This window comes from Coriobacteriia bacterium, assembly GCA_016649875.1.
Classification (GTDB): Bacteria; Actinomycetota; Coriobacteriia; order WRKU01; family JAENWW01; genus JAENWW01.
Genome location: JAENWW010000011.1, coordinates 1 through 49428, shown reverse-complemented (window position 1 = coordinate 49428; position 49428 = coordinate 1). Strand labels below are relative to the sequence as shown.

Annotated in this window: 50 protein-coding genes, 2 tRNA genes, 1 pseudogene and 1 riboswitch; of the genes and pseudogenes, 46 read left to right on the top strand and 7 right to left on the bottom strand. The window is 50.8% G+C overall.

Going from position 1 to position 49428, the window contains the following annotated elements; translation table 11 throughout:
• Positions 1–28: 28 nt before the first annotated feature.
• Complete coding sequence (locus tag JJE36_05460; protein MBK5211742.1) at positions 29–1234, top strand: transposase; 1206 nt, start codon at positions 29–31, stop codon at positions 1232–1234.
• A 398-nt stretch (positions 1235–1632) separates the two neighbouring features.
• On the opposite strand, the gene JJE36_05455 is transcribed toward JJE36_05460, so the two are convergent.
• The 6 genes from JJE36_05455 to JJE36_05430 all read right to left on the bottom strand — a co-directional run bounded on the left by JJE36_05455 (position 1633) and on the right by JJE36_05430 (position 4718).
• A complete protein-coding gene (locus JJE36_05455) occupies positions 1633–1965 on the bottom strand; it encodes a hypothetical protein (GenBank protein MBK5211741.1) in 333 nt (110 codons plus the stop codon).
• Positions 1962–2261 (bottom strand): hypothetical protein, encoded by a 300-nt coding sequence (locus JJE36_05450; GenBank protein MBK5211740.1) that lies wholly within the window; start codon positions 2259–2261, stop codon positions 1962–1964. Before JJE36_05450 ends, JJE36_05455 begins: the two co-directional genes overlap by 4 nt.
• 226 nt (positions 2262–2487) lie before the next feature.
• Positions 2488–2564 (bottom strand) — tRNA-Glu (locus tag JJE36_05445).
• Between the two features lie 26 nt (positions 2565–2590).
• Positions 2591–2664 (bottom strand) — tRNA-Gln (locus tag JJE36_05440).
• A gap of 134 nt (positions 2665–2798) precedes the next feature.
• Positions 2799–4259, bottom strand: a complete 1461-nt coding sequence (locus JJE36_05435; GenBank protein ID MBK5211739.1) for a glutamate--tRNA ligase — start codon at positions 4257–4259, stop codon at positions 2799–2801.
• Entirely contained in the window at positions 4260–4718 is a 459-nt protein-coding gene (locus tag JJE36_05430; protein ID MBK5211738.1) for a phosphate-starvation-inducible PsiE family protein, read from the bottom strand.
• Between the two features lie 334 nt (positions 4719–5052).
• On the opposite strand from JJE36_05430, the gene JJE36_05425 reads away from it, so the two are divergent.
• The 9 genes from JJE36_05425 (at position 5053) to JJE36_05385 (ending at position 15149) form a co-directional block, all read left to right on the top strand.
• On the top strand, positions 5053–6288 hold the full coding sequence (locus tag JJE36_05425) for a methionine adenosyltransferase (GenBank protein MBK5211737.1): 1236 nt from the start codon (positions 5053–5055) through the stop codon (positions 6286–6288).
• A 235-nt stretch (positions 6289–6523) separates the two neighbouring features.
• Positions 6524–8662, top strand: coding sequence for a primosomal protein N' (gene priA, locus JJE36_05420; protein MBK5211736.1), 2139 nt, complete (start codon positions 6524–6526; stop codon positions 8660–8662).
• A gap of 28 nt (positions 8663–8690) precedes the next feature.
• Entirely contained in the window at positions 8691–9221 is a 531-nt protein-coding gene (def, locus tag JJE36_05415; GenBank protein ID MBK5211735.1) for a peptide deformylase, read from the top strand.
• Between the two features lie 27 nt (positions 9222–9248).
• Entirely contained in the window at positions 9249–10178 is a 930-nt protein-coding gene (locus tag JJE36_05410) for a methionyl-tRNA formyltransferase (GenBank protein MBK5211734.1), read from the top strand.
• Positions 10169–11560 (top strand): hypothetical protein, encoded by a 1392-nt coding sequence (locus JJE36_05405; protein ID MBK5211733.1) that lies wholly within the window; start codon positions 10169–10171, stop codon positions 11558–11560. Before JJE36_05410 ends, JJE36_05405 begins: the two co-directional genes overlap by 10 nt.
• 67 nt (positions 11561–11627) lie before the next feature.
• Positions 11628–12578, top strand: coding sequence for a class II fructose-bisphosphatase (gene glpX, locus JJE36_05400; GenBank protein MBK5211732.1), 951 nt, complete (start codon positions 11628–11630; stop codon positions 12576–12578).
• The gene (locus JJE36_05395; GenBank protein MBK5211731.1) at positions 12563–13684 is read left to right on the top strand and encodes a PASTA domain-containing protein; all 1122 of its coding nucleotides are present in this window, start codon (positions 12563–12565) and stop codon (positions 13682–13684) included. Before glpX ends, JJE36_05395 begins: the two co-directional genes overlap by 16 nt.
• Before the next feature lie 234 nt (positions 13685–13918).
• Entirely contained in the window at positions 13919–14491 is a 573-nt protein-coding gene (thiT, locus tag JJE36_05390) for an energy-coupled thiamine transporter ThiT (GenBank protein ID MBK5211730.1), read from the top strand.
• A 1-nt stretch (position 14492) separates the two neighbouring features.
• Positions 14493–15149, top strand: coding sequence for a thiamine diphosphokinase (locus JJE36_05385; protein MBK5211729.1), 657 nt, complete (start codon positions 14493–14495; stop codon positions 15147–15149).
• A gap of 48 nt (positions 15150–15197) precedes the next feature.
• On the opposite strand, the gene JJE36_05380 is transcribed toward JJE36_05385, so the two are convergent.
• Positions 15198–15386 (bottom strand): 50S ribosomal protein L28, encoded by a 189-nt coding sequence (locus JJE36_05380; GenBank protein ID MBK5211728.1) that lies wholly within the window; start codon positions 15384–15386, stop codon positions 15198–15200.
• Positions 15387–15533: 147 nt separating this feature from the next.
• Here JJE36_05380 and JJE36_05375 point away from each other — a divergent pair, with 147 nt between their 5' ends.
• The 36 genes and pseudogenes from JJE36_05375 to rpsB form a co-directional block, all read left to right on the top strand.
• Complete coding sequence (locus tag JJE36_05375) at positions 15534–15761, top strand: DUF1858 domain-containing protein (protein MBK5211727.1); 228 nt, start codon at positions 15534–15536, stop codon at positions 15759–15761.
• Between the two features lie 14 nt (positions 15762–15775).
• On the top strand, positions 15776–16135 hold the full coding sequence (locus tag JJE36_05370; protein ID MBK5211726.1) for an Asp23/Gls24 family envelope stress response protein: 360 nt from the start codon (positions 15776–15778) through the stop codon (positions 16133–16135).
• A gap of 12 nt (positions 16136–16147) precedes the next feature.
• Entirely contained in the window at positions 16148–17767 is a 1620-nt protein-coding gene (locus JJE36_05365) for a DAK2 domain-containing protein (GenBank protein ID MBK5211725.1), read from the top strand.
• 26 nt (positions 17768–17793) lie between these two features.
• Positions 17794–18675 (top strand): DegV family protein, encoded by an 882-nt coding sequence (locus JJE36_05360; protein MBK5211724.1) that lies wholly within the window; start codon positions 17794–17796, stop codon positions 18673–18675.
• Between the two features lie 10 nt (positions 18676–18685).
• On the top strand, positions 18686–20788 hold the full coding sequence (recG, locus tag JJE36_05355; protein ID MBK5211723.1) for an ATP-dependent DNA helicase RecG: 2103 nt from the start codon (positions 18686–18688) through the stop codon (positions 20786–20788).
• Positions 20770–21354: a 16S rRNA (guanine(966)-N(2))-methyltransferase RsmD gene (gene rsmD, locus JJE36_05350; GenBank protein ID MBK5211722.1), complete on the top strand. Its 585-nt coding sequence runs from the start codon at positions 20770–20772 to the stop codon at positions 21352–21354. The genes recG and rsmD overlap by 19 nt, the downstream gene beginning before the upstream one ends.
• Positions 21354–21836 carry a pantetheine-phosphate adenylyltransferase gene (gene coaD / locus JJE36_05345; protein MBK5211721.1) on the top strand — a complete coding sequence of 161 codons (483 nt, stop codon included), beginning with the start codon at positions 21354–21356 and terminating at the stop codon, positions 21834–21836. The genes rsmD and coaD overlap by 1 nt, the downstream gene beginning before the upstream one ends.
• Positions 21837–21879: 43 nt before the next feature.
• The gene (locus JJE36_05340) at positions 21880–22338 is read left to right on the top strand and encodes an ATPase (GenBank protein MBK5211720.1); all 459 of its coding nucleotides are present in this window, start codon (positions 21880–21882) and stop codon (positions 22336–22338) included.
• Positions 22339–22345: 7 nt separating this feature from the next.
• On the top strand, positions 22346–22891 hold the full coding sequence (locus tag JJE36_05335) for a DUF177 domain-containing protein (protein ID MBK5211719.1): 546 nt from the start codon (positions 22346–22348) through the stop codon (positions 22889–22891).
• A gap of 101 nt (positions 22892–22992) precedes the next feature.
• On the top strand, positions 22993–23169 hold the full coding sequence (gene rpmF / locus JJE36_05330) for a 50S ribosomal protein L32 (protein ID MBK5211718.1): 177 nt from the start codon (positions 22993–22995) through the stop codon (positions 23167–23169).
• Positions 23170–23239: 70 nt separating this feature from the next.
• Positions 23240–24256, top strand: coding sequence for a phosphate acyltransferase PlsX (gene plsX, locus JJE36_05325; GenBank protein MBK5211717.1), 1017 nt, complete (start codon positions 23240–23242; stop codon positions 24254–24256).
• Positions 24257–24267: 11 nt separating this feature from the next.
• Positions 24268–25209 (top strand): ACP S-malonyltransferase, encoded by a 942-nt coding sequence (locus JJE36_05320; protein ID MBK5211716.1) that lies wholly within the window; start codon positions 24268–24270, stop codon positions 25207–25209.
• Positions 25210–25242: 33 nt separating this feature from the next.
• Positions 25243–25482: an acyl carrier protein gene (locus JJE36_05315; protein MBK5211715.1), complete on the top strand. Its 240-nt coding sequence runs from the start codon at positions 25243–25245 to the stop codon at positions 25480–25482.
• Positions 25483–25562: 80 nt separating this feature from the next.
• Positions 25563–26279, top strand: coding sequence for a ribonuclease III (rnc, locus tag JJE36_05310; GenBank protein ID MBK5211714.1), 717 nt, complete (start codon positions 25563–25565; stop codon positions 26277–26279).
• Positions 26280–26408: 129 nt separating this feature from the next.
• Positions 26409–29951: a chromosome segregation protein SMC gene (gene smc / locus JJE36_05305; GenBank protein ID MBK5211713.1), complete on the top strand. Its 3543-nt coding sequence runs from the start codon at positions 26409–26411 to the stop codon at positions 29949–29951.
• Positions 29952–29959: 8 nt separating this feature from the next.
• Complete coding sequence (ftsY, locus tag JJE36_05300) at positions 29960–30871, top strand: signal recognition particle-docking protein FtsY (GenBank protein ID MBK5211712.1); 912 nt, start codon at positions 29960–29962, stop codon at positions 30869–30871.
• Positions 30864–32210 (top strand): signal recognition particle protein, encoded by a 1347-nt coding sequence (gene ffh, locus JJE36_05295; protein ID MBK5211711.1) that lies wholly within the window; start codon positions 30864–30866, stop codon positions 32208–32210. Before ftsY ends, ffh begins: the two co-directional genes overlap by 8 nt.
• Before the next feature lie 106 nt (positions 32211–32316).
• The gene (gene rpsP, locus JJE36_05290) at positions 32317–32778 is read left to right on the top strand and encodes a 30S ribosomal protein S16 (GenBank protein MBK5211710.1); all 462 of its coding nucleotides are present in this window, start codon (positions 32317–32319) and stop codon (positions 32776–32778) included.
• 12 nt (positions 32779–32790) lie between these two features.
• On the top strand, positions 32791–33042 hold the full coding sequence (locus JJE36_05285; protein ID MBK5211709.1) for a KH domain-containing protein: 252 nt from the start codon (positions 32791–32793) through the stop codon (positions 33040–33042).
• The gene (gene rimM / locus JJE36_05280; GenBank protein MBK5211708.1) at positions 33029–33589 is read left to right on the top strand and encodes a 16S rRNA processing protein RimM; all 561 of its coding nucleotides are present in this window, start codon (positions 33029–33031) and stop codon (positions 33587–33589) included. Before JJE36_05285 ends, rimM begins: the two co-directional genes overlap by 14 nt.
• Entirely contained in the window at positions 33586–34278 is a 693-nt protein-coding gene (gene trmD, locus JJE36_05275) for a tRNA (guanosine(37)-N1)-methyltransferase TrmD (GenBank protein MBK5211707.1), read from the top strand. The genes rimM and trmD overlap by 4 nt, the downstream gene beginning before the upstream one ends.
• Before the next feature lie 3 nt (positions 34279–34281).
• Positions 34282–34872, top strand: coding sequence for a signal peptidase I (lepB, locus tag JJE36_05270; protein ID MBK5211706.1), 591 nt, complete (start codon positions 34282–34284; stop codon positions 34870–34872).
• Between the two features lie 356 nt (positions 34873–35228).
• Entirely contained in the window at positions 35229–36938 is a 1710-nt protein-coding gene (locus JJE36_05265) for a 2-isopropylmalate synthase (GenBank protein MBK5211705.1), read from the top strand.
• A gap of 13 nt (positions 36939–36951) precedes the next feature.
• Positions 36952–38214 (top strand): 3-isopropylmalate dehydratase large subunit, encoded by a 1263-nt coding sequence (leuC, locus tag JJE36_05260; protein ID MBK5211704.1) that lies wholly within the window; start codon positions 36952–36954, stop codon positions 38212–38214.
• Positions 38214–38693, top strand: a complete 480-nt coding sequence (leuD, locus tag JJE36_05255) for a 3-isopropylmalate dehydratase small subunit (GenBank protein ID MBK5211703.1) — start codon at positions 38214–38216, stop codon at positions 38691–38693. Before leuC ends, leuD begins: the two co-directional genes overlap by 1 nt.
• 20 nt (positions 38694–38713) lie before the next feature.
• Positions 38714–39787, top strand: coding sequence for a 3-isopropylmalate dehydrogenase (leuB, locus tag JJE36_05250; GenBank protein ID MBK5211702.1), 1074 nt, complete (start codon positions 38714–38716; stop codon positions 39785–39787).
• Positions 39788–39930: 143 nt separating this feature from the next.
• Complete coding sequence (rplS, locus tag JJE36_05245) at positions 39931–40275, top strand: 50S ribosomal protein L19 (GenBank protein MBK5211701.1); 345 nt, start codon at positions 39931–39933, stop codon at positions 40273–40275.
• Positions 40276–40289: 14 nt separating this feature from the next.
• A pseudogene (locus tag JJE36_05240) lies at positions 40290–40998 on the top strand (ribonuclease HII).
• A gap of 69 nt (positions 40999–41067) precedes the next feature.
• Entirely contained in the window at positions 41068–41457 is a 390-nt protein-coding gene (locus JJE36_05235) for a YraN family protein (GenBank protein MBK5211700.1), read from the top strand.
• Between the two features lie 2 nt (positions 41458–41459).
• The gene (locus tag JJE36_05230; protein ID MBK5211699.1) at positions 41460–42971 is read left to right on the top strand and encodes a YifB family Mg chelatase-like AAA ATPase; all 1512 of its coding nucleotides are present in this window, start codon (positions 41460–41462) and stop codon (positions 42969–42971) included.
• Entirely contained in the window at positions 42964–43872 is a 909-nt protein-coding gene (locus JJE36_05225; GenBank protein MBK5211698.1) for a DNA-protecting protein DprA, read from the top strand. The genes JJE36_05230 and JJE36_05225 overlap by 8 nt, the downstream gene beginning before the upstream one ends.
• 18 nt (positions 43873–43890) lie before the next feature.
• Positions 43891–45324 (top strand): methylenetetrahydrofolate--tRNA-(uracil(54)-C(5))-methyltransferase (FADH(2)-oxidizing) TrmFO, encoded by a 1434-nt coding sequence (trmFO, locus tag JJE36_05220; protein ID MBK5211697.1) that lies wholly within the window; start codon positions 43891–43893, stop codon positions 45322–45324.
• A 35-nt stretch (positions 45325–45359) separates the two neighbouring features.
• The gene (locus JJE36_05215) at positions 45360–46208 is read left to right on the top strand and encodes a tyrosine recombinase (protein ID MBK5211696.1); all 849 of its coding nucleotides are present in this window, start codon (positions 45360–45362) and stop codon (positions 46206–46208) included.
• A 102-nt stretch (positions 46209–46310) separates the two neighbouring features.
• A riboswitch (cyclic di-GMP riboswitch) is annotated at positions 46311–46394 on the top strand.
• 85 nt (positions 46395–46479) lie between these two features.
• Positions 46480–47124 (top strand): hypothetical protein, encoded by a 645-nt coding sequence (locus JJE36_05210; GenBank protein ID MBK5211695.1) that lies wholly within the window; start codon positions 46480–46482, stop codon positions 47122–47124.
• A 194-nt stretch (positions 47125–47318) separates the two neighbouring features.
• Positions 47319–48374, top strand: coding sequence for a DUF916 domain-containing protein (locus JJE36_05205; protein ID MBK5211694.1), 1056 nt, complete (start codon positions 47319–47321; stop codon positions 48372–48374).
• A 277-nt stretch (positions 48375–48651) separates the two neighbouring features.
• On the top strand, positions 48652–49428 hold a 777-nt coding region (gene rpsB / locus JJE36_05200; GenBank protein ID MBK5211693.1), incomplete at its 3' end, for a 30S ribosomal protein S2.

The window sequence follows — 49428 nt, the reverse complement described above, 5'->3', positions numbered from 1 at the left end:
CCTCAGAGACCAGAGTATAATACAAACTATGAAACGTTTGCAAGCCTATAAATATCAGATAAAGACCAACGGCACTCAAGAGCGCCAATTGCGCCAATTTGCCGGGAGTTGTCGCTTTGTCTGGAATAAAAGCCTTGCACTTCAACAGGATCGCCGGGAGCAGGGCGAGAAGAAACTAGACTATTCAGATTTGTGTAAGACCCTTGTTGCATGGAAAACAGGTGAAGCCGGTTTCCTCAAAGAAACGCCCTCACAGTCATTGCAGCAATGCTTAAAAGACCTTGAGAGAGCTTATACCAACTTCTTTCAGAAACGTGCTGATTTCCCTCAATTCAAAAAGCGTGGACGGCATGACTCCTTCCGTTTTCCGCAAGGTTTCAAACTAGATCAACCCAACAGTCGTATCTTCCTGCCTAAAATCGGCTGGATTCACTACCGTAACAGTCGAGTCGTGGAAGGCACCACCAAAAACGTCACCGTCAGTCTATCAGGCGGACACTGGTATATCAGTGTCCAGACTGAGCGAGAGGTTGAACAGCCGGTACACCTCTCAACCTCGATCATCGGCATCGACGTAGGCATTGCAAAGTTTGCCACGCTATCGGACGGCACCATCTTTGAACCGGTCAACAGCTTCAAAAAACACCAACAGCGACTCGCGCGGTATCAGCGGTCTCTGTCACATAAACAGAAATACAGCTGTAATAGGAAGAAGGTAAAATCAAAAATCAATAAGCTTCATACCCGGATTGCCAACGAGCGGAAAGATTATCTTCATAAGACCACTACCACAATCAGCCAAAACCACGCGATTGTATGTATTGAAGACTTGAAGATCAAGAACATGTCTCAATCCGCGAAGGGCACCATTGAAAAACCGGGAAGAAACGTCAGGGCCAAATCTGGGCTCAATCGCTCGATTCTCGATCAAGGCTGGTTTGAATTCAGGCGGCAACTTGAGTACAAGGAAGCTTGGTTAGGCGGGGAAGTAATTGCAGTCCCGCCCCGGAACACCAGCCGGAAATGCATTGTTTGCGGCCATACAGCAGCTGAAAACCGGACAAGCCAAGCCGGATTCAAATGCACCGCTTGCGGCCATGAAGCCAATGCAGACGTAAATTCAGCATGTAACATCTTAGCGGCAGGATATGCCGTGTTAGCCTGTGGAGAGATAGTGCTGTTAGACTTCTCGATGAATCAGGAACCCGCCGAAGCGATTCAAGCATACGCCTGAACGCCGTAGGAATCCCCGTCTGTTCACGGCGGGGAGGATGTCAAGCGAGCACAGATAGCGTTTATGGTTCTTTTGGCGTTGGTCGCTGTCTTAAAGGTCTTGCCGATTGTACTTACTGGCATATGAGGCTCCTGAGCGGGCGTTCTTGAAGTCTTTGAGGTTGATGCGTACAAACCTTGCGCCGCCGCTGACCTCCATGCTTTTGCGTTCGAGAAACAGGGTCCATTGTCCGTCGAGGTTCCGTTTTTCCTCTAAGGTAAAGCGACGATGCACCAATACATTATCCTGTTGCGTAACTTCAGCCTTTAACGCAGTGTGACGCTGTTTTCTGGGTGCCAATAGGTTCGCTTCCAGCCACTAAGTTCCCCAAGATGTTGAGGCCGATGACAAATTTACTGCTATTTATTTAAACGAGCGGCGATTGCATATTGCATAAAGTAACGCTCTAGATTCTGGTCATCTGGTTGAAGCTCTTTACTAAAAATAGCCGCCAAAAATGATTCTTTTGCGCGTAACACTTCTTTAGATTTTGGCGACTTACTTTTTATTAGCAACGATATCGTGGAATCAAACAGGTCTATCGCACGCTCGACGGCCCGAGAACAATCAGCATCGTCACCGCGTCGTTTGGCGCTGAAAGAACGCCCAACTTCACTGGAGATATTGCCCATTTGTTCAAAAATGGTCATCTGTCCCCAGCGTTTTTCATCAACGGCGTATAAGTCGGTCATCGTTTGACTTTCTCTGATACCAAAGCAATTATCTGGTTGCGAACATTCTCATCCTCGACGCCGCGAGACATATTTTGCTGTCTCGGACGTATATTAATCATCGAATCAAATTCTATAAACTCGTCAGTGCCAAATTTTTCAGGATATAGATTTATACCCCACAAATCATTTTGTACAGAGCCGATTTCCAGCAAATACTGCTCTGCATCAGCATGCATCTCTACATCTACTACTAACGCCTGTTTTTGAATGTCTACAACACCCTTTACTAGATTTCCGTACATTTTTTGGGCCATTTTGGATAACTCAGCAACCGTTATCGTATCCGCTTGTTTCATGTAAATACCTGAATTCTAATTTTTGAACGAGCACCATGCCATTTAACTTGTTAATCTCAGCTAAGAATACCTCGTTTGGTATAGCCTAGTCTAGGCGTTTCCGGAGAGAGATCGCGAGGCGACCGATACAATGGGCAAAAAGAAAAAGGTCGGAGCTGATTAAAGCTCCGACCTGCATGTTTGTTGGTACCCCGTACGGGATTCGAACCCGTGATCTCCGCCTTGAGAGGGCGGTGTCCAAGACCGCTAGACGAACGGGGCAAGTTTTGGAATCGTGTCGAATACATTGGCTGGGGTGAGAGGAGTCGAACCCCCACATACGGCACCAGAAGCCGCTGTCCTACCATTAGACGACACCCCAAGAAGCCATTTGAAGTGCTCAACGCATATTAGGCGCGAAGATATATATTACGGATTTAGCCTTGCAGTGTCAAGCGAAACAGCAGAGATCGATCCGACAAGAACACCTCGAATTTCGCAACAGCGAACCGAGTTCTAAAGCAATTCCAGTGCAGCTTTTATCCGTGCCACTGTGCGCTCGCGCCCGAGAAGATAAATCGACTCGAAGAGCGGGGGAGAAACCATGGTGCCCGTGACCGCGACGCGAATGGCCTGGAAAATCACCCGAGCCTTAAAGCCGAGCTCATCGGGGAGCCCGTGCATGTCCTCGTCGAGTGCCTCGACACTCCACTCCGCTTTTTGAAGAATCGCCAGTGCCGCGGTAAGCGACTCGAGTGAGCCGTCTTTTTCAAGCACCTTCGTGCGTGACTTCTCATCGATTTTAACCGTGTCCGCAAACAGGAAGCTCACCATGGGAACGACCTCGGTCATGAGCTTGATGCGCTCGGAGACGAGCGGTGCCAACTCGTGATACCATGCCGAACGGCTTTCATAATCAGCCTCGGTGGTCAGACCGGCCTCGACGAGAAGGGCGACCATGCGCTTGGAGAACTCGGAAGGCTCCATGTCGCGAATGTAGACGCCGTTCATCCATTCGAGTTTCTTCATGTCGAAGATTGCGGGATTTTTGGAGATGCGTTCGAGTGAGAATTCTTTTTTAAGCGTTTCCGTCGAGATGATGGTGGTTTCACCGTCGAGCGACCACCCCAAAAGCGCCAGGTAGTTCAAGAGCGACTCGGGCAGATAGCCGAGCTCGGCATAGGCCTCTACACTGGTAGCACCGTGGCGCTTCGAGAGTTTCTTGCCGTCTTCACCCCAAATCATGGAGAGGTGGGCGAACCGAGGCACGTTGTAGCCGAGCGCCTCGAACACCAAAATTTGTCGGGGAGCGTTGGCCAGGTGATCGTCACCGCGGATGATGTGCGTGATTCCCATATCGCCGTCGTCGCAGACCGTGGCGAAGTTGTACGTCGGTGTGCCGTCGTTGCGTGCCAACACGAAGTCGTCGAGCGCGGTGATGGGGAAGTCGGTGTTTCCTCTGATGATGTCATCGACGACGACCGGACCGTGATCATCGGGTACTTTGAGGCGCCATACGTGGTTTTCACCAGCGGCGATACGAGCGGCAGCCTCGTCGGACGGCATCGAACGACAGGTGCGGTCGTAGCCTGAAAACCCACCCTGCTTGCGGGAGGCTTCGCGTTTTTCGGCGAGCGTTTCCTGCGAACAGAAGCACGGATACGCCGAACCGTTCGCAATCATTTTCTCAAGCGCGACTTTGTATTTTTCGGAGCGCTGTGTCTGAAAGTAGGGACCGAAATCTCCACCGACTTGCGGGCCCTCATCCCAGTCGATGCCGAGCCAGTCAAGTGCGCGCAGAATTTGTTCGGTGTTTTCTTGCGTGGAGCGCTCCGGGTCGGTGTCGTCTATGCGAAGGATGAACGTGCCTCCCACCGAGCGGGCGAACGCCCAGTTATAGATTGCGGTACGAGCCCCTCCGACATGGAGTGCACCTGTGGGTGACGGGGCGAAACGAACACGAACATTTTCTGACATTTATTTGTTCTCCTCGGAGTCCGGAAATATAAAATCGTTGATATCTTCTTTGCTTGCAAGGGCGGCGGTGCGCATCATCAGATACCACGAAACGGCAACGGATAAAATGAGGGCGCTGAGCCCGAGTGCATAGTAGAGAGCCGAGATATTGGCGGCTGGCTCGAACATGACGAACTTTCGAGCGATGGCGACAAGTGCTGCTTCAAGCACCGTTGGCACGACATTTGCATGCTTCATATAGGCCAAGGCGATGCGGAACAGCTCGACCAAAATGAACACATCGAGAACGATGGATACGGTGCTCACGAATACGGTGCGTTCAAAAAGCACGCCTCCGCTTATAATGTGGTAGATGGTCGCCAAGAGCGCCCAAAGGGACAGACCCGCCAAGATGACGAGTATGCCGGCAACGGCCACCTCTATGAGGTAGACAATCTTGTCGTAGATTCTTTCGATCATGCTCGATTCCTTTGTCATGTGGGCGTACAACGATCGTTCACACGTTTCCATTATAAGGGGCACTCTCAGCAAAAGTAACAACAATATCATTTAAGCCCATCATTACGTCAAAACCCTGTGTTACAGTATTTCTATCATCAAGAGGCGATGTCGATTAGGCATTGCTTAGGGTCGAGGGACCGAGCCCATTGACACCCCGGCAACCAGCGCTCAGCGGCGCAACGGTGCCCCTTCTCGGCAGACGATCGGTCTGGCAGATGAGGGATTTTTCGTAACTGACCCTTATCTCTTTTGATGAGGGTATTTTTTTAGGCGAAAGCGAAAGGAAGTCGATATGTCGGATAACTATTTGTTCACATCGGAGTCGGTCACCGAAGGACACCCCGATAAGATGTGCGATCAGATTTCAGATGCCGTGCTCGATGCCATTTTGACGGAGGAGGCAAAGCTCCAAGCGAAAGGCGAGGGCGACGTGGACAGCGTTCGCTGCGCCTGTGAAACCTTCGTGACGACCGGCCTGGTGGTTGTCGGTGGCGAGGTCCGCACCCACGCCTATGTCGATGTCGATCGCATCGTCCGCGAGACCATCGCGAAAATCGGTTACAACAGTTCGGAGTTCGGTTTCGACGGCAACACCTGTGGCGTCGTGAATGTGATTCATGCGCAAAGTCCCGATATCGCGCAGGGAGTCGACGAGAGCTTCGAGACGCAGCACGGCGCGGATTACGACCCGATCGAGAGTGTGGGCGCCGGCGACCAAGGCATGATGTTCGGTTACGCCTGCAACGAGACTCCGCATTTCATGCCGATGCCGATTTATCTGGCGCATCGTCTCGCGGAGCGCCTCACCGCCGTACGCAAGTCGGGAACGCTTCCGTATCTGCGGCCCGACGGCAAAACGCAAGTCTCCGTACGCTACGATCACGGAAAGCCTGTGGGAGTGGAGAAAATCTTGATTTCCTCACAGCATGCCGAGGGCGTCGATATAGATAACCAGATGGCTCCCGATGTCATCGAGCACATCATCAAGCCGGTTTTCGATGCCGAGGGACTTGCCTATAAAGACGCCGAAATCTATGTCAACCCGACGGGTCGTTTCGTCGTCGGCGGGCCGATGGGCGACACCGGTTTGACGGGGCGGAAGATCATCGTCGATACCTACGGTGGAATGGGTCGTCACGGCGGCGGTGCATTCAGCGGAAAAGACTGCACCAAAGTCGATCGCTCGGCCGCCTATGCCGCTCGCTGGGTCGCCAAAAACGTCGTTGCCGCCGGTTTGGCGGACCGTTGTGAAATTCAGCTCGCCTATGCGATCGGGGTCGCTAAACCGTTCTCGATCATGCTCGATACCTTTGGAACCGAAAAAGTGGCGGTCGCATCCATCGAAGCTGCAATCGAGAAGGTGTTCGACTTGCGCCCGGGCGCGATTATCCGCGACCTCGATTTGCGAAAGCCGATTTTCTCTAAGACGGCGGCTTACGGTCACTTCGGGCGTGATTTGGAAGGCTTTACGTGGGAGAAGACAAGTCGTGTCGCCGAGCTCAAGGCTGCTTGCGAAGGTGCCGCTTAAGCTGCACTTTTACGCTTCGATATCGGTAATTCTTGCGAAGACCTCCGAACTGTCGGGGGTCTTCGTTATACTTGAATGGGCAAGCATCCGTTATTCGAGTTGAAATGAGCCGATTATTTTTATCAGAGTCATCATAGATTTAAAAGTCCGAGCGGTCGATAAGCCGTTCACTTATTCGGTCGATGAGACCGCTCGAAATTTCCCGAATGATTTTTCCGTCGGGTATGCTGTCCTGGTGCGTTTTGCAGCGCAGGTCGTCGTCGGCTACGTGGTCGAAATCATCGACGGCAACGATGAATCATTACAAAACGCAACCTTTGAGATCAATCCGATAATAGCTCCTGTCGACGGTCCGTATTTCGATGAGAATGCCGTCGAGACCGCACGCTGGATCGCTCGTGAGTACGGTTCCCCTCTCGCGGTGGCGATACGTCTGTTCACGCCGTCTTCGGGCAAGTTCGTCGTCAGAGAAACCGTCGACGGGACGTTCGAGGCGATGAACTCGGCCTCGGGACACCGGTTCGAATATACCTATTCGCTTACCGAGAAGGGCCGGGAGTTTGTGCCGCGGCCCCAGGCGAAAAAGCAGATCGCGATCCTCTCCCAACTGAAGGATTTTCCGCGCACGTATAAAGAGCTCCGGGGGGCCGTCGCCGGCGCCGATCACAAAACCATGCAACTTCTCGAGGCGCACGGTTACGTGGAGTGCGAAATCAAGCGGGTGTATCGCGGCGACATCACACCGGCATCGATGGAATATGTGCGACCGGAAAAATTGACTGCCGGCCAAATCACAGCCCTTGACGCCATTGCCGAGGCAACCGCTGCCGGCGCTGGCGTCGTCGTGCTCGACGGTATTACCGGCTCAGGCAAAACGGAGGTATATCTTCAGGCGATCGAGAAGACGTTGGAGAGCGGTCAAGGGGCGATTGCGCTCGTTCCCGAGATTTCCCTCACCCCTCAGACCGTCGGTCGTTTCAAGGCGCGCTTCGGCGATTTGGTCGCGGTGGTTCATTCGAAACTTTCCGACAGCGAAAAACAAGATCAGTGGGATCGCATCCAATCCGGCGATGCCCGTGTGGTCGTGGGCGCCCGCTCCGCACTTTTCGCCCCGTTGGCGCACACCGGGCTCATCATCATCGATGAAGAGCATGACAGTTCGTACAAGCAGTCGAGTTCCCCCCGCTATCACGCGCGCGATGTCGCTGTTTTCATGGCGCGGTTGCGACACATTCCTCTCGTCTTGGGAAGTGCGACGCCCTCATTCGAGGCATTGAACTTGTGCGCCGAAAACCGGTGGAAACAGGTCGTTTTGGATGAGCGCGCGAATCATCGTGCGTTGCCGGAAGTCACCGTGGTCGATTTGACGAAAGAGTTCGAGGAAGGCAATCATTCGATGTTTTCCCGTGAACTCGCCGCCGCTCTTGAAACGGTCGAAGCAAAGAAACAGAAGGCGATTTTGCTCCTCAACAGAAGGGGATCGGCATCGTTTCTTCTCTGTAGGGAGTGTGGGTATGTTCCTCACTGCAAAAACTGCTCGACCTCTTTGACCTACCATGAACACAACAACCATCTTCGCTGTCATCAGTGCAATCTCATCGAGCCGTTGCCGGGCGTGTGTCCCGAGTGCGGAAGCCCGTACTTGCGCCAGTTCGGTGCGGGAACGCAGCGCCTCGAGTCGGAATTAAAGGCGTTGTTTCCCGCTATGCCCGTCGTGAGAATGGATGCCGACACGACGACGACCAAAAACGCCCATCAAAAACTTCTCGCTCAGTTCGCCGATCTCGAGTATGGAGTTTTGCTCGGAACGCAAATGATTGCAAAAGGACTCGATTTTCCCGAGGTGACGCTCGTCGGCGTCGTCACTGCCGATGTCACGCTCAATCTTCCCGACTATCAGGCGGGAGAGCGCACGTATCAATTGCTCGAGCAGGTCGCGGGACGTGCGGGTCGAGGGGAGGAGACCGGTCGAGTCATCATCCAGACCTATTGGGCCGACCATCCAGCGATTGTCGCGGCGCAAAAGCACGACCGTTCTCTCTTTTATGAGCCGGAGTCCGAAGTCAGGCGCGAGCTGAGGTATCCTCCCTATGTCCGGCTTGCCAACGTGATTCTTTCCGCTGTGAAAGAAACCGATGCAAAAGAGTACGCCGAGTCGTTGGGAAAAGCATTTGCAGACGAGACCGATATCACTTTGCTCGGGCCTGCTCCGTGTGCGCTTTCACGGATCAACAACAAGTTTCGCTATCATCTGCTGATCAAGGCGAAGCGCGGTGTCGCGCTCGGTGATATCGTTCTTGAAAAGCTTAAGAGTGTACCGAGCTCGCATCATGTCGGCGTCGCCGTCGATGTCGACCCCTTGTCGCTCATGTAGCCACACGATTAGTTGGTATACTTGATTTATGAAAAGATACAAGAAAAATCATCCCTTCCGAAAGGCACGTGAATTGAAAGTCATTCCGTATCCGAATCCGCTTTTGAAAACCGTGAGTAATGATGTCGATCCGATAAACGAGCCGGACTTCAAAAAACTCATCGATGACATGATCTCCACCATGTATAAGGAGGAGGGTGTCGGGTTGGCTGCCATCCAAGTCGGCGTGGCGAAGAATTTTTTCGTATATGACGATACACAGGAGCAGAATTCTCCGAAAGTATTGTGCAATCCGGTGATTCTGTCGGCGTCGGAAACGATAATCGAACTCGATGAGGGCTGTCTGTCCTTTCCCGACATCTATTTCCCCGTTTCACGACCCGAAAGCGTCGTCGTCGAAGGGCTCGATGCGCACGGCAATCCCGTTCATATCGATGCCGACGAGTTCACCGCACGCGTCATTCAGCATGAAATGGACCATTTGAAGGGGATTTTGATCATCGACCGCGCAACGCCGAAGGTTCGCAGACAAGTTATGCGCGAACATTATATGAGCTGATCGATGTCAAAACTGCGCATCATATACATGGGAACTCCTCAATACGCCGTGCCGACTTTACAGATTTTGGCGCAAAGAGCCGATATCGTTGCGGTGTACACGCGTGCGGATGCACGGTCCAAAAGGGGCAATGAACTTTTCCCCTCGCCGGTTAAGGTGGCGGCTGAAAAGCTCGGCATTTCCGTGTTCACTCCCTCGACGCTCAAAGACGACGGAATAGTTTCACAAATTTTGGCTTTTGCGCCCGATCTCATCGTCGTTGCAGCTTACGGTATGATTCTGCCTCGCCGCATTTTGGATATACCGCGGCTCGGTTGCGTGAACCTCCATGCCTCCTTGCTTCCGACATGGCGTGGCGCGGCCCCCGTTCAGCGGGCTATTTTGGCGGGAGACGAGGAGACCGGCGTATCGCTGATGCGTATGGAGGAGGGTCTGGACACCGGAGACTATGCCATGAACGTCTCGACGGAAATCGGCCATAAATCCACCGCTCAATTGACACGGGAGCTCGGAGAAATCGCCGCCAATCTCATGGATGAGGTGTTGGATTTATTTCAATCAGGTGCGCTCGTATGGAAAAAGCAAGATGAATCGCTTGCCACCTATGCGCACAAGATAAGCAAGTCCGACGTTGCGCTCAGTCCGAAACTCGATGCCGAGGAATTCGTGCGTAGAGTACGAGCGAGTTCCTCGTCAGCTCCCGCGCGCCTGATGCTTGCAGGAGTGGGCACGGTGGTTTTGCACGCGTCCGTCGTTGCTCACCGCGGAGAAAACATTTTTGATATGCCCGAATCTATTGAAGAGGGTCGGATAGCCGTCGTCAAGCATGCGGTCTATCTCGGCTGTTCGAACGGAGTAGTGGAACTCATCGAAATCAAAGCCGATGGAAAGAAAGCCATGAGTGCGGATGAATACGCACGCGGAGCTCGTTTGAAAACGGGTGCGACATGGCAGTAAAACCCGACAAGCTCAGTCCGGGGAGAAAAGTCGCCTATGAAGTGGTGCGTAAAGTGCATGCCGGCGATTCATTCGCCCATGAGACGCTTTCCCAACAGCTCAAATACGCCAAGCTCGACGCACGGGATGCCGCCTATGCGACACGTCTTTCTTACGGCGTCATCAGTTACGACGGTACTCTCGATGAGATTTTGAGTCGATTGTGCGAGAAACCGAACCACATCAAACCTAAAGTGCGCGATGCCCTCAAAATCGCTCTGTATGAAATTTTCATCGAAGAGAAGCGTGATTATGCGGCGGTCGACCAAGGTGTCGAACTCGTTAAATCCGTGCACCCGCATTCTTCCGGCCTTGCAAACGCCATTTTGCGCTCAGCTATCAAGCTGAGCTCCGATTTTCCTTTCGGCGATCCTGCAACCGATGTCGAAGCGCTTGCGCGTGCGTACGGGTTTCCGCTGTGGCTCACGAAGCGATTCGTCGATCAGTTCGGAATGTCTCGAACCGAAACTGTTTTGGCCGCCTTCAACCAGGCGCCTCCTTTCTACCTGGCGGTGCCCTCGTGGTACGGAGAAGTGGATACCGCGATTACCGCGCTTGAAAAAGAGGGCGTCGTGGTTTCCCTCCTCGACCCCCTCCTTCCGCGTGCGCTCAAGGTCTCAAATCCCGCGATAGCCGTTGCAGGCGAACTCGTCGGCACCCGTCGACTCTTCACCATCGATGCGGCGGCCCAACTCGTCGTGAAACTGTGCGACGCGCGTGCGGAAGAAACAATCGTCGAAATCGGATCGGGGAGAGGGACCAAGACCCTTCTGCTTGCAAGTGAAGCGCGTTTGAGCGGTTCCGCGGCGGCTCGTGTGATAGGTATCGATTCTTTCGAGTACAAGTCGATGATCACGCTCGAACAGGCTCTTCGATACGGCTTGTCTGAAGTGAGCGTGCAAACGGTGGATGCGCGCGATGCCGATGCACTCATCGAGGCGGTCGGCGGATCGAACGTGGCCGACACCGTTTTAATCGATGCACCGTGCTCAGGGATCGGGACGCTACGGCGCCATGTCGATAAACGGTGGCGCCTGTCCGAGTCCGATATTGCCGCTCTTGCCGAAATTTCTATGGAGTTACTTATGGCGGCCTCGCATTTGGTTAAACCGAAGGGGAAAATTATCTTTGCAACCTGTACAATGGCTAAAGAAGAAAACGCAGAAGTCGTGCAAAAGTTTTTGGAAAGTCCTCAGGGAAGTTCGTTCGAAATCGAGCAGATTCGAGCTTCGGAACTACCTGAAAGTTGGGAAAGCTTTATCACTGAGGAAGGATTTTTCCAGTCCATTCCGCTTGATGACGGACCCGACGGGCACTTCATTGCGCGTATTAAACGAGGATAGCCGAGGCGACAGTTGTCGTCTTAACGTAAAAATTGTATGAGAAAATGACTTTGAAAGGTAGGTATCAATGGATAGCAAGCGTATCAATGAGATTCTATCAGTTGCCGAATCCGCGGCGTTTGCTGCTGCGGAGTGGATCGGTAGAGGCAAGAAAGACCTTGCCGATGCCGCCGCGGTAGAGGCAATGCGCAAGCAATTCGACACAATTGATTTTTCCGGTCGAATCGTCATCGGCGAGGGCGAGCGCGATGAGGCTCCCATGCTCTATATCGGCGAAGAGGTGGGTCGCGGTGGCGAGGAGATCGATATCGCCGTCGATCCTCTCGAGGGGACCAATCTCTGCGCCTACGCTCAGCCGAATGCACTGGTCACCATCGCTTTTGCGCCTCGTGGCTCACTGCTCTATGCTCCCGATACCTATATGTGGAAAATCGCCGCCGGTCCGAAAGCCAAAGACGCGATCGATATCGATGCTTCGCACACCGAAAACGTCAACAATGTCGCCGCCGCTCTCGGAAAGCCGGTCGATGAGCTCGTCGTCTGCATTCTCGAGCGCGATCGCCACGTCGATCTCATCAACGAGGTGCATGCGGCCGGTGCACGCGTTCGCCTCATCACCGACGGTGATGTATTCGGTGTCGTCGCGACTTCGATCGAGCACTCCGGCATAGACCTTTACATGGGTGCCGGCGGAGCTCCCGAAGGTGTTTTGGCCGCCACCGCCATGAAGTGCGTCGGCGGGGGATTCCAGGGACGATTCAACTTCAGAAATGAAGAGGAAATCAAGCGCGCCACGAAAACTTCCGGAGTCGACATCGACGGTGTGCTCACGCTCGATGATTTGGTTCGCACCGATGATGCGGTCTTCATCGCTGCAGGCGTCACCGACGGTGAGCTTGTGAAGGGTGTTCACGGCGGGCGCGTTCATTCGGTCGTATTCGACGGAAGCACGAAGACGATTCGTTTCGTCGAGACCATACATCGCAGTGCCGCAGACGGAATGTGGACGATCAGCTAGCGAGACTCATGGAACAAGAGCGTACACTTCGAGAAATAGTTTTATTACCGGAGCTTGATCGAGAGAAAGAGCCTCGTCAGACTTCGAGTATAAAAATCAACAAGGGCTTCGCGATTGCGTTCGCCCTTGTTATTTTATTGTCCTTCGGAGGGTACGGATTATATTACCGAAGCGCGCTGGTGACCGTTCCCAACGTCATCGGAATCGATAGCGACTTGGCGGCGACGCGTATCGAACAGGCAGGACTTCACGCAAAAATAGTCGAGAGGCGCTTTTCGGCCGTGAAACGCGGTACGGTCATCGATCAAAGCCCGAAAAAATCAAAGCGTCCCAAAGGCAGTGGTTTGGTTTCTCTCGTGGTATCGGGAGGCACCGAGCAACTGCAGGTCCCGAACGTCGTCGGTGAAAATGAACTTTATGCGACGAGAGCACTCACGCAACTCGGTCTCGTTCCGGTTTTGGTGAGTGAGCCCTCATACCAAGAGGCGGGAACGGTCCTCTCTGTTTCTCCGGTGATTGGCGGAACCGTTTTCACCGGAGACGCGGTGACGATTCGCGTTTCGGGCGGCAGCCAAGATATCGTTTTGAAGGATTTCGATCTCAAATGGAAAACGATTTCAATCGTTCCTCTCTACTCTTCGAACGAAACGTCCGACATCACATTCGATGTCGCACGGAGACTTTCATCGCTCTTCAAAGCGGCGGGAGCAGACGTGATCGTGACGCGCTCGGCGGCGGAGAAAAAAAGCTCGGCCTCGTTGCTTCAAAAAGCATATGAGCGAAGCGACGTCATGATTCAACTTGCGGTTCGCGATGCAGGCTCGAGCGGATTGGTAGTCTATGATCCGAGCCAGAATTCGACTCAGGTCGTCGCTTCCGGCTCCGTCGGATCGCAGGTGTACGGTGAGTTGAAGTCCTATGCGCAAAATGTGCGGCTTTCCTCAAGCAAGATGGCTTCAGGCTCGGTGAGCCGGAAGCAGGCGTTTCAGGTTTCATTCGGTTCGCTTGCAAACGCGACCGACGCCGCCTTGATGGATGACTCGCAATTCAAAGACATTATCGCCCGTAGCGTCTATCTGGGCGTCGGGGGCTTTCTGACCCCTTAAACGAGCCGGTAGCCTGAAATATCATAAGAAGATATGCTTCTCGAAATCATTGTGTGTTATCGTTGAACTCGTAAATTATTCGACTCGGGAGCTGCGTGCGACGCGGCTGAGAGGTGGCCTTGAGGTCACGACCGAAATGACGGTGCTGGTAATGCAGCACATGCACGTTGGACGAGTATATCTCACATATCTCTCATCCACACGGCCCGTCACGTTACAGGAAAAGGTGGAGTTATGAGAAATGAACGTATCCGTACTATAGCTGAAATTGGATTGTCGGTAGCGCTTTTCGCGGTGCTCGACTACCTCAACGTTCGTCTGCCGATAAACGCGGCGGGCGGTTCGATTTCGCTTGCGATGACACCGATACTCATCTTGGCGCTTTTCAGAGGGCCCTTGGTCGGAATGCTCGCCGGTGCTCTGTGCGGAGGAATCGATTTTTTGATAGCACCCTACATATTCAACGTGTTCCAGGTGTTCCTCGACTACCCGATCGCTTTTGGTCTCGTCGGACTGGCCGGGTTGTTCAAAAAGCCGGCCGAGCATGCCTTCATGAAGAGCAAAACGACTTCTTTGCTCGTTTACACGATAGGTGGAATCCTCATCGGCGCCGTCGGACGTTTCTTGGCCCACTTTTTATCCGGCGTGATTTTCTTCGCGCAGAATGCGCCGAAGGGACAAAATGTCTTCCTCTACTCTGCCGGGTATCAGCTGACCTATCTCGTCCCATCCTTTATAGGATGTGCTATCGTAACGGTACTTATCGTTCCGGTATTGGCACGCTCCATGTGGGAGAAGCAATCATAAAGTGAAGCAAGCTTTGCTCATAGGACCTATCTTCGAAAGCTATCATGTCGGCCGCGTGGCCGGCATGATAGCCGAAGAGGGCTATGTCAACGTCGTCGCCGTCGACGGTGGAGCCGACTTATGTGCACAATCCGGAGTGATACCGGACTTTTATGTCGGCGACAGCGATTCGATTTCTCCGCAAGGGATCACCTTCATCGAACAAAGCCAAGCGCAAAGAATCGAACTTCCCACCGATAAAGATTATTCTGATTTTTCAGCGACGCTCGATTGGCTGAAGTCGCAAGGCGTCTCGAGTTTCGATTGCATCGGAATGCTCGGAGGAAGACTCGATCAGCAGTTGGGAGTGTTCGGCGACACCGCGCACCATTGCATGGACGGTTCGTTTTTCGGAGAAGAGATCGATGCGTGGGTGCTGAACAAGCTGGGACGGCTACCGAAAAAACACGTCCTTTCGAAGGCACGCTATCAGAGCTTCAGCGTCTTTGCTCTTGTAGGGGAGGCTACGGTTTCCATCGACGGCGCCCGATGGCCGTTGCATAAGAGGGTTCTGTCTGTGATGGTGTCCGTCGGGTTATCCAACGAGTTTGCTCCACAAGCATTCGATGCGCGCGTCATGCTCGAACTTGGAACGATTTGTGTGGTGGCAAACAAATAAAAAATCGCCCTTTCGAGGCGATTTTTAATTTGTTGCGTGAGATGAAAACTAGGGGCGTGTTACTTTGCCGGCTTTCATGCATTTCGTGCAAACATTAATCTTCTTAACGCTACCGTTTACGACGGCGTTAATCTTTTGGATATTCGGACGAAATACACGGTTGGTGACGCGGTGAGAGTGACTTACGTTGCGACCTGCTGAAGGGTGCTTGCCGCAAACAGCGCATACTTGTGACATGTTAAAACTCCTTGGTTCATTTGCTTAAAACAGGTTATCCTGCTTATTTCACTCGGACTTGCTATGCTAGCACAAATATTCTTCGAGTACAATCTCGTTTGATTTGTATGCCCTCGACTGTATCGGCTATAATAGTCCGCTAGTACCATGAACAATGATTGGAGTGCCATGGCATCGGTGACTTTAGACACACGTCTCTCCGATTTGGTGCACCTGAATCCTTCGATAGTCGATGTTTTGGAGCGGTATGGGCTGGGCTGTGCGTGCTGCGTGGGCGCCGAGTTCGAAACCATTCGCGATGCGTGTGCCGCTCATGAAATCGACGGTGAAAAATTATTGGCTGACATCAGCCGTGTACTTAATCAAGACGATTAGGAACGGAGCAAAAAATGACAGAAAAGCTAGGCTCTATCAGCATTTCCGATGAGGTGCTTATGGACTTGGCGGGATACGCCGCGCTTGAAAGTTACGGCGTGGTGGGGATGGCCAGTCCGACGCTTGTCGATGAAGTCGTGCAATTGCTTCCTCGCAACAAGCTTCGCAAAGGAGTTCATATTTCGCTCGTCGAAGATCCGAACGCCCAATCGGGTGCAATCGAAGTCGACCTTTATGTAATCATCGAGTATGGGACAAATCTCAGTCAAGTTTCTCGCAATCTTGCCGACAGGGTTCGTTATACTCTCACAGAGTTTGCCGGCATCACAGTAGGACGCGTGGATATCCACGTCCTTGAAGTAAAGGTTCGATAGGGTAGGTTAAAAATGATTCAATATTCTTCTGTACGCAACCTGGTCGCTTCGGCTGCGCTTGCACTTAAAAATCGTGTCGATGAAGTGAATAGGTTGAACGTGTTTCCCGTTCCCGACGGCGATACGGGAACGAACATGTCACTCACGCTCGACGCAGTCGCAAACGATGTAGCCAAGTTGCCGGCTGATGCACCGCTCGAAGATGTGTGCAAAGCAGCAACGCACGGTTCGCTTATGGGCGCTCGCGGTAACTCGGGCGTTATCACCTCTCAAATAATCCGTGGGGCTTGTGAAGGCTTCCTCGAATCGAGCGACCTGTCGCCGACTTTGTGCCTCGCGATTTCTCTCGAAACGGCCACGACGGTTGCCTTCCAAGCGGTCCGCAAACCTGTGGAGGGAACGATTCTGACGGTTATCCGGGATATGTCGGTTGCAGCTCGTGCTGCGGCCGATGCCGAGGTCACATTCGAGGAGGCCCTCGATTCAGTCGTGGCCGAGTCGTACGCTTCCGTGCGCCGTACTCCCGAATTGCTCCCGGTACTCAAAGAGGCCGGGGTCGTCGATGCCGGTGGTTTCGGACTGTCAATATGGTTCAACGGTTTCGTCTCGGCGTTACTCGGTCGCCAGCAGGCCGAAGCTCCCGTGCTCGGAGATATGCAAGTCATGACCGTCACTCCCGTGGATGATTGGGACGACGATGAATATCTTTACTGTACGGAATTTCTCCTTTTCGGAGAGGGGATCGACAGGGAACGTGTGCACGACTACATAGCCGCGCGCGGAGGAAGCGAACTCGTCGTCGGTGATTCCGGACCGTATAAAGTTCACGTTCACACCGATGATCCTTCCGAAATTTTGAGCTATGCACTCGGTTTGGGCGAGATTTCAGAGGTCCATATCCACAATATGCGTCGTCAGGCGGCCGAGCGTCCCGCAACGCAAGGTACCCCATCGAAAGAAAATGCTCCGCACAAAGCGATCGGAGTCGTCAGCGTCGCATCGGGGGCCGGCCTCATCGAAATTTTGAAATCGCTCGGAGTCGATGTGGTCGTTTCCGGCGGACAGACGATGAACCCGTCGACGCAAGACCTCGTGGAGGCAGCCTCTACACTCAACGTCGATAAGGTGATTTTCCTTCCGAATAACTCAAATATCATCATGGCGGCCAACGCCGCCGTATCGGTATTGGATATTCCGGCAGCCGTTATACCGACGCGTTCGGTTCCGGAGGCATTCGCGGCGTTGTTCATGTTCGACCAAAGCATGGACTTCGATGAGCTCGTCGAAGAGATGAGCGAGGCCATCATCGACGTGCGAACCGCCGAGGTCACGACGGCGGTCAAAGATGCAAAGAGCAATGTCGGTGATATAAAGGCCGGGCAGATAATCGGCATAGTCGGTTCGAAAGATATCGAAACGGTCGGTGATTCGGTCGAACAAGTCGTCTTCGATTTAGCGAAAATCTTGGTTGATGAAGATTCCGAAACGCTCACGCTTCTTCTCGGTGAAGGATTTACCGACGAAGCAGGCGATGCGATAGCAAAAAATCTCAAAGAACAGTATGACTGGATAGATGTTGAAACCCACCGTGGTGAGCAGCCTTTGTATCCCGTTCTCATTTCCGTTGAATAACGACACGCTGGAAGGACATTCCCTTTATGTCTAAAGTTATGTCTAAAGTCGGAATCATGGTGGATAGTACCTGCGATTTGACGGTGGAAGAGCTTGGGAATTTAAATGTTGAACTGGTCGCACTCCGCGTCAGTTTCGGTGACGAAACCTTTCTTGATGCGATTGAGATGACTACTCCGCAGTTTTACGAACGACTCGCACGCTCCGATGAACTTCCCAAAACATCGCAACCTTCTCCCGCGCAGTATCGCAAAGCGTATGAGAACCTCGTGGCGCAGGGTTGCGATGGAATCGTGTCTCTTTCGCTTTCTTCGGCACTTTCAGGCTCATACGAGGCTTCGAGACTCATGGCGAAAGGCCTATCGATACCCGTATATTGCATTGACACGAAAAGTGTCACACAAGGGCTCGGTCTGATAGTCCGTGCGGCATGCGCGTTGCGTGATGAAGGAATGGATTCGGAAGAAATCGCGGAAAAAGTCAGAGTCATCTCTGCGAAAACGAGTCTCTTGTTCATAATCGACACCATGGACAATCTCGTGAAAGGCGGTCGTGCCGGTTTGGCTGCCGGTTTGGCGGCATCGTTGCTCGATATCAAGCCCATTCTCACACTCGACGAGCAAGGGGTGATTACGCCCTTCAAACGGTGCCGTGGGCGGAAGAAAGCCGTGGCCGAACTCGCGAAGTATGTCTCATCCTGTTCGAAAAGGTTGGGTCCGCTCGACTACACGCTCATTTATACAACCGATCGGAACGATATTGAGATTTTGCGCGAAGCGCTCAATGAAGCTGGAGTCGACGGGCGAGAAGTCCACACCGGAAGCAACGGTCCGGTGATCGGAACGTATGTTCCCCAAGCGTGCGGCGTGGCGTTTTATCCTCAAAAATGGTCTTCTCCCGAAGCGTAGGCGGTCAAAAGTGGTTGTGGACACTTCCGGCATACATTCTTCGAAAGCCACGCGCTTCGTCGCGCTGAGCGATTCGGTCGAGCAGGCGCGCTATGTCGATGCTGTGCGCGCCGAGTTATTCTCGAAAATCAATATAAAAACCATCGGTGATTTATTGACGCACATTCCTTTTCGCTATCTCGATTTACGTGTCGAGCACTCCATCGGTCAAGCACCCTTGGGAGAGGGCGCATACGTCGGAACGGTCCATGAGGTGTCGGTTAAAAGCCCTCGTCCCCATCTCAAAGTCACCGAAGTTTCCCTCATCGACGGCTCGGGCGTTCTCGTCGGCGTGTGGTTCAACCAACCCTGGGTCGCTCGCTCCTTTGTGCAAGGTGAACGGGTTGTTTTTGCCGGACAGATTCGTCTCAATTACGGACTGAAGCAAATGACACAACCCTTCGTCGAGAAGCTCGACCAGGAAAATGCCACGTGCAACAAACTTCTTCCGATACATCGTGTCACCGAAGGAATCTCTCCGGGCTGGATGCGGAGAATCATCGCCGAAGCCCTCGACGATTACGGTGACGTTCTCGATTCGCTTCCGTATCGGTTGCGAATAAAGAATCGATTGTTTTCACTCGGTCGGGCGCTTCGTGAGGTACATTTCCCGACCGATGAGGAAAACGCACGCCGAGCCCGTCAAAGACTCGTCTACGATGAATTGCTGCTATTCGAACTCATGTGCGCACGCAAACGGTATACGGAAACGGTGTCTGCACAAGGCACCGCCCAACGATGCGATGGGCGACTCGTCAAGAAGCTTCCGGAGGTATGTAAACTCGTGCCGACCGATGAGCAAGTGGCGGCCATCGAAGATATATTCAGAGATATGAAGTCATCGCATCCGATGAATCGTATGTTACTCGGCGATGTTGGAACCGGAAAAACTTTGGTTGCGCTCTACGCACTGTGCGCAGCCGTCGATTCGGGCAACCAGGCTTCGATGATGGCGCCGACGGAGGTTCTCGCGCGCCAATACAGCATAAAACTCGGTCCTCTTCTCGATGTCCTTGGTATATCGTGGGATCTTTTGACCGGTTCGACCTCAAAAAAAGCTCGGCAAGAGATTCTCGCCGATTCGGCTGCAGGGAAGGTGAACATCCTTTTCGGCACGCATGCGCTCATCGAGCCGTCCGTCGTTTTTGCAAATCTTTCGCTCGTCATAATCGATGAACAGCATCGTTTCGGCGTCAACCAACGTAAACTTTTACGTAATAAAGGGGTTTCGCCGGACGTTCTCATCATGAGCGCGACTCCGATTCCGCGTACGCTCAGCGCAACCGCTTACGGAGATTTGGCCACATCATATATTCGTAAGCGCCCGATCGAGGGCGCCGGGGTGACGACGAAACTCATCAAGCATCATCAGTCATATAAAGCTCATGACGACGTGCGCAGAGCCGTCGAGGAGGGCAGGCAGGCCTACGTGATTTGTGCGCTTGTCGATGAGTCTGATTCTTCGAACGCCAAAGCCGCCATGCGTGAAGTCGAACGTCTCAAAAATATCGAATACCCTGATTTACGCGTCGATGTGCTTACCGGGAAGATGCCCGCGAATGAGAAAATCGAAACGATGAGACGTTTTGCGGACGGTGAAATCGATGTGTTGGTTTCGACGACGGTCGTCGAAGTCGGCATCGATGTGCACAACGCCACCGTCATGATCATTCTTGACGCCGAGCGTTATGGAATCGCTCAACTCCATCAACTGAGAGGGCGAGTCGGTCGTGGGGAAATTCCGGGAACGGTGTGGCTCGTTTCGGATTCTTTTTCCAACGAGGCGAAAGATCGTTTCGCCATGCTTCTTTCGACAAACGACGGGTTCAAACTCGCAGAATTCGATTTGGCTCAGCGAGGTCCGGGAGAATTGCTCGGAGTCAAACAACACGGACTTGTGAATTTTCGCATTGCGGATCTGATCGAGGACGCAGATTTGGTGATGTTGACGCGCCGGGAGGCATTTGACATCGTGAACGATGATCCGGAACTGAGCGGGCCGGAGTTCAGGCTCCTGCGCGAGCGTGTCCGGCTTCTCGAAGAGGTTTCAAAAGAATGGGTGAGCGCCGGATGAGGATTATCGCAGGCAAACATAAGGGGCGTCCCATCGTCGCGCCGAAAGGAGATACCACGCGTCCGACGACCGATCGTGTCAGGGAGGCGATATTTTCGCGTCTTGTCAGCGACTTCGGTGACTTTTCGGATATATCGGTACTCGACTCGTTCGCGGGAAGCGGTGCTCTCGGGCTCGAGGCGCTTTCGAGAGGTGCGAAGCGGGCGGTATTCGTCGAAGAGCATGCGAAAACTGCACAAATCGTCAAGAAAAATATCGACACGCTTTCATTCGGACAGAACTCGAATCTTCTCGTCGTCGATGCGTTCAAGTCAACGACGGCGATAGCGGTATATGGACCCTTTGACATTATTTTTCTCGATCCTCCTTATAAAGTTGTGCCGGAGGCGATCTTCAGCTATCTTTGCGACTTGGCGAATCGGGGCGCAATCAACGCGAACGCCACGATCGTGTATGAACATTCGGCTGCAGCGAAGTTCGACTTGCCGGTTGGTTTTGTAATCAGTGCACAAAAGAAGTATGGTAGTACTGTTATATCTTATGCTGACTTTAAGGGGAATGAGTAGTGAAGCGTGCGGTTATTCCGGGGACATTCGATCCGATAACGAACGGACATCTCGACGTCATTGAACGTGCTTCGGCACTTTTTGATGAAATAGTCGTCGGAGTTGCTTCATCCGAAGAGAAAAACGGACGGGGAACACTCTTTTCGGTCGAAGAGCGGGTCGATATGATTTTGACGGCTACCAAACATTTGTCTAATATAGAGGTGAAGTCGTTTAATAATTTACTTATTGATTTCGCATGCGATACTTCAGCAGATGTCATCGTAAAGGGTTTGCGCGCCGTCACAGATTTCGAACATGAGTTCCAAATGGCTGCGCTCAACTGGCAATTGGACTCCGAAATCGAAACGATGTTTATCATGGCCATACCCGAGAATATGTATTTGAGTTCATCGGCGGTCAAAGAAATTGCAAAACATGGCGGCTCTACGAAAGGGCTCGTTCCGGAAGGTGTAGACGTACTGCTCAGAGATAAACTCTAGCTACGGATGCTCAATAAGCAGTAACACTTGGAAAGGTGGCAAAATGGATGACATTATGGAGCTTATCGATAGAATCGATGAGCTCGTCGAAGGCTCGAAGAATATGCCTTTGAGCAGTAATAAGATTGTTAATCCTGAGGCTATATATGGAATCGTCGATGAAATTCGTGATCGCTATCCCGAGGAGCTCAAGCAGGCTCGCTGGATTTTGAAGCAACGTCAAGAAATGGTCGAAGAGGCGGAGCGCGAGGCGAACCGCGTTCTCGAAGAGGCTCAAGAGCGTGCGCGCATGCTCGTCGGCGACACCGAGATCGTGCGTCAAGCCGAGGGCAAGGCAGCTGAGATTCTCGAAGATGCACGTGCCAACGAGCGTGAGGTTCGTCTCGGAGCAGAGGATTATGCCGATGAAATGATGGCAAACCTCGAAGTGAATCTCGGCAAACTCCTCACTGCGGTTCAACGCGGACGAGATCGTCTCCAAGGCAAGACCGCTCAGAGATAGCATAATCATGTTCAGCCAAACCAATATACGCCTCGTACTCGACGATCACGATGCGGTGTTGCACCTAAACGACAGCTTTGATATCGCGGAGTTCGTCGTCGAAGACCTTGAGTTCAAACCTTTGGGTCCGGCTTACTATGACCTCGATCTCACGTACACCGGAGACGGCGTTCTCGCCCTCGGAGTCGTTACTTTGGATGTCTCGGCCCCCTGTGTGAGGTGTCTCGAAGAATTTCCGCTGAGGATCAACTCCGAGGTGCAAACGCTGTTTTATCTCGATCCCACCGTCGATGATGCCGGTGACCCGTTGCCGTTCATCGATGACGAAGGCAATATCTCGTTGTTGGATGAACTCTATGAAGACCTTCGCATGGAAACCCCGTTCGCGCCTCTACACGACAGGGATTGCTTGGGACTTTGCCCCAAGTGCGGAGTGAACTTGAACGTAGAGACATGCACGTGTTCTCATGAGATCGATCCGACGCACCCTCTTGCCGGTCTCATCGGTCTTATCGGCGAGGACGGACATGCCGACGAAGAAGACAGCGAATAATTTCGTAATTTTTTTGTGATATACTAACAATTCGTGTTTTATGTATAAACGCTGTCAAAATATTTACAGCGCGCAACCTTAAGAAAGAGGAATAAACTACTATGGCTGTACCTAAGAGAAAGACCGGTCGTGCACGTACGAATGCACGTCGCTCAAGCCACAAGCTCACGGCAATCAATGCATCATCGTGTCCTCAGTGCCATGAGCTCAGAATGGCTCATCACATCTGCCCGTCATGCGGATATTATGATGGCAAGGAAATCGTCGAAGTCGATTAGTCAGTTATGAAAATACCCACATGAATGATGGGTATTTTCTTATTTGTTCACACAAATCAGTTGGGAGGCAATTTTGAGCCGACCTGTATCCATCGCTGTCGACGCTGTTGGCGGCGATTTTGCACCGAAAGTCGTTCTCGAGGGTGTCGAGAAAGCTCTTTCGAGTGACTCGAATATCATTGTCCATCTCGTCGGGCCTGCTGACATTGTCAATCCGTTTGCAGCGCGTTTCCCCGGCAGAGTCGTGGCTGTGCCCGCAAGTGAAATAATCGGTATGGGTGAACACCCCGCCAGTGCGGTCCGTTCCAAAAGAGATTCCAGCATCGTCGTCGGTTCCCGTCTTGTGAAAGAGGGGATATGCCAAGGCCTTTTTTCCGCCGGATCGACGGGGGCGAGCATGGCGGCGGCGACACTCATCATAGGCCGTATACGGGGAGTGAGTCGTCCCGCATTGGCTACGGTGCTTCCCGGCGCGAGCAAACCGACGATATTGCTGGACATCGGAGCAAACGCCGATTGCAAACCTGAGAATCTTCTTCAGTTCGGATTCATGGGAAAGGCGTATGCCCAAGCGGTCTTCGGTTTGAAGGATCCTAAGGTCGCCTTGCTCAACATCGGCGAAGAAGACACGAAAGGCTCCGTGCTTGCGCAGGAAGCCAATGCGTTGATGCGCACATCGTTGCCGGGCTTTGTGGGAAATGCCGAAGGGCAAGATCTTTTGTCGGGTGAATTCGACGTTATCGTCACCGATGGCTTTACGGGCAACGTTTCTTTAAAGCTTCTCGAAGGCTCGACGAAGATTCTTCTCGGACGTGTCAAAAATGCTTTGACGTCGAGTACCGGTAAGAAAATTTTAGCGGCCCCCCTCGCAGGATCCATAAAGTCACTGAAAGACGACATGGACCCCGATCAGTTCGGCGGAGCGCCGCTTCTCGGTGTGAAAGGCGTGTGCGCCATAGGCCATGGCCCCTCTTCGGCGCAGGCGATCGAAAGTGGGATTCTCGTTACCGCGCGAGCCGTTAGAAACGATCTCACCGATATTCTCACGAAAAATATCATAAATCTCCTCAATCAAGATGTCGGATAAGCGAGGTAGTGGTGAATAAATTATTTGTATTTCCCGGATTCGGTTCTCAGCAAGTCGGAATGTTCCAGCGCTTGCCCGAAGAAGTGGATGTAGTCCGTCTTATGGATGCCGCCTCCGCGCATTCCGGTTTGCAACTCGAACGTATCGTTTCCGACGGTCCGGAAAGTGCGCTTGTCGACATTCGGGCATCGTATCCGATGATTATGCTCATAGATGCCGTATGGGGTCGCTATCTCGAAGAGAATGAAATCGTGCATGAGGCGACATTGGGCTATGGTATCGGCGAAGTCGCCGCGCTTGTTTCTTCGGGAGTCATTTCGATCGGCGCTGGTGTGACGCTCTCTTCGCTCTATGCGAAGGCGACCATAGAGGCTACGAAGAACAGCGATGGAGCGTCGATGACCGTGCTCGGGCTGGAGAGGGCTGCCGTCGAAGCGGTGATAGAGGATACGCCCAATGTCTGGATTTCGGCCGATAACTCCCAAAACCAAGTTGGGATTTCCGGCGTTTCTTCGAGCTTGAATGTGCTTGAGACCGATTTGATCGATGCCGGTGCACGACGTGCGGTAACGCTTCCTTTGCCCGGTGCTCTCAATTCGCCCATGATGGTGGCGGCTCAAGACGAGATGCGTAAGATCCTTGAAAAAGCCGAGTTTCGTGAGGCGACGATTCCGTTCATGTCGTGTTACGATGCGCGCCCGCACACGGATGCCCGAGAAATTAAAGAGGTATTTTTGAGCGGAATCACTTCGCCGTTGCGTTTTCGAGAAGCCGTACTGGCATCGCGTGACGAATTCGGAATCGATATCGCAATCGAGTGCGGGGCGGGGAGTATACTTTCCGGGTACCTCGTCCACACCGACCTGACTGCAATCCCCGTGACCCAATATGCCGACGAAAATGGTGTGGATAGTTTAAAAGAACGCATCGGCGCCATTGAAGCGCGACAATAATCGGTTAAAATAGATACGACGATTGGAGGAATAATGGAACGTACCCAAGTAATTGAAAAGATACGTGAGACCGTTGTCGATGTTTTGGACTGCGATGAAAGCTCCGTTGTGGAGTCAGCTTCATTCGCCGAAGATCTCGGAGCAGATTCTTTAGACGTTGTCGAGCTCGTTATGGCTTTCGAAGAATCATTCGGCTCTTCGATTCCCGATGACAAAATCGAATCGATTAAGACAGTCGGAGATGTAGCGGACTTTTTCATGACGGCGAAATAAACAGTGCTTAAGTTTATGAATAAGCCCTCGAGATTTTCGGGGGCTTATTTTATAAAACCTCGCAGAGGGATGGGACTGATATGACCTATGATGCGTTAAAGGACAAAAAGGACGTGGAGTATCGTGTTTCGCGCGTCGAAGCGATTACTTCGCATGTGTTTAAAGATAAGTCGCTTGCGCTTCAAGCGATCACTCACCCTTCTGCAGTCGAAGGTGATTCACATCTCAGCTATGAACGGCTTGAATTTCTCGGAGATTCGATCGTCGGTTTCGCCGTCGGTCTCGAGGGGTATCGCCGTTTTCCCGATATCGATGAGGGAATCTTGACTAAGATGCGCATTGCCGTCGTCAATGGAAATTTTTTGTCGGAAGCTGCCGTCGAAAAAGGTCTGCAGGAGTGCGTCATTTTCGGAACGAGTGAGTTGAGCGCGGGATCGCGGGGAATGCACTCCGCTTTGGAAGATGTTTTCGAAGCGATTACAGCCGCTCTCTTCCTCGATGGAGGAATGGCAGTTGCAACCGCTTGGGTACTCGGTTGCCTGGGCGACTGTATCAATCCCGAGATTGCTGCGGATAAGAGTAGTCCGAAATCTCTTTTACAAGAGAAAGTTCAGGCATGCGGCGGCTCGGTATCTTACGATATCGTATCCGTCGAAGGTCCTTCGCATAGCCCGAGTTTCGTAGCTGAAGTCTCAGTCAATAATATCGTCGTCGCACAAGGCGCGGGCGCTTCCAAAAAAGTGGCCGAAAAAGCGGCGGCACAAGCTGCACTCGACGACGCTTTCCGGAGCGAATAGGCGGGGAAGATGCGCCGACTTTTTTGCATCGTAAACGGTTGGCACGTCGGAAGAAATAGCGTACGTTTCATGCTAGACTGAAGCCTGCGCAAAACTTAAATTTTTCAGTCAGTTTTCGAAAGGAACGGCGTGTATTTAAAGTCACTCACGCTCAAAGGCTTTAAGTCTTTTGCCGACAAGAGCGTTTTTTCCGTCGAACCCGGGGTTACCTGTGTCGTCGGTCCCAACGGTTCCGGCAAATCGAATATTTCAGATGCGGTTTTATGGGTGCTCGGCGAGCAGAGTGCGAAAACGCTTCGCGGGCAAGCTATGGAAGACATCATTTTCGCCGGCTCCTCCGCCCGGCAGGCATTGGGCGTGGCCGAGGTCGACTTGGTGTTGGATAATACGGACGGAACGCTTCCTCTGGAGTTTTCCGAAGTGACTATCACACGCCGCATGTATCGTTCCGGTGAAAGCGAATACCTCATCAATCAAAGTCCGTCTCGTTTGATGGACATACTCGATATGTTGCATGACACTGGTCTCGGTCGTGATGCGCATTCGATTATCAGCCAAGGACGTCTGACCGAAGTGCTCAATGCGCGTCCTGAGGACCGTCGTTCTCTCATCGAAGAAGCGGCGGGTGTCCTCAAGCATAAGAAGCGCAAAGAACGCGCACTTCGGAAGTTATCGGGACTCGACGCACATCTCGAGCGTGCGGCTGACATCGCCAATGAAATCGAACGCCAGTTGCGTCCGCTCGAACGGCAGGCGGCAAAGGCGAAAACGCACGCGGAGCTCATATCCGAATTAAGAGAGATCGATGTGTCGTGTGCCGTTGATGACCTGCGTCGACTTCAGACCGACTGGAATGACGTTCTCAAAAAGGAACGTGAGGCGGAGGTCGAACTCGACCTCGTGCGTTATCAGCTCGAGGAACGAGAGAGAGAGCTCGAAAAGTATCAACATCTGCTGGAGGATAAGGGGCTGTTCGTCGGGGATATCTCCGAACAGCGCCGTCGGGTCAATACCATTCTCGAGCGCTTCGATGCCGGGCTTTTACTCTTGGAGGAAAAAGGAAAGAACCTCATCAACCGTCTTTCGGAATTGCGCATGCAACTTCACGGTGCACAATCGCGAATCGGCGGTGCTTGTAAAGAACGTGATGTCGTCGCAGCTTCGCGCGCCGAGACGGACGCTTCATTAAAAGAGCTTTATACGCAGCTCGGTGAGATTCGCAGGGAAAGCGAGTCGACGCGAAAAGAACGTGCTTTGTTCGATGAAGAAGTATCGAAAATCGCCTCTTCTTTGCGTTCGCAACGAGCGCGAGCCGATGAGAGACGAAACGCCATCGCTAAAAGGGAAAGCGCTCTGTCATCTCTTTCGATACAAACCGATTTGTTGAAGAACAGAAAAGATGAACTGGGCGAGCAAATCGGTTCCTCCCAAGAGACGCTTTCCCAAAGGCGCACAAAACTTGCATCGCTTGAAAAAGGGATTGCGAAAGCAAAGCGTGAAATCGCTATGGCCGACAGCGATGTCGATAAACGTGTGAGAGTGCTCGATTCGCGCCGTAATGATTTACAAGCGGCTCGCGACAGGTTCTTTGACGCACGCGCCGAAATCAAAGGGCTCGAAGAGGTCGACAGGGCTTTTGCGACGGCAAGCCCCGCGCTCGCGCGCGTCGTCTCGCGCGCCGCAGAACTCGACGGCTTCGTCGGTCCCGTCGCTGATTTCATCTCGGCGGATGCCGAGTATGAGCAACTCGTCGAAAAACTTTTGGGCGCCGATCTTTTCGGAGTTTTTGTAAAGGATGCACAAGGCGCCATGGCCGTCGCCCATGAGGTCAAAAACGCCGAAGCCGGAGAGATTTCGATTATCCCTCTCGATGCGCCGCCGATCTCGCCGAAAGCATCGAAAGTCGGAAAGCGGCTCTTGGATTTCGTGACATTCGATGAATCGCATCGAGCCGGAGTCGAGGTGCTATTCGGTGACGTGTACGTCGTCGATTCGTTGCAGACGGCCATTTCCTCGATCAAACATAATCCCGAAATCAGATTCGTCACAAAGGAAGGTGCCGTCGTATGGCCTTCCGGCAAAGTCACTCTCGGTACGCAAATCGCCGATAACGAGGGTGTGCTTGCGCGTAAACGTCGCCTCAATTCTTTGAGCGACACTTTGGGCGGGTTGGAGATTTCAGTTGCGGAGGCGGAAGGCGATGTCGCCGTAGCCGAGGAAGCATTGATGCTGGCGCAGCAAGATGCATTCGGTCTCAATCAGAAAGCGGCACAGATAACCGGGGAATATAATTCCCTACTCGCAGAAATCGGACGACTCGAGGAAAGCCTCGCGCGCATAACGCAAGAAGAGGCGCAAATTTCAACGCGCCTCGAAGAGGTCGTTGAAAAAGCCGATGAACAAATTCCGGCGTTGGAAGCGTTGAAGGCGGAAGCGCAAGAGCAAGAAACCGTGCTTGAGGAACTTCAGGAACGCGCCGCCGGCGCCGAATACGATCGAAGCCTAAAACTTCGTGACGAGACCGCGGTCAATGAGCGACTGAGCAAATGCCAAGTCGATATGGCGACCGTTTCAGAGCGTGAAGTACATATGAAACGGGAGCTCAATCAACTCGTCGCTGAAATATCGGGTCTTAAAGAAACCATTGAAAGTTCAAATCAGACCGAGCAAGCGCTCGAAATGCTCCGTTCTCGCATACAGCCGCTCCACGATCTTTATAAGGATATGCATGAACAGGCCGACCGTTGGTCGTTGATGTTGCGCGACCGCGCGAAACTCGAACAATCCGATTCGGAATCATTGCGTTCCACAATCACTTCGGCGCAAGATGCCGTTAAGACAGCCCAGGCGATTGTCAACGAAAAGACCGAAGGCATCATGCACGTGCGCGTGGCCAAGGGGCAACTCGAGGTGCAAGTGAATGCCGCCGTTCGGCATATCGTCGAAGAACTCGGCATGCCGATAGAAAAGGCGTTGGCCCTTCCTCTGGTTGAAAATCGCCTTGCGGTTGAAGACCACGCTTTGTCTTTGCGTAAAAAAGTTTCGAACCTCGGAGCTATCAACTCGGTCGCAAAAGACGAGTACGAGGCGCTTTCCGCCCGCAGAGATTTCATGCGCTCGCAAATCGAAGACCTGAAGAGTGCGCGTACAGCGCTCAACAAGGTGGTCGGCGCAATCGACCGCAAAATCAAAACACTGTTTCTCGATACCTTCGAGCAAGTGGACAAGCACTTCCAGGCATTTTTCGCCATTTTGTTTCCCGGTGGAAGTGCTCAGTTGCTTCTGAGCGATCCTGATGACCCGGACAATACCGGTGTCGAATTCATCGCGCTGCCGCGCGGTAAGAAACTCAAGAAGATGTCACTTCTTTCCGGCGGTGAGCAGTCGCTTGCTGCGCTTGCGCTCCTTTTCGCCGTCAATCAGGTTCGCCCGTGCCCGTTCTTCATCCTCGATGAGGTCGAAGCGGCGCTCGATGACTCGAACCTGCAACGTTTTGTAAACTTCGTCGATAAAATGCGTCAAAGCACGCAATTCCTAATCGTCACTCACCAACGACGTACCATGGAAATGGCCGATTTGCTCTATGGCGTATCCATGCAAGCGGATGGCGTGTCCAAGCTTTTGAGTCAAAAACTCGAAAATGCTCTGGAACTCGTCGAATCGGAAAGTTAAGGCAGCTTATGAGCTCATGGTTTGATCGCCTCAATGAAGGCTTGAGCAAGAGTAGACAAAAACTTGCGGGATCTCTCAACCAACTCGTCGGTCGAGGCGCCGATGTCGATGATTCTTTTTGGGAGGAGCTCGAAGAGACGCTCATAGCAGCCGATCTCGGCGTCGAGGCGGCGACCGATATCGTCGAGCGTTTGCGCCTCGAGGCCAATGCCCAATCGATTCCTTCGTCCGATAAAATCATCGCACGCTTGCAGGATATGATCGCCGAGGAATTCGAAACGGCGGGAGATCCCTTTCAGTTCGAACCGGTCACCATACTCATGGTCGGTATCAACGGGACCGGTAAAACGACATCGGTGGGAAAACTGGCGAAGCAAGCGGTGGCGCAGAATAAGAAAATCGTTCTCGGCAGTGCCGATACGTTTCGCGCAGCAGCATCCGAGCAACTCGATGTTTGGGCCGAAAGGGCGAATGTCGAGGTCGTGCGCAAAGATCGCGGTGCCGACCCGGCAAGTGTCGCTTTCGATACCGTGGCCCGTGCCGAAGAGGTCGGAGCCGATATCGCCCTGATCGACACAGCCGGCCGCCTCCATACCTCGCTCGATCTCATGCACGAACTCGAGAAGGTGCAACGTGTCGCGCGCGACCGCAGCAAAGCTCCGACGTTCACCGTGCTCGTCATGGACGCCACGACGGGACAAAACGGGCTCGTCCAAGCTCGTGAATTCAATAAGCACCTCGCAATCGATGCGCTTATTCTCACGAAACTCGACGGCACGGCGAAAGGGGGAATCGCCGTGGCGATTTCGCGTGAGCTGAAAGTGCCGATAGTACGTATAGGCGTGGGCGAAGGTATCGACGATTTGCGTCCCTTCGACCCGCACGAATTCGCGAAAGCTTTGGTGGGCATCGATGTTTGATAATCTTTCCGATCGTTTACAGTCGATTTTTTCCGGCCTCAATTCCAAAGGTACGCTCAACGAAACCGATGTCGATGCCGCGATGCGTCAAATCAGGTTGGCGTTATTGGAAGCCGATGTGAACTACAAAGTCGTCAAAGAGTTCGTCGGCCGTGTCCGCGAGCGGGCCGTCGGTGCCGATGTCATGCGTTCTCTGACTCCCGGGCAAATGGTGGTTAAAATCGTCTTGAGCGAGCTTACCGCGCTTCTCGGCGATACTCAAAGTAAACTCGTCCTGTCCAATCGTGTTCCGAACGTCGTAATGATGGTGGGTTTGCAGGGTTCCGGCAAAACAACCGCCACGTCCAAGCTCGCCTATATGATGCGCAAGAAAGGAAAGCATCCTTTGATGATTGCGTGCGACGTGTATCGTCCCGCCGCAATCGACCAGCTCGAGGCGCTCGGGCGCGAACTCGATATACCCGTCTTTCGCGGGGAAGGCGACGACCCGGTGAAAATAGCACGTGACGGCGTCCGCTATGCTCTCGACAATATGCTTGATTTCGCCATAGTCGATACCGCCGGTCGCCTCCATGTCGATGAACCCATGATGCAAGAAGCACAAAATATCCGAAACGCGGTGAAACCCGATCAAATTTTGATGGTCGTGGATTCCATGACCGGTCAAGATGCGGTCAATGTGGCCGAAGGGTTCGCCCGTCGTCTCGATTTCGACGGCGTCATCATGTCGAAACTCGACGGTGATGCTCGTGGCGGCGCCGCACTTTCCATCAGAGAAGTCACCGGAAAGCCGATCAAGTTCGCCTCGATGGGTGAGAAGCCGGACTCCTTCGAGGAGTTTCATCCCGATCGCATGGCGAAACGCATTCTCGGTATGGGCGATGTGGTCAGCCTCATCGAGAAAGCGAGCGAAACCGCCCTCGATGAGGATTTTTCCGAAGATGACGCCAAGCGCCTTGAAAAAGGAAAATTCACCTTCGACGATTTCCTCACCTCGATCAGGCAAATGAGAAAACTCGGAGGAATCGGTGCCGTCGTCAATATGCTTCCCGGTGGTTCGCAACTTAAAGATCTGGAAGGAAAGGTCGACGACAAGGCACTGGATCGCACCGAGGCCATCGTGTATTCGATGACGAAAAAGGAGCGGAGCAATCCGAAAATAATCAATGGGCAGCGGCGCGCGCGCATCGCTGCCGGCTCCGGTGTGACGGTCACCGATGTCAACCGTCTCATCAAACAGTTTTCCGAGACGCAAAAAATGATGAAACAGATGCAGAATTCGAAAGGAAAGGGCAAAAGAAAAGGCCGTAACGGCATGTTTCCCAAAGGACTTTTTTAACTTTATGGTTGATTAGTGCATGTGTTTTGTCGTATCATATTCGTTCGTATGTTTATGTGGTTACGCAACCGCCAGATGCGGTTGCTTTTATCGGAGGTGAAATTCGTTGGCAGTTAAGATTCGTCTTTCGCGCCACGGAGCCAAGAAGGCACCGTTTTATCGTGTAGTTGTCCAAGACGGCCGTATGGCTCGTGACGGTCGTTTTATCGAGATTGTCGGTCGCTATAATCCGCGCACCGACCCCTCAACCATTGAGATTAACTTAGAGCGCGTTGATGAGTGGATTTCAAAGGGTGCCCAGCTCACAGAAGCTGCCGGCAAGATCGTCGCATCGGCACGTGGTGAGAAGCAAGCTCCTTTACAGGAGGCAAAGCCTTCAAAGAAGGTGGTAGCCAAGGCTGAAGCCGAGAAGAAGGCAAAGGTCGAGGCAAAGGCTGCGGCAAAGGCTGAAGCAGAGGCAGCCGCCAAGGCGGCTGCAGAGGCTGCTCAAGCAGCAGAAGAAGCTAAAAAGGCTTCTGCTGAAGAAGTGGCTGCGACAGAGGAATCAACCGACGAAGCAGCAGAGTAGCGGGGTTTCACTATGGCTTCAGAAACGTCTAACATTACTGAGCTCGTAGAATATCTCGTAACGTCGCTGGTCGATGATCCAAAGCAGGTTGAAATCAATTCGCAAATCGATGGCGATAAACTTTCAATCGCCATCCGTGCTGCACAAGAAGACGTCGGTAAGGTCATAGGTCGAAACGGGCGCACCATCAAATCGATACGTACGCTCGCCCGTGCAGCGGCCGGTAATACTTCGACAATCGTAGAAGTCGATGTTGAAGGATAACCAAGACGTTACTACCAAACGTTTTGTAACGGTAGGCACCATACGCAAGAGTCATGGCTTGAACGGAGAGGTTCTTGTTGCGTTTGCAACGGGAGCCTCTTTGCCCGTATTGGTGGGTAAGCGGGTATGGGTGGCTCCACCGACGCGTAAGGTCTCCGAGGGCGTGTTCTCATCGATTGATGAGTTCGGGGGTGGGTATCTCGTAAAATTGTCGAATGTCGATTCGATTGGTGAGGCGAGCAATCTGTCCAATAAATCGCTCATATGCGCGGTGGAAGATCTGCCCGGCGATGTCGTCGATGCATTACGTAACGATTTCGATCCCGACAGTGTAGTCGAATTCAAGGTGTCCTCGGATAATTACGGCGATCTCGGCGTGGTGAGCGAATACCTTGTGACGAAAGCAAACGATTGCATCGTCGTCAAAGGATTGTACGGTGAACTGATTTTGCCGATAATCGATGAAGTTTTACTCGATGTCGACTATGAACATAAAATAATGTATGTGCACGTGCAAAAAGGCACGATTGAAAGTGATCCGTTGTGAGAGTCGATGTACTGACCATATTTCCTGACATGTTTTCAGCACCTATGAGTGCCTCTATGCTCGGAATCGCTCGGCAGAAGGGTGCTCTGGAATTTTTCGCGCACGATCTTCGCACGTGGACGCATGACTTTCATCGCACCGTCGATGATTCCCCTTACGGCGGCGGGCAGGGAATGGTTATGAAACCGGCTCCTCTTTTTGAAGGTGTTGAGGCTGTGGCTGCGCTTGACGAGCGCAAACCGACCGTGATTTTTTTCACGCCGACGGGGCGCACGTTCACGCAAGATATGGCGGAGGAATTGGCCTGTCAAGAACGCTTGCTTATGGTTTGCGGACGTTATGAGGGGTTTGACCAACGTCCCGTCGACGCACTTGCCGATATCGAGCTTTCCATCGGGGATTATGTACTGACGGGCGGAGAGTTACCCGCTATGATGGTAACCGATGCGGTGACGCGTCTTCTCCCCGGTGTGCTCGGCGATGAAATGAGCGCGGTCGATGAATCGTTTAGTTCCGGGCTGTTGGAATATCCGCAGTATACGCGTCCGGCGCTGTATCGCGATATGCCCGTACCGGAAATTCTTCTTTCCGGAAACCACGGCGCGGTAGATGTGTGGAGGCATGAACAAGCTATGAAGCGAACGCGGAAACGTCGCCCCGATTTATTGAAGGAAAACGATGAGAGATAAACGATGAGAGATAAAGAATCAGTTCCAATAAAGAATCGTTCGGACAGAAAGCAACTCGATAGTGCAGAGCCCTCCACCATTCGTTGGGTTGTGGAGACTGTCATCATGGTCATTTTGGCCGTGGCGATTGCGCAAGGAATAAAAGCGTATCTCATCCAACCTTATTTGGTACCGTCCGGTTCGATGTTGCCCACCATTCAGCTCAAAGATCGCGTTTTGGCCGACAAGCTCGTGTTTCGCGGTTTCGGCACGCCGAAGTACAAAGACATCGTCGTGTTCGATGATCCCACGGGTGAGTTTCCGACACTCATCAAGCGTGTGATCGCAGTCGGTGGGCAGACCGTCGATTTGAAAGAAGGAGCGGTCTATGTCGACGGTAAGAAACTCGACGAGCCCTACACTTACGGAAAACCGAGCTATCTTCAAGTGATCTCTCTGCCCATAACCATTCCGAAAGGATATATCTGGGTAATGGGAGACAACAGAACAAATAGCGGGGATAGCAGGACGTTCGGCCCGGTCAAAATCAGCACGGTGCACGGGCGTGCGTTTTGGACGTATTGGCCGCTCAACCGTTTCGGTACCTTGAAGTAGTTCGGTAATTTGACAAGGTAAACGTCCGCACCCCGAATTGATGCGTTTGACCTAACATTTTTACAATTTCTATTGACAACTGCTATTTTGTCTACTATTTTGGTAGGACACATTATTAAAATGTGAATTGCTATGATAGGAATAAGCTATATTGTTGTATTGCAGAGAGTAATCGTCTGGTGAAAGATTACATACAACTTATAGACATCTCACCCTGGAGCAAATTAAAATAAATAAGTGGGTATTTTTTAATACCAATAAGAGTGGTACCGCGGAAGCTATTTTTAAGCCTTCGTCTCTTGTGCAAACAGCGCAATTGACGGCGGCTTATTTTTTTTAGAGGAAAGGGCAAAACCATGAAAAATCACAGCAAATACAAGGTGGGCTATTTTATGCCTCCCAACCCAACAACAAAATGGGTCACAAGAGACCGCGTTGAAAAAACACCTATCTGGTGCAGCGTTGATCTGAGAGATGGAAACCAGGCGCTGATCGTTCCTATGAGCTTAGAAGAAAAAGTGGAGTTTTTTCAGTTTCTTGTAAGCCTGGGCTTCAAGGAAATCGAAGTCGGATTTCCTGCCGCCTCAGAAACTGAATACGCGTTGATTCGAACTTTGATTGAAAAAGACCTGATTCCAGAGGATGTGACAATTCAGGTATTGACCCAATCCAGAGAGCATATAATAGAAAAAACATTTGAGTCCTTACGCGGTATAAAAAAGGCTATTGTCCATTTGTATAATTCGACTTCTCTTGCGCAAAGAGAACAGGTTTTTAAAATGAGCAAAGATGAAATTTCAGAAATTGCCAAGGAAGGTGCAACCTTATTCAACAAATATGCAGCCCTTATGCCTGAAACCAGCTTCAGATTTGAATACTCGCCGGAAAGTTTTACCGGGACAGAAATGGAATTTGCATTAAGTATTTGTAATGAGGTCATAGATATCTGGAAACCTACTGCAGATAAAAAAGTGATTATTAATCTCCCTGCAACTGTAGCTATGTCCATGCCTCACGTGTATGCAACTCAAATTGAGTATATGAGCGACAATCTGCATGACAGGGAAAATATCATCGTTTCCCTGCATCCCCACAATGATCGAGGAACAGCGGTAGCAGATGCGGAGCTTGGCCTTCTTGCCGGGGCTGACCGAGTGGAAGGAACCCTTTTTGGCAATGGAGAACGTACAGGAAATGTAGACCTTATAACGGTTGCCATGAATATGTTCTGCCATGGTGTTGCGACCGGTCTGGATTTTTCTGATATGCCTTCCATAGTGGAAACATATGAAAGATTTACAAATCTTGTAGTTCATCCACGTCAGCCTTACGGCGGTAGTCTGGTTTTTGCAGCTTTTTCAGGTTCTCATCAGGATGCAATTGCCAAAGGAATGAAGTGGCATGAAGACAAGGGCTTGAGTACCTGGAGCGTCCCATACCTTCCAATCGATCCTCACGATGTCGGTCGGGTATACGAAGCTGATGTCATTAGAATTAACAGTCAGTCAGGCAAGGGAGGAATCGCCTACATCCTTGAAAATAATTACGGCTATGATATTCCAAAGGCTATGAAAGAAGAAGTCGGCTACTTTATTAAAGACTTTTCTGATAAAACGCACAAAGAGCTGGCACCTGGCGAAGTATTTGACCTTTTCAATCAGGAATATGTCAACTGCTTCACGCCAATTGACATTACAGATATCACATTCCAAAAGGACCCAGCCAGTATAAGCAGCAAGGATGTAAGCTTTAATACGACAGTCGTTGCAAATATTAACGGGGACATATTTGAGCTTGAAGGGCATGGTAATGGCAGACTTGATGCAACCAGAAAGGCATTGATGAAAGGCCCTTACAACAGGGAATACACTTTCGTTACCTATACCGAGCATGCTCTGGAAAAAGAAGCCGATTCTATGGCGGTTGCCTATGTCGCCATAGCAGACAAAAACGGTCGAATATACTGGGGAGTTGGAACACACACGGATATTATATATGCTTCGGTAAATGCACTTGTTTGTGCAATAAACAGAATGAATAAAGTCGCACCATTTATAGAAAAATAAGGAGATTTGAACTATGGGGATGACAATGACGCAGAAGATACTGGCTGCACATGCCGGACTTGAGCAGGTGGTCGCCGGCCAGCTGATACGCGCCAAGTTAGATATGGTGCTTGGTAATGATATTACCTCTCCTGTTGCAATAAATGAATTTGAAAAGGCTGGATTCAGCGAGATTTTTGATAAAAGTAAAATTTCTATGGTAATGGACCATTTCACACCGAACAAGGACATTAAGGCAGCAGAACAGTGTGTGCAATGCCGTACCTTTGCAAGACATTTTAATTTAGATAACTTCTATGATGTTGGCACTATGGGAATTGAGCATGCCCTTCTCCCTGAAAAAGGAATTGTGGCTGCCGGTGACTGCATTATAGGAGCCGACTCCCATACTTGTACATATGGAGCACTCGGTGCTTTTTCTACAGGTGTCGGAAGCACCGATATGGCTGCAGGAATGGCGACTGGGGAAGCCTGGTTTAGAGTTCCTGAGGCCATTAAATTCAACATTACCGGTAAGCTTTCCAAAAATGTAAGCGGCAAGGATGTCATCCTGCATATTATTGGAATAACCGGCGTTGATGGCGCACTTTATCAATCTATGGAATTTATGGGAGAAGGTCTCATCAACCTGTCAATCGACGATCGGTTATGTATGGCAAATATGGCTATTGAAGCTGGTGCAAAAAATGGAATATTTATGGTAGATGAAATTACAAAAGCCTACCTTGATGATAGAGTGCACCGACCTTACAAGATATACGCTCCAGATGAAGATGCTGTTTACAACAGGACCATTGATATAAATTTGAGCGAAATAATGCCTACTGTCTCTTTTCCGCATCTGCCTGACAACACCAGAACCATAGATCAGGTGGGAGATATTCCTATTCAGCAGGTTGTTATAGGCTCCTGTACAAACGGAAGACTTTCAGATATGGCCATTGCTGCCGCAATTCTGAAGGGGAAATCTGTTCATCGGGATGTCAGAGCAATCATCATTCCTGCAACACAATATATATATAAGGAATGTATAAAGCTTGGCTACCTTGAAATCTTTATTGATGCCGGTTGTGTTGTTTCAACTCCAACCTGTGGTCCTTGTTTAGGCGGGCATATGGGGATACTTGCCGCAGGAGAGCGCTGCGTTGCTACAACAAACAGAAATTTCGTAGGAAGAATGGGTCATATAAAATCAGAAGTTTACCTGGCAAGCCCGGCTGTTGCGGCCGCCTCTGCTCTCACAGGAAAAATCAGCGGACCAGAGGAGGTAATGTAATGGAAGTAAAAGGTTTTGTACATAAATACGGAGATAATGTAGATACTGACGTTATTATTCCTGCAAGATATTTAAACACCTCCAATCACAAAGAGCTGGCTGCTCACTGTATGGAAGACATAGATGCAGATTTTATTAAAAAGGTGAGACAAGGGGATATCATGGTAGCTGGTTTTAACTTTGGCTGCGGTTCCTCAAGGGAACATGCGCCAATTGCCATTAAAGAAGCCGGGATAGACTGCGTCATAGCTAAAACCTTTGCCCGCATATTTTATCGAAATTCAATAAACATCGGTCTTCCAATATTAGAATGTGCCGAGGCCAGTGAAAAAATTAAAACGGGAGATGAGGTTTCAATCAACTTTGATAGTGGTGCAATAAAAAACATTACAAAAAACGAGAGTTATCAGGCTTTACCCTTTCCTGATTTTATTAAAGACATTATGGGTAAAGGCGGGCTGCTTCGTTCACTAAAATAAACAATCAAGGAGAAACTAGAGTGAATATTAAATTAGCACTTGTACCTGGGGATGGTATCGGCCCGGAAGTCGTGGCCCAGGCCGTTAGAATATTGGATAAAATTGGCCAGATTTACAACCATCATTTTGAATATACAACGGTTCTTGCCGGTGGTGCTGCAATAGATGCAACGGGAGAATGTTTACCAGATGAAACTATCACTGTCTGCAAATCAAGTGATGCCGTTCTATTTGGCGCTGTCGGCGGTTGGAAATGGGATGTTCTTCCTGGCGATAAACGGCCAGAAAGAGCCCTGCTTGGTCTCCGCAAGGAGCTTGGATTATTTGCAAATATCAGACCCGCAATACTTTTTGAGGAGTTGGAGGACGCTTGCCCTTTAAAGAAGGAACTCATTGAAGGCGGGCTTGATCTTGTGGTCGTAAGAGAATTGACGGGTGGCATATATTTTGGTGAAAAAGGCTTTAAACAAACTGAAATGGGTCTTGCTGCCTATGATGTGGAACAATATGCGGAAGAAGAAGTCAGAAGGATTGCAGTTGCAGCGTTTGACATATCAATGAAGAGAAGTAAAAAACTATGCAGTGTAGATAAAGCCAATGTCCTTGAAAGCTCAAGGCTTTGGCGAAGAGTTGTCAGCGAGGTGGCTAAAGATTATCCTGAAGTCACTTTAGAAAATATGTATATTGACAATGCCGCGATGCAGATGGTCAGAAATCCTAAGCAATTCGACGTTATTGTAACCAGCAATATTTTTGGAGATATCCTTTCAGATGAAGCCAGTATGATCACCGGATCAATAGGAATGCTTCCTTCTGCAAGTCTTGCTCAGGGCAACTTTGGGATGTATGAGCCGATCCATGGTTCTGCCCCTGACATTGCAGGTCAGAACAAAGCTAATCCAATGGCTACCATTCTTTCAGCAGCCATGATGTTAAAATATACCTTTAGGCTTACGAAAGAAGCCGAATCCGTCGAGAAGGCCGTGAAGGCTATTCTTGCAAAAGGTTACAGAACACCAGATATTATGAGTCCCGGCAATAAACCAATTGGGACAAAAGAAACCGGCGATTTAATTTTAAAAGAAATCACTTAAACAATATTTAACTAACGGTCTTGAAGTAGTTCTGCCACCGTCAAATCCGTACTTGTATTCGTATTTCGAACACGGTATACTAACTATTCGCGCCTTAAGGGTGCAATTTAGAAATTTTTGTGAGAAGAAAAGGAAATTTACTGATGGATATCATCTCCGCCATTGAGCAACAGCAAATTCGTGAAGATTTGCCGGATTTTCGAGTAGGCGATAACGTTAAAGTGCACTACCGCATTATCGAAGGTAGTCGTGAGCGTATTCAGGTATTCGAGGGTCGCGTCATTCGTCGCCACGGTGCGATGAACCGTGAAACTTTCACCGTTCGTAAAATCAGTTTCGGAACCGGTGTCGAGCGTACTTATCCCGTGAACTCACCTAAGATCGAGAAGATCGAAATCGTCAATCGCGGTAAAGTGCGTCGCGCAAAGCTTTATTTCCTCCGCGATAAAGTCGGCAAGGCTGCACGTCTCAAGGAGCAGGGTTACTAAGCCACTCGGCTTTTCTGCAAGCTATTGAAGCGAGCGTGGGATTATTCTCGCGCTCGTTTTTATTTATTTCACTGTGCGAGGATTCCCATGAAATCAGCTGAAATCGAAAGATTGACGAGTCTTTATTACTATGAAGTCGGTTTACACGCTCAAGGAGCGATTGCGATAGCCGGTCTTGATGAGGTCGGACGGGGCTCGGTTGCCGGGCCGCTCAGCGTCGGCGCATGCATTCTCAAAGATGAGCCTCTCATCGAATACCTCAACGACAGTAAAAAACTCACTCCCAAAAGAAGGGAACTCGTCGCACGTGAAATCAAAGAGACCGGTGCGATATACGCCATAGCTCATGTGGAGCCGTCTGAGATCGATAGATTCGGTATGTCGGCCGCATTGAAAAGGGCCATGATCGAGGCTGTCAGGGGACTCTCGATCACTCCCGACGCTGTGCTGCTCGACGGCAATCCTCTCGGGCTCGGTTTCAATGAAATCAACATCATAAAAGGGGACGCGAAAATCGCCTGCATCGCTGCAGCTTCCGTACTTGCAAAAACGACGCGAGACGCGATGATGGTCGCCTTCGACGAGCACTATCCCGAGTATGGATTTTCTTCCAACAAAGGATATGCTTCCGCATCGCATATCGCCGCTATAAAAAAATACGGTCTCAGCCCCCTTCATCGCGTGACGTTCTGCAAAAACTTCATCGAACCAACTTTGTTTTAAGAACGGTCTAACAAGAGACTTAGGCTGAGCGAAACCCTTCATGGCATCATCGTCGTGGAGGTGTTTTTTATGTCTGATAATGGAGATTTTGAAAGTCGAAAAGAACTCGGTGAAAAAGGGGAGAAGGCGGCGGCGGCTTTTCTCGAAAACAGAGGACTCGAGATCCTCGATAAGAACTGGAAATGCAGTTACGGCGAAGCCGATATCATCGCGCTCGATGGAACTACCCTGGTCTTTTGCGAAGTGAAGACACGCAGGTCGACTGCTGCCGGCATTCCCGAGGAGGCGGTGACTGCAGCTAAACAGAAGCGGTACACGAAAATCGCCCGTGTCTACTCATCACGCACCCGACATCGATTCGAATCGATACGGTTCGATGTCATCGCCATCTATGCGTTTTCCCGAAGTCAGGCGCTGCTGCGCTACATACGCAATGCGTTTGATGCCATCGAGGTTTAACGATGCCCTATGCAGTGGTCGAAACGGCTACGCTCAACGGTATCCAAGCACAAAGAGTTCAGGTAGAGGTTCATGTCACCGACGGTTTGCCCTCACTGAAGATTGTGGGTCTTGCCGATACGGCCGTTCAGGAAGCAAGGGAGCGAGTGTTCTCGGCGCTTAAATCTTGCGGTTTGGGCATTCCTCAGAAGCGCGTCACAGTCAACCTGGCTCCGGCTCCCTTGAAGAAGCACGGTACCGGATTCGACTTGGCTATAGCCGTCGGTATCGCCTTGGCAAGCAATCAGCTGTCAGCGCGCGTGAACGAAGATGCGGTTTTCATCGGAGAACTATCGCTTACCGGTAGAGTCCGTGGCGTGTCGGGCCACGTCGCGTATGCGATTTACGCTCACGATAATGGAAAGACGTTCGTCGGAAATGAAGCCGGTGAGTCTTGCTCGTTGGCCAAAGCGAGATACCGGGAGGTCAAATCACTCGGTGAACTCATGAAATCGGAGACGACGGCGCAATTTAAGGCAATCGTTCCGGATAAGAGGAAAGAAGCGAAAATCAATCCGGCCTGTAGGTATCTTGATTTTTCAGATATCGTCGGGCAAGAACTCGTCATACGTGCACTGGAAATTGCGGCAGCCGGTCGTCACAATCTTTTGCTGATAGGTCCACCCGGGACGGGAAAGACCATGCTTGCATCGCGTATTCCCTCCATTATGCCGCCTCTCACCTCGCAAGAAGCTCTGGAAACCGCATTGGTATATTCGGTCTCGACGCGCCAACAAGGTTATCAGTTCGGCCAAGTTCCTTTTCGGGCGCCGCATCATAGCGCGAGTCTCACAGGTCTCATCGGGGGAGGTCATCCGGCGTCTCCCGGAGAGGTCTCACTGGCTCATAACGGAGTACTCTTCCTCGACGAGTTGACACAATTCGCCCCTTCGGCGCTGCAATCTCTGCGTACTCCGATTCAGGATGGGAGAGTATCGATAGTCCGCGCGCAAGGAACGGTGGAATTTCCCTCGAATTTCTTACTCGTCGCGGCATCGAACCCTTGTCCGTGCGGTTACTTCGGTGAGCCGGGAGATCGTTGCAAGTGCAGTGAGAGCAATATAACCACCTACCAAAATCGCGTCGGAGGACCTCTGATGGATCGCTTCGATATGGTCTGCTGGGTACGACGCGTCAGTTCGGATCGTCTTTTACAGGATGACAATGCGAGAATATTTTCAAAAGATATCTATCGCGACATCGCACGAGCCGTTCGATTTCGCAAAGATGCGAACCTCGATTACGGTTCGAGAGTTGCAAAAACGCAACTCGTCAACGACAGAATGCTTAATCAAGATGCGAAAGACATCCTTCTTCGCGGAGCACTCAAAGAGAGTTTATCCTCCCGGGCTCTTCTCAAGACGCTCAGAGTCGCCCGTACCATTGCAGATCTCAAAGGAAGCTATCGCATAGACGAACCGTGCATATTCGAAGCTTTGGAGTTTAGAAGCGATTGGAACAACATTCATGTATAACGACATACAGGGTAACCGTTCCTCCGACAAACGACATGAACTCGAAAAAAGCTCGCCTCTTTATCCTGTTCGGTTGAGACAGTACGAGGGGAAATGGGAAAAACTTTATGCGGTCGGAGACATCTCCTGTCTCGATCACGGTGTTGCGATAATCGGTGCACGAAAAGCGACCCCCTACGGGTTGAAAGCGGCGACACTCGTCGCCACATGGGCGAGTGAGATGGGTTTCACGACTTTTTCGGGGTGTGCCAGGGGCTGTGATCAAGCTGCGCACCGTGCGTCCTTGGCCGTCGGAGGAAAAACCGTGGCGGTGCTCGGGTGTGGGGCGGATGTTATATATCCGAGCAATGCATCAAAGCTCATGCGGGAAATTGCCGACTCGGGGGCTGTCGTTTCGGAATATGAGTGGGGAACGCCTCCCATGAAATATCGTTTCGTTGAAAGAAACCGTTTATTGGCGGCGCTGGTTGATTTGGTGGTTGTGGTCGAGGCTCGCATTCCGAGCGGTACATTTTCCACGATCAACGCCGCAGCCGAACTCGGCACTCCGGTAGCCGCCGTTCCGGGCTCGATATTTTGTTATACCTGTGCCGGTCCCAACCGTCTCATCGCTGAAGGGGCTACGGTTATCGCAAACCGTGAAGATTTTCTCGTAGCTTGTTCGCTTGCCGATTTGCCGAATCCGAGCAACCGAAAGAGTCAGGAGCGCATCGGTGCCGAATCAAAACTGATAGAAGCTCTCCGTGCCGAGGCTCTCACTCCCGAAGAGGTCGCCCATGTATGTTGTATTCCGGTTCAGCAAGCAGTCATTGCCATTCATGAGCTGGAAAATCGGGGAGTGGCTACTCGATTTGCGGGCGGTCGGTTCGCTATACTGACTATTGACGGTATCAAAGGTTAAAAGTGATGAAGGGGTACTGTGCGAGATTATTCTCTCTACGATGTGGTTGTCGTCGGTGCGGGGCTGAGCGGGAGCGAAGCAGCCTTGCAGTGTGCCGCATCGGGTCTCAGCGTCGCACTTTTCGAAATGCGTCCGAGCATGTCTTCGCCGGCGCACCATGGTGACGGTGCCGCTGAACTCGTCTGCTCGAATTCTTTTAAGAGTGATGATCCCACGACGGCCGCCGGGCTTCTCAAGCGCGAGCTCGCACTGATGGGCAGTCGACTTCTCGAAGTGGCCTACCGATTTCGCGTTCCTGCGGGGAGTGCTCTCGCAATCGATCGTGAGAGATTTTCCGAAGAAATCACCGAACTGCTCAATCGGGAAGACCGAATCGATTTTATTCGAGAAGAGTTTACGGATTTGCAAAAAGCCGCCGAACAAACTCCGGTGATAGTCGCTGCCGGCCCCCTTGTCTCAGAGGCGCTTGCGAAAAGCCTCGGTTCCTATACGGGCGCAAGTCTGTTCTTTTATGATGCCGCGGCTCCCATCGTTTCTGCTGAATCGCTTGATGGAAGTCGGGTTTTTGCGGCATCGCGTTACGGAAAAGGTGCCGGTGATGATTATCTCAACATTGCGTTGGACAGAGATGAGTACGATGTGTTTTACCACGAACTCATTTCTGCCCGACGTGTTCACGATAAAGTGTTCGAGCAAAGCGATTTTTTCAACGCATGTCAACCTGTGGAGGAAATCGCCCGCAAGGGATACGATGCCCTACGCTACGGTGCGCTCAAACCTGTGGGAATCGATGACCCGCGTACAGGAAGATGGCCGTTTGCTTTGGTACAGCTAAGGTGCGAAACCGTAGCGAAACAAGCATATAACCTCGTCGGGTTTCAGACGAACCTTACGTGGCCGGAGCAAAAGAGAGTATTCTCATTGCTTCCGGGCATGGGGGATGCCCGTTTCGAGCGTTATGGTGTCATGCACCGCAACACCTTCGTTGACGCTCCCCGAGTGCAAAATATCGACCTTTCTCTCAAAGCTGAGAAAAACATATTTCTCGCAGGGCAGATTGCGGGAACCGAAGGGTACACCGAGGCGATTGCTTCGGGGCAGCTCTGCGCGCTCAATGTTATTCGGAGGATACAAGGGAAGAAAAGCGTGGTGCTTCCGAGCGTCACCGTTCTCGGTTCGCTCATGGAGTATGCGCATTCGAGTGACACCATCGATTATCAGCCCATGCATGTGAACTTCGGGATAATGCAGCCACTTGTAGAAAAAGAAAAAGGAAAGCGCGCACGGTATAAAAAATACGCTCTGCGCTCCATGGAGGAACTCTACAAGTATTTGAGCACACTCGGCGAAACATTCGATTTCGCTTCGCTTACTTCTCGGTATAATGCGTTAAAAGAAGAGATTGAATCGGTTCCCGACGAAATTCGAAAAAGAAAAGACCGCGTGCAGTGAATTACGATGAGCTGATAGATAGATTTTTACGAAATGTGGGTGATGTGAGAGGCCTGTCTTCTCACACGGTGAGTTCTTATGGTTCCGATCTCAATTCATATATCCGATGGGCGCAAATCAATGATATCGATCCGGTCCATCTGTCGCACCGTACGCTGCGTCTCTATCTGTCAGAACTCGATTCAGCTTCATATGCACGCACTACCATCGCAAGGAGAATGGCGTGCCTTCGGTCGTTTTTTTCGTTTCTGGTGGAAGAAGGAATCATTTCTCAGAATCCGGCCGTCTTATTGAGCAGTCCCAAACTTCCGAAGCATTTGCCGAAAGCTCTGGGTGCCGAAGACATCACCGCCCTTCTCGACTCGGTGGAGCGTATCGAGCCGAAGGATATTCGCGATAGTTCGATTTTGGAATTACTTTATGCTTCCGGTATGCGTGTGGCCGAACTTTGCGATTTAAAAATCAACGATGTCGATTTTCGCGCCGGATATGCCACGGTGACGGGAAAAGGTGACAAGCAACGAGTGGTGCCCATTCATCCTTTTGCAATCGGTAAAATGACACAATGGCTCAACGTGGGCCGTCCCTGTTTTTCAAAGACTCCGAGTGAATATTTATTTTTATCAGCCCGCGGCAATAAACTGACGGGCGACGCCGTGAGGCGGATAGTCAAAAAGCGATCGACTGAGGCGGGTATTCGCGCCCATGTCACACCGCATACACTCCGGCACACCTTTGCAACCGATCTTCTCAACGAGGGCGCCGATCTTCGTACGGTGCAGGAGTTGCTCGGTCATGCGAATCTCTCTACGACGCAGATCTATACGCATGTTTCCAACAAACGACTTCAAGAGGTCTTCAAGCGAACCCACCCGAGAGGTTAGGGATTCTCAGGAGGTCGAATAATGTACGAATACCACACAATAAACCAATCATAAACTATTTGAAAAAACAATATAATTGTGCTACATTATTTATAAGCCGTATAGTGACAAAGGCAAACCTAGCGAAAGCTGGGGACGCAAAGCCAAGGGTCTTCGCACAGTAGTGCATGACAGCCGGTTCCCGAATGTAGGTTATTTTTGTTGCAAAAATACGTGAATCTCATCTTTATTACATAAAAAGGTAATAAATAAGAAAGTGGAGGAAAGAAAGATGAAAAAACTCATTACAATGGCGGTAGCTTTAGCAATGTTGGTGATGATGCCATCAGCAGCATTTGCGGCGGCACCTGCTCCTGATGCAGTAATTACAGGCGGAACCTTGGCAATTACAGAGTTAGGAATTGCTAACTTTACGCCTGTAACCTTGACTGGTATCGAACAAACTACAACAGCGGTTGTAGCTGACACTGAACTTACTGATCCTACAGGGTTAGGTGATGGCTGGAAGGTTTCTTTGCAGGCATCAGCATTTACGTTGGATGCTGCACATTCAATTTTATTAACTGGCGGTATAGCTTCAATAGTAGGTACCGGTACAGTAGAAGCACCTGAATTCGCTGCAGTACTTAGTTCACTTGGTACATTGCCTCAAGGCTCTTTACAATTAGATACAGTAAGCATCGCTGTCGCCCCGACAGGTGCAGGCTCTACAGATGTTACTAACATGACTGTAGCGCAGGGCAAGATTGATACTGCCACTGGTATTAATATTTTAAGTGCGCCCATAGATGCGGGGATGGGAACATATACTGTAAGCATGCTACCCATGACAGTAACTCTTGAACCAGCAACTACCTATGCAGGCACATACACTTCAACTGTTACTCAAACACTTACTTCGGGACCAGTCGCTTAATCTAACTTAAGCTAAAACCATGTCTTATTACAAACACGGGGACGGTTTCGAGCGTCCCCGTGTTGGCAGTTGTTCAATCTAACTTAAAAACCATGTCGTATGTCTTATTGTCTTAGACATATGACATGGTTTTTAAATGTTTAAAATGTTTATTTAGTGAAGAATGTAACTATACAGCCAGAGAGGAATGAAGTATGAAGTACATAAGATTTTTTACTTTTATGTTTGTGCTGTTTATAATATTATGTGCTGCTGTGTTCCCCTGTGTGGCAAGCGCTGGCGCTGCGGAGCAGCCTATGTCTGTGAAACCCATATTACCCGAGAACCAAAAGGCGGGAGTGACCGGGTATTTTAATCTGTTAGTAAACTCAGGTGATAAGCAGACCATCTACATGCAAATTACAAATAATAAAAAAGAAAACATTGTGGTAACTTGTGCACCAGCTAATGCTTATACTCGTCCTGAGGGTGGAATATTTTATGCTGCAGAGATAGACTCTCCGGAGACAATTTTATTAGATAAGTTTTTTGTTTTATCCAATTATATTTTGACAGATAATGAAGTTATTATAAAACCCAATGAGACTGTCAACATTCCTGTTGAGGTTACAGTACCAGATATGCAAAGTGGAAGCATACTTGGAGGGGTACTGATTAGTGAAAAAGCACCTGCAAGCGAAGATGTTAACGAAGATGTTAAAGAAGAAACTAAAAAGGATGAAGCAAAATTTAAAGTGATAACAAAGACGGTTTTTGCAGTAGCCATCCAACTCGATTTACCTGATATGCCAGCACCCGCGTTTACTTTTGGGAAAGCAGGTTTTAATCCCGTCGGGCCAAACGTCTTTATTGAGATGCGTAACGATGCTCAAATGATTCAAAGGCAGATATCTGGAGTATATAAAGTAACCAACAAAGACGGGCAAGAACTCTTTGCAGGCAAGTTTGAGCCCATAATCATGGCACCCAAAACACAAATAAATTTTCCTATGCACTGGGATAACCCTGCACTGGAGCCCGGAAAATACACTCTTTCTATTACTGCCAACGTAGCGGGAGAAGAAAGAATTGTGGAAGAGAGTTTTAATATCAACAATACGGCAGTTGAAAAATATGCTGAACAAGCAAATCAGTCAATTGCTAAAACACAAACCGGAACACTCTATTTTATAGTTATTCTTGGGGTTGTTATTTTGGGTGGTTTCATGTTTTGGCTTGGAAAAAGAAAAGCAAAAGTTAAAAAGTTATAAATTTGCTCTTGTGAGTGCATAGATATCCTCCTGTTTCAAATCAGATCCAGGATTTTGTCCGCACCCCCCAGTTTTGCGTTAAGTCTGACAATTAACGACGTATGTTTGTAAAAATCAGAGTCCTTATGCAACTTGCGTTTATGCACATTACCCCGTAAAATAATCGGGTTCGAAAAATTAGCACGCGTTGTGGACTCATACGCTTGGTGCCGAGATAAAACGGTAGCGTCATGAGGTTGAAGCACGCGGAAGAGACAACCGAAAGGAAGGTACTGCAATGGCAGTAGTAACTATGCGTGGCTTGCTCGAGGCAGGCGTACATTTCGGGCATCAGACCCGTCGTTGGAATCCTAAGATGAAGCCCTATATCTTCGCTGAACGTAGCGGCATCTACATTCTCAACCTCCAAAAAACAATGACAGAGCTTGAAAAGGCTTATAAGTATGCATTGTCCACCGGCAAGCGTGGCGGAGCCATCTTGTTCGTAGGTACGAAGAAACAGGCTCAAGAGCCTTTGTTCAACGCAGCAACCGCGGCCGGTATGCCTTATGTGACCCACCGTTGGCTCGGCGGCATGCTCACCAACTTCGAGACCGTTCGAAGCCGAGTGGCATACATGGAGCAAATCGAGGGGATGATTGAAAGCGGCGTTATGGCGACTTTGCCCAAGAAAGAGCAGATCCTCAAGGGTAAAGAGCTTGCAAAGCTTCAGGCGAACCTCGAAGGCATTCGTAATATGAAGGCACTTCCCGCCGCCATATTCGTCGTCGACACAAAGCGTGAGGCAATTGCAATCGCCGAAGCTCGCCGACTCAAGATTCCGATTATCGGAATGATCGATACCAACGCCGACCCTGACGAAGTGGATTTCCCCATCCCCGCAAACGATGATGCGATTCGTGCGGTCGCGTTGATGGCAAACGTCATCTCTTCTGCAATCATCGAGGGTAACGGTGGAGTTAACGCCGAGGCGGAAGCCCAGGCCCAAGAGGCCGCAGTTGCGGTGATTGAACCTGTTGCAGTTGCGGTGGTTGAACCTGTTGCAGTTGCGGTG

Coding starts and splice junctions, on each gene's coding strand:
- lepB (MBK5211706.1), top strand. CDS start 34,282: ATGAGAGATAAAGAATCAGTTCCAATAAAGAATCGTTCGGACAGAAAG.
- JJE36_05235 (MBK5211700.1), top strand. CDS start 41,068: ATGTCTGATAATGGAGATTTTGAAAGTCGAAAAGAACTCGGTGAAAAA.
- JJE36_05230 (MBK5211699.1), top strand. CDS start 41,460: ATGCCCTATGCAGTGGTCGAAACGGCTACGCTCAACGGTATCCAAGCA.
- glpX (MBK5211732.1), top strand. CDS start 11,628: ATGGATAGCAAGCGTATCAATGAGATTCTATCAGTTGCCGAATCCGCG.
- JJE36_05335 (MBK5211719.1), top strand. CDS start 22,346: ATGTTCAGCCAAACCAATATACGCCTCGTACTCGACGATCACGATGCG.
- JJE36_05430 (MBK5211738.1), bottom strand. CDS start 4,718: ATGATCGAAAGAATCTACGACAAGATTGTCTACCTCATAGAGGTGGCC.
- JJE36_05455 (MBK5211741.1), bottom strand. CDS start 1,965: ATGACCGACTTATACGCCGTTGATGAAAAACGCTGGGGACAGATGACC.
- rplS (MBK5211701.1), top strand. CDS start 39,931: ATGGATATCATCTCCGCCATTGAGCAACAGCAAATTCGTGAAGATTTG.
- thiT (MBK5211730.1), top strand. CDS start 13,919: ATGAGAAATGAACGTATCCGTACTATAGCTGAAATTGGATTGTCGGTA.
- JJE36_05285 (MBK5211709.1), top strand. CDS start 32,791: ATGGCTTCAGAAACGTCTAACATTACTGAGCTCGTAGAATATCTCGTA.
- JJE36_05405 (MBK5211733.1), top strand. CDS start 10,169: ATGGCAGTAAAACCCGACAAGCTCAGTCCGGGGAGAAAAGTCGCCTAT.
- rsmD (MBK5211722.1), top strand. CDS start 20,770: ATGGGTGAGCGCCGGATGAGGATTATCGCAGGCAAACATAAGGGGCGT.
- JJE36_05380 (MBK5211728.1), bottom strand. CDS start 15,386: ATGTCACAAGTATGCGCTGTTTGCGGCAAGCACCCTTCAGCAGGTCGC.
- JJE36_05205 (MBK5211694.1), top strand. CDS start 47,319: ATGAAGTACATAAGATTTTTTACTTTTATGTTTGTGCTGTTTATAATA.
- rpmF (MBK5211718.1), top strand. CDS start 22,993: ATGGCTGTACCTAAGAGAAAGACCGGTCGTGCACGTACGAATGCACGT.
- JJE36_05340 (MBK5211720.1), top strand. CDS start 21,880: ATGGATGACATTATGGAGCTTATCGATAGAATCGATGAGCTCGTCGAA.
- JJE36_05410 (MBK5211734.1), top strand. CDS start 9,249: ATGGGAACTCCTCAATACGCCGTGCCGACTTTACAGATTTTGGCGCAA.
- JJE36_05375 (MBK5211727.1), top strand. CDS start 15,534: ATGAACAATGATTGGAGTGCCATGGCATCGGTGACTTTAGACACACGT.
- rimM (MBK5211708.1), top strand. CDS start 33,029: ATGTTGAAGGATAACCAAGACGTTACTACCAAACGTTTTGTAACGGTA.
- JJE36_05460 (MBK5211742.1), top strand. CDS start 29: ATGAAACGTTTGCAAGCCTATAAATATCAGATAAAGACCAACGGCACT.
- JJE36_05265 (MBK5211705.1), top strand. CDS start 35,229: ATGAAAAATCACAGCAAATACAAGGTGGGCTATTTTATGCCTCCCAAC.
- JJE36_05435 (MBK5211739.1), bottom strand. CDS start 4,259: ATGTCAGAAAATGTTCGTGTTCGTTTCGCCCCGTCACCCACAGGTGCA.
- JJE36_05360 (MBK5211724.1), top strand. CDS start 17,794: ATGTCTAAAGTTATGTCTAAAGTCGGAATCATGGTGGATAGTACCTGC.
- leuC (MBK5211704.1), top strand. CDS start 36,952: ATGGGGATGACAATGACGCAGAAGATACTGGCTGCACATGCCGGACTT.
- rnc (MBK5211714.1), top strand. CDS start 25,563: ATGACCTATGATGCGTTAAAGGACAAAAAGGACGTGGAGTATCGTGTT.
- JJE36_05225 (MBK5211698.1), top strand. CDS start 42,964: ATGTATAACGACATACAGGGTAACCGTTCCTCCGACAAACGACATGAA.
- def (MBK5211735.1), top strand. CDS start 8,691: ATGAAAAGATACAAGAAAAATCATCCCTTCCGAAAGGCACGTGAATTG.
- ftsY (MBK5211712.1), top strand. CDS start 29,960: ATGAGCTCATGGTTTGATCGCCTCAATGAAGGCTTGAGCAAGAGTAGA.
- JJE36_05315 (MBK5211715.1), top strand. CDS start 25,243: ATGGAACGTACCCAAGTAATTGAAAAGATACGTGAGACCGTTGTCGAT.
- ffh (MBK5211711.1), top strand. CDS start 30,864: ATGTTTGATAATCTTTCCGATCGTTTACAGTCGATTTTTTCCGGCCTC.
- JJE36_05425 (MBK5211737.1), top strand. CDS start 5,053: ATGTCGGATAACTATTTGTTCACATCGGAGTCGGTCACCGAAGGACAC.
- leuD (MBK5211703.1), top strand. CDS start 38,214: ATGGAAGTAAAAGGTTTTGTACATAAATACGGAGATAATGTAGATACT.
- JJE36_05450 (MBK5211740.1), bottom strand. CDS start 2,261: ATGGCCCAAAAAATGTACGGAAATCTAGTAAAGGGTGTTGTAGACATT.
- JJE36_05370 (MBK5211726.1), top strand. CDS start 15,776: ATGACAGAAAAGCTAGGCTCTATCAGCATTTCCGATGAGGTGCTTATG.
- JJE36_05365 (MBK5211725.1), top strand. CDS start 16,148: ATGATTCAATATTCTTCTGTACGCAACCTGGTCGCTTCGGCTGCGCTT.
- JJE36_05210 (MBK5211695.1), top strand. CDS start 46,480: ATGAAAAAACTCATTACAATGGCGGTAGCTTTAGCAATGTTGGTGATG.